Raw genomic sequence first — 57,671 nt, forward strand, 5'->3', positions numbered from 1 at the left:
CGACGCTGCCGCGCTTCCTGCTCAGCGGCGATCGCGGCACCATGAATCTCGATCTCGATAACGTGGAAGGCGCGGCGGGCGATTACGTCATCAGCGTCAAAACATCGGGTCCGGTGAAGCTCACCGGCAATCCTGCGACCACCATGCGGCTGGCCGCGAAGCAGCGCAGCACTGTCGCGCTCGCCATCGATGCGGCGGGCGGGGCCGGGCAGGCGGCGCTCGATGTCGATATCAAGGGCCCGAACGGGCTGACACTGGCGCGCCACTACGCGCTCGACGTCAAGGCGGCGACGCAGATCCTCGCGCGCCGCTCGGTGCGGACTCTGGCGAAGGGCGAGAGCCTGACGCTGACGTCCGACATGTTCAGCGATCTCGTGCAGGGCACCGGCGGCGTTCAACTGTCGGTCGGTCTGTCCACCGCGCTCGATGCCGCGACGATCCTGAAGGCGCTGGACCGTTATCCGTTCGGTTGTTCCGAGCAGATCACCAGCCGCGCCATGCCGCTGCTCTACGTCAATGATCTCGCGGCGGAGAACCATCTGGCGCTGGATACGGCGGTCGATCAGCGCATCAAGGATGCCATCGACAAGCTGCTCGCGCGGCAAGGCTCGAACGGGTCGTTCGGGTTGTGGTCGGCGGGCGGCGACGATGCCTGGCTCGATGCTTACGTCACCGACTTCCTGACGCGGGCCCGCGAAAAGGGCTTCGCCGTGCCGGACATCCTGTTCAGGACGGCATTGGACCGCATCCGCAATTCGGTGGTCAACGCCGATGAGCCGGAGAAGGACGGCGGCCGCGATCTCGCCTATGGCCTCTATGTGCTGGCGAAGAACGGCACCGCGCCGATCGGCGATCTGCGTTATCTCGCCGACACCAAGCTGAACAACATCGCGACCCCCATCGCCAAGGCCCAGCTTGCTGCGGCACTGGCACTGGTCGGCGACCGTGCCCGCGCGGAGCGGGTGTATTCGGCGGCGGTCAATAGTCTCAATCCGAAACCGGCGCTTGAGTTCGGCCGCATGGACTATGGCTCTTCGCTGCGCGACGCTGCGGCGCTGGTCTCGCTTGCCAGCGAAGGCAGCGCGCCGAAGGCGACGATCAGCCTTGCGGTCGAACGGGTCGAAGCCGCGCGCGGCCTGACGCCTTACACCTCGACACAGGAGAACGCGTGGCTGGTGCTGGCGTCACGGGCGCTATCGAAGGAGGCGAACAGCCTCGCTGTAACGGTCAACGGCGAAGTTGCGAAGAACGCGGTTTACCGCAACTATCGCAGCGCGGACGTTGCGGCAAAGCCGATCACCATCACCAACAGCGGCGAGACGCCGGTGCAGGCGGTGGTCTCGGTCACCGGCGCGCCGGTCACGCCGGAGCCAGCGGCGTCGAACGGCTTCAAGATCGAGCGCAACTTCTTCACGCTTGACGGCAAGCCTGCCGATCCATCGAAAGCGAAGCAGAACGACCGCTTCGCCGTCGTGCTGAAGGTCACCGAAGCCAAGCCGGAGTTCGGCCGCATCATGGTGGTCGACTATCTTCCGGCGGGCCTTGAGATCGACAATCCGAAGCTGGTGTCGTCCGGCGATAGCGGAACGCTCGACTGGATCGAGGATGGCGAGGAGCCGGAGAACACCGAGTTCCGCGACGATCGCTTCAGCGCAGCGATTGAGCGTGAAGCGAAGGACGAAGCCGTGTTCACAGTCGCCTACATCGTGCGCGCGGTCTCGCCCGGCAAATACGTGCTGCCGCAGGCCTATGTCGAGGACATGTACAATCCCTCGCGCTATGGCCGCACCGGCACCGGAACGGTTGAGGTGACCAAGGCGAAATGAGCGAGAGACCAGACACCAATGTTTCTCCATCGTCACCCCCGGGTTTGTCCCGGGGATCCGAGCCTTTCTTTTCTAAAGGGAAACAAGACGTGGATGGCCGGGACATAGGCGAGCGAAGCGACGCCGTTCTTCGAACGGCTATGCCCGGCCTTGACGGAGTAAAAAGCAGGCATCGCATCCTTCGACGATTTGCAGTTGCTACGGCCGCTGCTGCCGCATCATGCGTTATCGCGGGTGCGGTGTGGGTGGCGTCGTTCCCGCCGCTGCCTTTCGCGGATGCGCGGAAGATCTCCACGACCATTGTCGATCGTAACGGGAAATTACTGCGCGCGTTTGCGATGGCTGACGGGCGCTGGCGGTTGCCGGCCCATGCAAAGGATGTCGATCCCGGCTATCTCAACCTGCTGCTGAGCTACGAGGACAAGCGTTTCCGCTCGCACGTCGGCGTCGATCCGCTGGCGATGGGACGTGCCGCGTTTCAGTTCGTCACGCGCGGTCACATCGTGTCGGGCGGTTCGACCATCACCATGCAGGTGGCGCGGCTGATGGAGCCGCGGCAGGAACGGTCGGTAACGGCCAAGCTGCGGCAGATGGTTCGCGCGGTCCAGCTTGAGCGGAAATTCAGCAAGGACGAAATTCTCGATCTTTATCTGACGCTGGCGCCGTTCGGCGGCAACCTCGAAGGCGTGCGCGCGGCGTCGTTCGCCTATTTTGGCAAAGAGCCGAAACGGCTGTCACTGGCGGAATCCTCGCTGCTGGTGGCGCTGCCGCAGTCGCCGGAAACGCGGCGGCTCGATCGTCATCCCGAGGTGGCGCAGTTCGCGCGAGACCGCGTACTCGCGCGCATGGTGGAAGATGGCCGCGTCTCCGCCGACGATGCGGCTCACGCGAAACGCGAGATCGTGCCGCGCCTGCGCAAGCCGATGCCGCTGCTCGCGCCGCATGCAACCGACCAGTCGCTCGCGATATTCAAGGACACGCCGCTCATCCAGCTCACGCTGGATTCCGGAATTCAGAAGGCGCTGGAGACGCTGGCGCGGGATCGCGCCATCGCGCTCGGACCCGATGTGTCGGTAGGCCTTCTCGCGGTCGACAACGAAAGCGGCGATGTGCTGGCGCACGTGGGATCGTCGGATTACTTCGACACGCGGCGCGCAGGGCAGGTGGACATGACCCGCGCGGTGCGCTCGCCGGGCTCGACACTGAAGCCTTTCATTTACGGTCTCGCGTTCGAGGACGGCTTCGTGCATCCCGAGAGCCTGATCGAGGACCGGCCGATCCGCTACGGCAACTACGCGCCGGAAAACTTCGACATGACGTTTCAGGGCACCGTCGCTGTGCGCAAGGCCTTGCAAATGTCGCTCAACGTCCCGGCTATCGCGTTGCTCGACCGGATCGGCTCGAGCCGGCTGACGGCGCGGATCAAGCAGGCGGGTGCGAACCTGATCCTGCCGAAGGACGAAACGCCTGGCCTCGCCATGGGGCTCGGCGGCGTCGGCGTGACCCTGAATGACCTGGTCCGGCTCTATTCGGGATTCCCCCGGCTGGGCGAGACGATGGCGCTCCGGGAGATCGTGCGGCCCGGCGACGCCGCCGAGCCCGAGACGCGGCGTCTGCTCGATCCGTCCGCTGCATGGCTGGTCGGCAATGTGTTGATGGGCACGCCGCCGCCGGACAACGCGCCGCATAACCGGCTCGCGTTTAAAACGGGCACCAGCTACGGCTACCGCGACGCCTGGTCGGTCGGTTTCGACGGCCGTATGACCATTGGCGTTTGGGTCGGACGGCCGGACGGCGCGCCGGTTCCGGGTCTGACCGGCCGGACGGCGGCGGCTCCGATCCTGTTCGATGCCTTCGCCCGCACCGGCAAGCTGCCGGTGGCGCTGCCGAAAGCCCCGAAGGGGACGCTTGTGGCCAGCAATGCCAAGTTACCGCTACCGCTGCGGCGGTTCAGACCCTCCGGCGACTTCGTCCGGACCGGAAGCGAACAGGCGCTGCACATCCAGTTCCCCCTGAACGGCTCGCGGATCGACGCCTACGGCGGCGGCGACGCAGGCCAGTCGGCCATGCCGGTCAAGGTGGCGGGCGGCGTGCTGCCCATGACCATGATGGTTAACGGCGTCGCGGTCGGGAATATCGATAGCCGGCGCCAGAAACTGGTCGATCCGCCGGGGCCGGGCTTCGTCCGGTTGACCGTGATGGACGCGACTGGCGCGGCGGACACAGTTGTCGTGAGAATTCAGTAGGGCGGACCCAACCTGTTGTCCGGCTATCGGTTTCAGCGTATGCGGAACCGATGGCTGAGAGCTACCCAAGACCAAGATTTGGCGCGCCGCGCGAGCCCGTGGAACAGAAAAATCCCGGCAGTGGGCTCGCGCGTGTTGTCGACTTCGCGGTCGGGAGCCATGCCCGTGCCGTATCCTTGCTTGTGCTGGTCGGCCTGCTGTTCTTCCTGCCCGGCTTCTTCAATATTCCCCCGGTTGACCGTGACGAAGCCCGCTTCGCGCAGGCAACGAAGCAGATGGTCGAAAGCGGCGATTTCGTCGACATCCGTTTCCAGGACGAGGTGCGGTACAAGAAGCCAGTCGGCATCTATTGGGCGCAGGCCGCCGTCGTGGAGACCGCATCGAAGCTCGGCTTGCCACGCGCGCAGGTGCGCATCTGGCTCTATCGCATTCCTTCGCTGATCGGCGCGATCGGCGCCGTGCTGCTGACATACTGGACGGCACTGGCCTTCGTGACCCGGCGCGGCGCGCTGATTGCCGGGCTGATCATGTGCAGTTCGATCCTGTTGGGGGTCGAAGCGCGTCTGGCCAAGACCGACGCGATGCTGCTCCTGACCACGACAGCCGTGATGGGCGCGATGGCGCGCGCTTACCTGTCGTGGCAGCGCGGCGACGACAATCCTCATCCGTCATGGACGCTCGCCTTTGTGTTCTGGACGGCCATCGCAGGCGGCATTCTGCTGAAAGGCCCGCTGATCCTGATGTTCGTCGCAACGACCATCGTGACCCTCGCGGTCCTCGATCGTTCGTCGGCGTGGCTGTGGCGGCTGCGTCCGGTCTGGGGATTGATGTGGACGCTGGTGCTGGTGCTGCCGTGGTTCATCGCGATCTTCCTCAAGGCCGGCGACACCTTCTTCGCGAATTCGCTCGGTGCCGACATGCTGAGCAAGGTTGCCAGTCCGCAGGAGTCGCACGGTGCGCCTCCTGGACTCTATTTCATCCTGTTCTGGGTGACGTTCTGGCCCGGCGCAGCGATGGCTGGCATGGCGACGCCGGCGATCTGGCGCGCGCGCCGCGAACCCGGTGCGCAATTTCTGCTGGCATGGCTGTTGCCGGCCTGGATCATCTTCGAACTCGTCATCACCAAGCTGCCGCATTATGTGCTGCCGCTTTATCCAGCCATCGCCATTCTGATCGTCGGCGCGCTGGAGCGCAAAGTGCTGTCGCGTTCCGCATGGATTGTGCGCGGATCGGCCTGGTGGTTCGTGTTGCCGCTGATCATCACAGTCGCATCCATTATCGGTGCGATCGCGCTGCTGCGGCAGCCGGAATTTCTGGCCTGGCCGTTCGCGGCCGGTGCGCTGATCTTCGGGCTCTTCGCATGGTGGATGTATGACGACACTCACGCCGAACGCTCTCTGCTGAACGCGATTGGCGCATCGTGGTTCATGGCGGCGTGCATTTACGGCGTCGTCGTGCCGTCGCTTGCACCGCTGTTCCCGAGCGTTCAGATCGCGCGCGCGCTGCGCAGCGTCGAATGCGTCGGGCCGGCTGCCGCGGCCGCAGGTTTCCAGGAGCCGAGCCTTGTCTTTATGGTGGGTACATCGACGCTGCTGACCAACGGTTCGGGCGCGGCGGACTTCCTGTTGCAGGGAAGCTGCCGCTTTGCGCTGGTGGAATGGCGCGAAGAGCGCGCCTTTGCGCAGCGCGCCGAAGCGATCGGGCTGCGCTACAACGCCGGCACACGCATCGACGGCTATAATTTCTCGCAAGGCCGCGCAATTTCGGTCGCCATCTTCCGTTCCGAAGGTACGGAGTAAATGGCGGTCACTACCGGCGCGCGACCGGCAAATTATATGACGCAGGTCGGTCAGGTTGCGTGGCAGTCGGTAACGCGGCTCGTGCGCGCACCGTCGCATTCGCGCCGTGCCGAGGCGCGCCGCGCGCTGGCGCGGCGATGGATTGGCGTTGCCGCCCTGACTGCGCTTGCCATCGGAATTCTGATGTTCGCGGTCGATGTTGCGACCATCAAGCAGATGCCGGCTCGCGGCACGGCCAGCCTGTGGTGGCTGCGGATCTTCACCGATTTCGGCAAGTCGAGCTATGTGCTGTGGGCACTGGCGGGACTGCTCTTCGTCATTCTGCTGGTTTTGCCGCTGTTGGGTGACGTATTGCGGTCAATCCTGATCGCGTTCGGTGTGCGCATTCAGTATCTGTTTTTCGCAGTGCTGTTCGCGGTTCTGTGCGGCGAGGTTCTGAAACTCATCATCGGCAGGAGCCGGCCCTTTGTCGGCGGCGATGCCAATGCTTTCCTCTTCCAGCATTTTGCGGGCAACCCGGCTTTCGAGAGCTTGCCGTCCGGCCATGCGACTACCGCATTCGCACTGGCCTTCGCGGTCTCCGCCGTGTGGCGGCGGATGACGCTCTTTATGTTCGTCTATGCGGTGCTGATCTGCATCAGCAGGATCGTGCTGCTGGCCCATCACCCGAGCGACGTGGTCGCGGGAGCGCTGACCGGCGTCATAGGCGCGATGATCGTCCAGTACTGGTTCGCAGCCCGCCGCCTCGGGTTCAAGATCGTGAGCGGCGGGGCCATTGAAACCCTCGCGGGACCGTCCTGGCCTGCCCTGAAAAGGGTTGCCCGCGGGCCGTTCGCACCATAAGAAGCGGTCGCCCGGCGAGTGTCTTTACGCTCGTTTTAGTGGTTTGCGGACCCCAGTGTGGTGGTTCGCAAGTTCGCAATGAGTCCACGCCACGTTCTTCTGCGAACTTGCGAACCAAAACCACACTGGAACTATAGTTTTCTCGTGTCCTTTTAAATCCGAAGTTCGCTATGGAGCGTTCGGCAAAATGAGGCGAACTTCGGATTTAGGACACGAGCGCACATGAGCGATCAACCAGCACACTCCGGCCTGCCGGCCCCTGACGTATCGATTGTGGTTCCCGTCCGCAACGAGCAGGACAACGTCGCGCCGCTGATCGCCGAGATCGCGGCGGCGCTCGATGGCCGCTGGGCCTATGAGATCATCTACGTCAACGATGGATCGACCGATGCCACCGGCGAGCGGCTCGCCGCCGAGATGAAGGCGCGAAACAACGTGCGCCATATCCGGCATGCCGCCTCAAGCGGCCAGTCGGCAGCGGTGCGGACAGGGGTTCGCGCGGCCCGCGGAAAGATCGTGGCAACGCTGGACGGCGACGGGCAGAACAATCCGGCGTTTCTTCCGGCCCTGATCGAAGCGATAGAGAAGGGCGGCGACAAGGTCGGCCTCGCTGCCGGTCAGCGCGTCGGCCGCAAGGATACCGGTTTCAAGCGATTTCAGTCGCGCGCGGCCAACGGCGTGCGCAACGCGATCCTGCATGACGGCACGCGCGACACCGGCTGCGGATTGAAGGCGCTGCGCCGTGACGTGTTCCTTGCTTTGCCATATTTCGATGGTCTGCATCGTTTTCTTCCGGCGCTGGTGCGGCGGGAGGGGTACGACATTGTCTATGTCGATGTGATCGACCGTCCTCGGCATTCCGGTGTGTCGAACTACGGGTTCTTCGATCGGCTGTGGATCGGGATCATGGATCTTGCGGGCGTGTGGTGGCTGATCCGCCGCAAGAAATCCACGCCGGTCGCAACGGAGGTGACCTGATGCTGATTCAGTTCGGTCAGGATCTTGGTAATTATCTCTACGATGTGTTCGTCGCGAAGTTCGATTTCTGGCTCGCGTTCGGCCTGATTGCGCAGTTGCTGTTCACCGCGCGATTTCTCGTGCAGTGGATTTCGAGCGAGCGCGCCGGCCAGAGCGTGGTGCCGATGGCGTTCTGGTTCTTCTCGATGGGCGGCGGGTTCATGACCCTGATCTACGGCATCGCCAAGCGCGAGCCGGTGATTATTCTGGGGCAGGGGCTGGCGACGATCATCTACATCCGCAACATCATGCTGATCGTGAAGAGCCGTGGTTCGGGTTCAAAGGTCGAGAAGAGCTGAACTCCGGTACGCCGTCACCCTGAGGTGCGCTGGCGGCAAAGCCGCCAAGCCTCGAAGGGCGACGGTTGTATCGCGGATAGTCATCCTCGAGGCTCGCAAGCGCTCGCACCTCAGGATGACGGCGCGGCCGTCAGGTCGCCGCCTTCAGCGCCGCGAAACCGCGATCGAGATCGGCTTTCAGATCATCGAGATTCTCAAGCCCGATGTGGAAACGCAGCGTGGGACCACCCGGATTCCATGTCGTCGCCGTGCGGTATGACGAACAGTCGAACGGAATCACAAGGCTCTCGAATCCGCCCCACGAATAGCCCATGCCGAACAGCGTGACCGTGTCGAGGAACGCATCGACCGCCTGCTTCGATGCCGGCTTCAGCACGATGCTGAACAGACCAGTGGCGCCGGTGAAGTCGCGTTTCCAGATCGCGTGCCCGGGATCGGTTTCAAGCGCGGGATGAATCACCCGCTGAACTTCCGGGCGTGCCGCGAACCAGCGCGCCATGTCGAGACCCGCTTGCTGGTGATGCGCGAGCCGCACGGCCAGAGTCCGAAGCCCGCGCAGCGCGAGAAAAACATCGTCAGGTCCCGCGCAAACGCCCAGCAGCCGAATCGCCTCGGCAATCGGCGGCCAGGTTTTCTCGTTGGCCGAGATCGTTCCGAACATGATGTCCGAGTGACCGCCGATGTATTTCGTTCCGGCCTGGATGCTGATGTCGACGCCCTGATCGAGCGAGCGGTGAAACAACGGCGTGGCCCAGGTGTTGTCGTCGATAACGAGCGCGCCCTTGGCGTGCGCAGCGGCCGCGATGGCCGGAATGTCCGGCATCTCGAATGACTGCGATCCGGGCGCTTCAACGAGGACGGCCCTGGTGTTCGGCTTGAACAGCTTCTCGACGCCGGCCCCGATCAGCGGATCGAAATAGGTGGTCTCGACGCCGTAGCGCTTGAGCAGGCTGTCGCAAAAGTTTCGCGTGGGGCGATACACGCTGTCGATGACGAGTAAGTGATCGCCGGACTTGAGAATCGCCAGCAGCGCTGTGGAAATCGCGGCCACGCCGGACGGTGCAAGTCCCACGCCGGCACAGTTCGGCCCCTCGAGGGCCATCAGGGCCTGCTGGAGTGCCTTTGTGGTCGGGGTGCCGTGCCGTCCGTATTGAAACTCGCCGCGGTGCGCGTGGAGGTCTTCGGCCGTTGGATAAAGCACCGTCGAACCGCGCACGACAGGCGGATTAATGAAGCCCTTTTGCGCGACGGTGTCGCGTCCGGACGTGACCAGTTCGGTTTGCGGATCAAGCGGTTTGGACGGGCGGTTGTCTTTTGGGGAAATCATGTGACGGTCACTTGTACAAGTCATCTTGCCGCAGCCGCGGTGCGGGCTGCTCGACAATGGGCAGTGTGCTGCCTTATGGGTCAGTAAGCTGACCGCAATGGCGGACGTCAACCCCTTGACCCGTCGCGCTCGGCGTTCTGTTATGCAGACCAGATATTTAGCTAGGATTTGTGCGCTTCAGCAGGATCGTTTCGCGTCCCGCGACGTTGTTCGTCGCCAGCGCGGAATTATCGGGAAAGGTCGTTCTATGAAACGGGTATCGCTCGCTCTTATTCCTGTTCTCGCAGCATTCGCCATCCAGGCAGCCCACGCGCAGTCGCAGGACAAGCCGAAGGACCGGGGGACGCTTCAGAGCATCAAGGATCGCGGCAGCCTGTCCTGTGGCGTCAGCCAGGGCCTGCCCGGATTCTCGGCGCCTGACGACAAGGGCAACTGGACCGGCCTCGACGTCGACGTCTGCCGTGCTCTCTCGGCGGCGATCTTCAACGATCCGAACAAGGTGAAGTTCGTGCCGCTGTCGGCGAAGGACCGGTTCACGGCGTTGCAATCGGGCGAGATCGATGTGCTCTCGCGCAACTCGACCTGGACGCTCTCGCGCGATACCTCGCTCGGCCTGAACTACACCGGGATTTCCTACTACGACGGCCAGGGCTTCATGATCCGCAAGTCGCTCAAGGTCAATTCGGCGCTGGAACTGAACAGTGCGTCGATCTGCGTCCAGACCGGCACCACCAACGAGCAGAACGTCTCGGACTACTTCAAGGGTAACAACATGAAGTATGAGCTGATCGCGTTCGGCACCGCGGATGAAACGGTGAAGGCTTACGAGTCGGGCCGCTGCGACGTGTTCACATCGGACGTTTCGCAGCTTTACGCCGAGCGCCTCAAGCTCGCCGCGCCGAACGATCACGCCGTCTTGCCCGAGGTGATCTCGAAAGAACCGCTCGGCCCTGTGGTGCGTCACGGTGACGACCAGTGGTTCGACATCGTGAAGTGGACGTTGTTCGCGATGATCAATGCCGAAGAATATGCGGTGACCCAGAAGAACGTCGACGAGATGGCGAAGTCCAGCAAGCCTGAACTGAAGCGGATTTTCGGCACCGACGGCAATCTCGGCGAACAGCTCGGCCTGACGAAGGACTGGGTCACGCGCATCATCAAGGCCACCGGCAACTACGGCGAGTCGTTTGATCGCAATGTCGGTGCGGGATCGAAGCTCGGCATCGCCCGCGGATTGAACAAGCTCTGGAATCAGGGCGGTCTACAATACGCGCCGCCGATCCGTTGACGGCATTGCCGAATACGGCAATGGCAACCGGACCCCGCAAGCCTCCTCTCCAACTGGTTGCACGGCTTCGCCGTGCGCTTGGCGGGCAGGCGGGGTGGGGCGGTGTGATCGTCCAGATCGTGTTCGTCGCAGCCGTCGTCTGGATCGGGTATGAGATTGTCGAGAATGCGCGGGCCAACCTTCAGGCGCAGCGGATCGCGTCCGGCCTCGGCTTCCTGTCGAACACCGCAGGCTTCGCCGTCAGTCAGGCGCTGATCCCGTTCACGGAAAGCAATACCTACGCTCGCGTCTTCGTTGTCGGGTTGCTGAATACCCTGCTGGTCTCCGTCGTTGGCATCGTGATCGCGACCATCATCGGCGTACTCGTGGCGCTGGGGCGGCTGTCGCCGAACTGGCTGCTGGCGCGGATTTCCGGCGGCTACGTCGAAGTGATCCGCAATCTGCCGCTGCTGTTCCAGATTCTGTTCTGGTATCTCGCCGTGCTGGCAACGCTGCCAAGCCCGCGCCAGAGCATCTCGCTGCTCGGAACGATCTTCCTGAGCAATCGTGGACTGATCGTGCCTGACCCCGTCCCGCAACCGGGGTTCGGCGTGTTCATGGTCGCCATTGCGATCGGTATCGTGGCGTCGCTGCTGATGCGTTTCTACGCCCGCAGGCAACTGTTTGCCGCCGGTGAGAAACTGACGATCTGGCCCTTCGTGCTGGCGATGCTGATTGGTTTGCCGGCGCTGGCCGTCCTGGTCTTCGGGGCGCCGTTCGCATTCGATATGCCGCAGTTGAAGGGCTTCAACTTTGCCGGCGGCGCCAAGGTGTTGCCGGAGTTCGCCGCGCTCACCATTGCGCTCTCGACCTATACTGCGGCGTTTATCGCCGAGATCGTTCGGGCGGGAATCCAGTCCGTGCCCAAGGGGCAGATGGAAGCGGGAGCGTCGCTCGGGCTGTCGCGCGGCGAGACGTTGCGGTTTGTCGTGATCCCGCAGGCCATGCGCGTGATCCTGCCGCCGCTGACCAATCAGTATCTCAACCTCACCAAGAACTCCTCGCTGGCGGTCGCGATCGGCTATCCCGATCTGTTCTCGGTCTTCGCCGGAACAACGCTGAGCCAGACCGGACAGGCGGTCGAGATCATCGCGCTGACGATGGGCGTGTATCTGCTGATCTCGCTGGTGACGAGCGCGATCATGAGTTTTTACGGCTGGCGTCTGAACCGGAGCCTCGCCGCATGACGGAGCAGGCCGCCTCATTTGTCCGGGAGAAGATTGCCGAACCACGCCGCGCTCCGGTCAGGACAACAGGTGTCATCGGCTTCGCGCGCGAGCGGCTGTTCAATTCGCCGCTGAACATTGCGATGACGATCGCAGGCGCCGTGCTGCTGTGGCTGATCCTTGTCCCGTTTGTAAAGTTCATGCTGATCGACGCGGTATGGACAGGCAGCGACCGGAATGCCTGCCTTGAAGCGAATGTCGGGCGTGTGGTCGGCGCGTGCTGGCCGTTCGTGCAGGCAAAATTCGATCAGTTCATCTACGGCTTCTATCCGGCGGACCAGCGCTGGCGGGTCAATCTGACGTTTGCGCTGGGCGCACTTCTGCTGCTGCCGCTGCTGATCCCGCGCGCGCCGGCAAAGGCGCTTAACTCCGGGCTGTTCTTTGCGGCCTATCCCATCATCGGCTTCTTCCTGCTGCGCGGCGGCGGCCTGAAAGGCTTTGCCATTCACTGGCTGGCCGATCTCGGATCGGGACTGGCTTCCAGCTTCCAGGACGCAGGCGCCCGGCTGGCCGCCACGACAATCGGAGGGGCTTTAGGACAGGGCCTGTCGTTCATCGGCAGGCTGGTTGGATGGATCGGTGACGGACTTGCCATCCTGATCTGGCCGGCCGAATGGCTGCGCGACTACACTGAGCGATTCCATTCGCCGCTGTGGGCCGATCTTGCTGCGACCGCGATCATCGTTTCCCTGCTGATGTTTTTCCTCACCGGCGGCTTCCGCAACGGCTGGCGCGCACTGTTCAAGAGTATCGCGACCTTCGCGGGCATTGCCATCGTGATTGCGATGATGAGCCTCGATCAGGGCGGCCTGCCCATCGTCGATACACGGTCGTGGGGCGGGCTGCTGGTGACGCTTGTTGTGTCGGTCACCGGCATCGTCGCGTCGATGCCAGTCGGGATGATCCTGGCACTTGGGCGGCGCTCAACCATTCCGCTGATCCGCGTATTCTCGATTGCCTTCATCGAATTCTGGCGCGGCGTGCCGCTGATTACCGTGCTGTTTTTCGCGACCTATATGCTGCCGCTGTTCCTGCCGGGAAACTTCACCGTCGATGGACTGGTGCGCGTGCTGATCGGCATCGCGCTGTTCGCCGGCGCCTACAATGCCGAGGTCATCCGCGGCGGGTTGCAGGCGGTTCCGCGCGGGCAGGCGGAAGCCGCGAATGCGCTCGGGCTATCCTACTGGAAGACCACCGGCCTGATCGTGATGCCGCAGGCGTTGCGGAATGTCATCCCTGCTCTGGTCAACAGCTTCATCGCGCTGTTCAAGGACACCACGCTGGTGCTGATCGTGGCGATCTTCGATCTGCTCGGACAGTTGCGGGCGTCGTTCGCCGATCCGAACTGGGCGACGCCAACCACACTGTTCACCGGCTTTGCCTTCACCGGCATCATCTACTTCGTGTTCTGCTTTGGAATGTCGCGCTATTCGCTGTTCGTCGAGCGGCGGCTGAACGCCCACAAAAATGTCTGAGATGAAACCATGACCGCAGACGCAATCGTCAACATCTCGGGCCTCAACAAGTGGTTCGGCGACTTCCATGTGCTGCGCGATATCGGCATGGCGGTCGGCCGTGGCGAGCGCATCGTGATCTGCGGGCCGTCCGGCTCCGGCAAGTCGACGCTGATCCGCTGCATCAATGCGCTGGAGGATTTTCAGGAGGGCCGCATCGTTGTCGATGGCATCGAGCTTGGTCCGAACCTGCGCCGCGTCGATGACGTGCGCCGCGAGGTCGGGATGGTGTTCCAGAGCTTCAATCTGTTTCCGCACCTGACCGTGCTGGAAAACTGCACGCTGGCGCCGATCTGGGTGCGCAACATTCCGAAGAAGGACGCAGAAGCCGCGGCGATGAAATATCTCGAGCGCGTGCGGATTCCCGACAAGGCCGACAAGTATCCCGGTCAGATTTCAGGCGGCCAGCAGCAGCGCGTGGCGATCGCGCGCGCGCTCACCATGAATCCGAAAGTGATGCTGTTCGACGAGCCGACCTCGGCCCTCGACCCTGAGATGGTCAAGGAAGTGCTCGAAACCATGGTCGATCTCGCCAAGGAGGGGATGACCATGCTGGTGGTCACCCACGAGATGGGTTTTGCCCGCGAGGTTGCGGATCGCGTCGTGTTCATGGATGCCGGGCAGATCGTCGAAGCCAACACGCCGGACAGATTCTTCTCGAACCCGCAGCACGCGCGGACCAAATTGTTCTTGAGTCAGATTTTGAGGTGAATGCCTCAATGTGTCATTCCGGACAGGCCGCGCAGCGGGCTGATCCGGAATCCAGAAGAGTTCATCGGAGATAACATCTGGATTCCGGGTTCGCTCGCAAGTGCTCGCGCCCCGGAATGACGATCGGTAAGAACGTTGATTGTCACGGCCGGGCTTGACCCGACCATCCATCGGCTTCGTAAAATTCGCTTTATGAAAAGTGATGGATACGCGGGTCAAGCCCGCATATCACGATCTTGCGCTAGGAGGGAATCCGGATCACTTCGATCACACCTTCTCGAACGGCGGCTTGATCGTACTCTTGCGCTCCAGCCATTCCGGCACCGGCAAATTCTTCGAGCGCAGGAAGTCCGGGTTGAACAGCTTCGACTGATAGCGCGTGCCGTAGTCGGCGAGGATGGTCACGATGGTATGGCCGGGGCCGAGATCCTTCGCCAGCCGGATAGCGCCCGCGATATTGATGCCGGAAGAGCCGCCAACGCAAATGCCCTCGTGTTCGAGAAGGTCGAACACGATCGGCACGGCTTCAGCGTCCTCGATGAGATAGGCCTTGTCGACCTTGACGTCCTCGATGATCGGAGTGATGCGGCCAAGGCCGATGCCTTCGGTGATCGATCCGCCCTCGGTCGATTTGACCTCGCCGTGATCGAAGTAGTTGTACATCGCAGCGCCGCGCGGATCGGCAACACCGATCTTGATGTCCTTCTTCTTCTCGCGCAGGAAAGTCGCCGTACCCGCGAGCGTGCCGCCGCTGCCGATCGAGCAGATGAAGCCATCGACCTTGCCGTCCGTCTGATCCCAGATTTCGGGGCCGGTCGAGACGTAGTGCGCCTTACGGTTGTCGAGGTTGTTCCACTGGTCGGCGAAGATGACGCCGTTCTTCTCGGTCTTTCGCAGTTCTTCCGCGAGACGGCGGCCGACGTGCTGATAATTGTTCGGATTGCTGAAGGGCAGCGCCGGCACTTCGACCAGCTCCGCGCCGAGCAGCCGCAGCACGTCCTTCTTTTCCTGGCTTTGCGTTTCCGGGATCACGATGATGGTGCGATAGCCGCGCGCGGCAGCGACGAGGGCGAGGCCGATTCCGGTGTTGCCCGCGGTGCTCTCGACAACCAGACCGCCGGGCCTGAGGTCGCCGCGCTTCTCCGCTTCCAGGATCATCTGCTTGCCGGCGCGATCCTTCACCGACTGCCCGGGATTCATGAATTCGGCCTTGCCGAGAATCGTGCATCCGGTCTCCTCGGACGCGCGCTTCAGCTTGATGAGTGGGGTGTTGCCGATGGCATCGATGACGTCTTTGCGAATGTGCATGATATTGAAGGACCCGGGACCGGATGTATCAGGAGGCAAGGGGAAGGGCGGCTGTTTCAGGGATCAGCCTAGAGGCGGCCCGCCGTTCCGACAAGGGCAGTACTTGCAGGCGTGATCTGCTTGCTTTCTGAGGGCGTTGAACTGACCCGTTAACCCGATTTGGCGAACACGACCTGACGCACATCGATATTGCCGGAGAGAAAGCCTGCTTCGCAGTAGGCGAGGTAGTATTCCCACAACCGCCGGAAGCGCTCGTCGAATCCGAGCGGCATCAGGTTCGGCCATGCCGTGCGGAAGTTGTCTCTCCATGTCGCAAGCGTCTTGGCATAATCTTCTCCAAATATGCGCTCGCGGATAACAGGGACGCCGAACTTCTCGCCGAGCGATTTCAGTACCTGCGGCGACGGCAGCATGCCGCCCGGAAAAACGTAGCGCTGGATGAAATCCACCTCGCGCCGGTAGGCGTGGAAGAACTTGTCCTGAATGGTAATCGCCTGAATACCAGCGAAACCGCCGGGGGCGAGGCGGTCACGGAGCTGGCTGAAATACTGCGGCCAGAATTGTTCGCCGACGGCCTCGATCATTTCGATGGAAGCGATCCGGTCATACTGCCCGCGCTCGTCGCGGTAGTCCTGAAACCTGATCTCGACCTTATCGCTCAGGCCTGCGGCCTGCATCCGCTTCTGCGCGAAGTCGCGTTGCTCGGTGCTGATGGTCAGCCCGACGACCCTGGCATCGTAATTCTTCGCGACGTATTCAGCGAATCCGCCCCAGCCGCAGCCGATCTCCAGCACCCGCTGTCCGGGCTGCAGGTTGATCGCCTCGGCGAGACGCCGGTACTTGTTGTGCTGCGCGGCGGTGAGGTCGTGGGTATCGTCCTCGAACAGCGCCGACGAATAGGTCATGCTCGGATCGAGCCACGCCGAGTAGAACGAATTTCCGATGTCATAGTGCGCGTAGATATTGCGGCGCGCCTGCCGCCTGGTGTTGCGGTTGAACCAGTGACGGAGTGACTGCACGAACCGCGCGATCGGTTTGCCGCCGAGCATGGTCTGGATCAGATCGTGATTGACGCAGAAGACGTAGAGAAACTGCGTGAGGTTTGGCGTGTCCCACTCGCGGCGCAGATAGGCCTCGGCAATACCGATGTCGCCGCCGCGCGCCAGCCGCCACGCAAAATTGTAGTTGTAGATCGTCATCTGCGCGGCGGGGCCGGGCTCCAGCCCGCCGCAGCGGACAATGCGGCCGTCTGGCAACGTCATGTCGAGCGTGCCGCGCCTGAGATTGGATGCGAACTTGATTGCAAATCGGACCAGTTTAGGCACGTCCGGCAAGACCTCCTCGACAGTGTCGGGGGTCAGGATGATCAGGTCAGACATCGCGCAATTCCATCAGTGTGATGTGGCTCTGCGTCCAAATCTTCTGCTCGCGTGTGTCGGCCGGTTGTCCGCCGAACGGTCCTTCGCTGTTGGTCTTGCCACAATTCTTGCGCCCTTTAGCCAAAGACGCAAGTGTCGGGAACCCGTCCGGTTGCGGTGTGAAGGCCACGTCCGGCCGGGGGTTTCGGACGCCAGGTCCACATGAAATCTTGGTAAGACTTGCCGCCGTTCAGATCGATGAACGCAGGAAACCCTTTGTTTGCTGGCTAAGTCGAATTCCGGACCTGACACCCGGGAAACACAGGTCGTGCTCGTCTTGAGGACGGCGGCGGAACATGCCTGTCCGGGGGCAGAACGGCCCTGTAGAATGGGATGCCCGTGGAATCGGACCACGAGCCGCCCTTTCGGAGAATGTTCGTCCCGGTGTTTGAACTGCCCTTCAAGTTGAGACGTGGAGCATTTCCGCAGCCTTCGTTCGCGCTGTGCGCAGCGCTGGCCATCGCGGCCATGTCGGGCGGCTGCATTCTCACGTCCGATCTGCCGGACCCGGCGCTGGATGTGCCTGCCGCCTACAAGTCAGCCACAGGTGCCGCCGACAGCATGCCGCCGACGCTGGACTGGTGGCGCGGCTTCCGCTCAAAGGAACTGACTGTCCTCATGGAAGAGGCCCAGACCGTCAACCTCGACATTGCCGCCGCGGTCGCCCGAATCCGGCAGGCGGACGCGCTGGCCCAGACGGCGGGTGCTGCACTGCTGCCGAGTCTCACGGGAACATTCTCCGGCTCGCGGTCGCGGTCGTCGCGCACGACAGGGACGGTTTCGAGTGCGACGCCGATCACGGGCCGCGGCGAGGTCACGAATCACACCGCGTCGCTGAGTGCGAGCTACGAGATCGATTTCTGGGGCAAGAATCGCGACGCCTTGCTGGCCGCTGAAGAAACCGCCAACGCCAACCGCTTCGATCGCGATGTGGTTGCGTTGACCACACTGGCAAGCGTCGCCAATGCCTACTTCCAGGTGGTGGCCGCGCAGGAGCGGATCAACATCGCAATGCGCAACATCGCCAGCGCGCAGCGCATCTACGACGCCATCAAGGCGCGCGTCGATGCGGGGACAGGCTCAGATCTCGACCTCGCGCAGCAGGAGAGCCTGCTGGCAAACCAGAAAGCCGCTGTGCCGCCGCTGCGGCAGGCGCTGGATCAGAATGCCAATATTCTCGCAACGCTGGTTGCACGTCCGCCGGAGCGGGTGCGACTGACCGGCGGATCGCTCGGAAGCATTGCGATTCCTCTCGTGACGCCGGGAATTCCATCCGACCTCCTGACGCAGCGGCCTGACATCCGGCGTCAGGAAAACCAGCTGGCCTCGGCGACTGCGAATGTCGGCAGTGCCCGGGCGCAGTTCTTCCCGAGCATTCAGTTGACCGGACAGGGCGGCTACCAGAGCGCCCAGCTGGCGATGTTGTTCACCCCGCAGTCGGCGTTCTTCAACGTCGCGGCTGGACTAACGCAGCCGATCTTCGACGCCGGACGGATTCAGGCCAACTTCGACTTGCAGCAGGCACGGCAAGATGAGTTGTTGCAAGCCTATCGCAAGACCGTGGTGTCGGCCTTCGCCGACGTGGATACGGCGCTCTCGACCCTCAAGCAGGCGAACGAGCGGCTGCGGCTCCAGCGCATCGTGGTGTCGTCCTCCAGGCGGGCGTTCGAGCTGTCCGAACGGCAGCTTCGTGCCGGCACAGCCGACATCGTAACTGTGCTAAACACGCAATTGACGCTATTTCAGGCTGAAGATTCGCTGGCGCAGTTCCAACTCGCCCGGCTGCTAGCGGTTGTGACTCTCTATCAGGCATTGGGCGGTGGTTGGTCGCCAAGGACAGAAGGGCCGGCGAATGCTCTTTAAGCCCGAGCTGAATGAAAAGGCCAAGGCGGCTGGCGAAGGAGTCGCGCGCGTGGCGTCGGGCGCGAGGCGGCGAACCGTCTCGATTGCCGTGTGGCTCTTCATCATCGGCGGCCTTGGGTATCTTGGCTGGGCCTATTTCAAGAAGACCGAAACCGCGACCCGCACACGGCCCGATTTCGCGATTCCTGTGCTCGCCACGACACCCCGTATCGAGGACGTGCCGGTCTATCTCGACGGCGTCGGTACCGTCCGCGCGCTGAACAACGTGACGGTGCGCGCGCAGGTGAACGGCAAGCTGCTGTCGGTGAATTTCAAGGAAGGTCAGGACGTCAAAAAAGGCGATGTGCTGGCCGAAATCGATCCGGTGATCTACCAGGCGCAGTACGATCAGGCCGTCGCCAAGAAGGCGCAGGACGAAGCGACGCTCACCAACGCGCGAATGGATCTGGTGCGGTATCAGCAACTGGCGCTGTCGAAGGCGGGAACCGCTCAGCAGGCCGATACGCAGAAGGCGCTGGTTGCACAGTTAGAGGCGCTGGTGAAATCCGATCAGGCGGCAATCGACAATGCGCAGGCCACACTCGGCTACACCAAGATCATCGCGCCGTTGTCCGGCCGCGCCGGACTTCGTCAGGTCGATCAGGGCAACATCGTTCAGACCTCGGACACGACGGGTGTCGTGGTGATCACGCAGCTCCAGCCAATCGCCATTCAGTTCAGCCTGCCGCAGCAGCAGATCGTCCGCGTCAATGCGGCCTCGGCGAAGGGGCCGCTATCGGTCGACGTGTTCGGCAATGACGGCAAGACCGTCGTCGACACCGGCAAGGTGGCGGGCATCGATAACCAGGTGGACCAGACCACCGGCACCGTGAAGGTGAAGGCGGAGTTTCCCAACAGCAATTTCCAGCTTTGGCCTGGGCAATTCGTCAACGTGCGCCTGAAGGTGAATACCCTCGACAAGGCGATCGTCGTTCCGACCGCTGCGGTGCAGCGCGGCCCGGCCGGCACGTTTGTTTACATCATTGGTCAGGACAATACCGTTGCTGCACGTCCGGTCACGGTGACGCTGCAGAATGAGACCATCGCTGTCATTGCCTCTGGCATTACGGTCGCCGATCAGGTTGTGACGACCGGTTTCGCCAATCTGTCCGAGGGCGCGAGAGTCAATATCAGCAAGGATTATCAGACCCCGACGCCGGATCTCGCGCCACGCAAGCGGCAGGGTGGCGGCGAGAAGGGACAGGGCCAGCGCGGCGAGCGGCGCAGCGGTCAGAAGGAGCAGGGGGCTGCGCCGCAAGGCGGGCAGCAACAACCGGGCGGCGGTGCGAAAGCACCGCAGTGAGCCGGCCGCATGATGTCGAACCTGTGAGCGCGCATCGATGAGCGTCTCTGAGCCATTCATCCACCGTCCGATTGCGACCTCGCTGCTCGGCGTGGCGCTGCTGATCGGCGGCGCGCTCGGATACTGGGCGCTGCCGGTGTCGGCGCTGCCGCAGGTCGACTTTCCGACGGTGCAGGTGACGACCCAGTTGCCGGGCGCCAGCCCGGATGTCGCGGCGTCGCTGATCACCGCGCCGCTTGAGCGCCAGCTCGGGCAAATCCCGTCGCTGGTTTCGATGACCTCGACGAGTTCGTTCGGCGTCAGCCAGATTTCGCTTCAGTTCGATTTGAACCGCGACATCGACGGCGCGACGCAGGATGTGCAGGCCGCGATCAATGCCGCGGCGGGCGTGCTGCCGAAGAACCTGCCGTATCCGCCGACCTATGCGAAGGTCAATCCAGCCGACGCGCCGGTTTTGACGCTGGCAATGACGTCGGAGACATCGCCGCTGCGCGCGATGAGCGATCTCGCGGACACCATGATGGCGCAGCGGCTGGCGCAGATTTCCGGCGTCGGCCGCGTGTCCATCCTTGGCGGATTGAAACCCGCCGTTCGCGTGCAGGCCGATCTCGCCCGGCTCGCCGCCTACGGCATCTCGATGGAAGACCTGCGCACGGCGATTGCCGGCGCCAACGTGTCCGGCCCAAAGGGATCGCTCGACGGCGCGCAGCAGGCTTACACCATCGCCGCCAACGACCAGATCGCCACCGCCGATGCCTACAAGCCTATCATCATTGCTTACCGCAACGGTTCGCCCGTCACGATCGGCGATGTCGCCAGGATCGTCGATGGACTGGAGAACGAGAAGACCGGCGCGTGGTATCAGGGCAAGCCTGCGGTCGTTATCGAGATCCAACGCCAGCCCGGCGCCAACGTGATCGAGGTGGTGCGGCAGATCCGGGCAGAGATACCCAAGCTCCAGAAGGCCGTTCCCGCGGGCGTGGACCTGACCGTGGTCAGCGACCGCACCGTCACCATCAAGGCGTCCGTTCGCGACGTGCAGTTCACGCTGGTGCTGAGCGTCGTGCTGGTGACGCTCGTGGTTCTGATTTTCCTGCGCTCGCTGCGCGCCACCCTGATCGCGGGTGTCGCGCTGCCGCTCTCGCTGATTACCAGCTTCGGGGTGATGTATTTCGCTGGTTTCAGCCTCGACAACCTGTCGCTGATGGCGCTCACCATCGGCACCGGTTTTGTGGTCGACGACGCCATCGTGATGATCGAGAACATCGTCCGGCATATGGAAGACGGCGAGGGCGTGATGGACGCCGCGCTGCGCGGCGCCAGCGAAATCGGTTTCACGGTGATCTCGCTCACGGTATCGCTGATCGCGGTGTTCATCCCGCTGCTGTTCATGTCCGGCCTCGTGGGGCGCATGTTTCGGGAGTTCGCGCTGACGCTGACAATCGCGGTTGTGACATCCGCTGTGGTGTCGCTGACCCTGACGCCGATGATGTGTTCGCGGCTTTTGAAAATGCATCGCGAGGAATTCGCCGTCCCCGGTCTCGCCACGCTCAGCGGCTGGATCGACCGGATGGTGGCCTTCTATGAGCGCACACTGCTCGTTGTGCTGCGGCATCAGCGCGCGACGCTGATCGTCACGCTCCTCACCATCGTTGCGACTCTTGCGCTCTATGTCATCGCCCCGAAGGGCTTCCTGCCGTTGCAGGATACTGCCTCGATCACGGCGGTCACCGAAGCCGGCACCGAGGTGTCGTTCTCGGATATGAAGTTGCGGCAGACCCAGGTCGCCGATGTCATCAAGGCCGATCCCGATATCGTCGGTGTCGTTTCGGTGATCGGCGCTGGGTCGGTGAACCCCACCACGAATGTCGGGCGTCTTGTTTTGACGCTGAAGCCGCGCGGTGAGCGCAAGACCGACATCGCCGTGGTTGTCGAACGGCTGAAGCAGCGCGTTGCCGCCGTTCCCGGGATGACCGTCTACTTTCAGGCGGTGCAGGACGTTCAGATCAGCACGCGATCGAGCCGATCGCAGTATCAGTACACGCTGACCGCTACCGATGCGCCGTCCGTCATCGAATGGGCGAACAAGCTCGTGCAGGAGATGCGGCGCGACCCGATGTTCCGCGATGTGTCATCGGACGGGCAGGAGGGCGGTCTCCGGGCATTGGTCAATGTCGATCGCCAGCGCGCGGGCCAGCTTGGCGTCTCGGTGCAGGCGGTCAACGATACGCTGAACGACGCTTTCGCCCAGCGCCAGATTTCAACGATCTTCGGTCAGGCCAACCAGTACCGCGTGGTTCTTGAAGCGCTGCCCGAGTATCAGCGCGATCCGTCGGTGCTGTCGAAGCTGTATGTTCCTGGCTCCGCCGGAGCCTCGGGAGCGCCGACCGCTCAGGTGCCGATCGACGCCGTAGCGACCGTGATCCGAACGACCGCGCCGCTGTCGATCTCGCATCAGTCGCAGTTTCCGGCGGTCTCGCTGTCATTCAATCTTGCATCCGGCGAAGCACTCGGCAACGCGGTCGAGCGTGTGGCCGAGATCGAAAAGCGCATCGGCATGCCGGGTAACATCGTCGGGCTCTATTCGGGCGACGCCGCCGAATTCGCCAAGTCGCTGTCGGGGCAACCGTGGCTGATCCTCGCCGCGCTGGTGACGATCTACATCGTGCTAGGGGTGCTGTACGAAAGCTACATCCATCCGATCACCATTCTCTCGACGCTGCCGTCGGCGGGCGTCGGCGCGATCCTGGCACTGATCATCTGCGGGCAGGACCTGTCGGTGATCGGACTGATCGGAATTATTCTGCTCATGGGCATCGTGAAGAAGAACGCGATCATGATGATCGATTTCGCGCTGGAAGCGGAGCGTCATCAGGGCCTGTCCGCCTACGACGCGATCGTGAAGGCGTGTCTGTTGCGTTTCCGCCCGATCATGATGACGACGCTGGCCGCACTGTTCGGCGCGTTGCCGCTGGCGCTCGAAAGCGGGACGGGTTCGGAGCTTCGCTTCCCGCTCGGCGTGTCGATCATTGGCGGATTGATCGTTTCGCAAATCCTCACGCTCTATACGACGCCGGTTATCTACCTTGCGCTCGACCGTATCAATCGCCGGATCGAAGCCGCGGTGCCGCCGGATGACACCGGCAAGCCGTCGCCTCCGATCGCGGGAGCCACGGAGGGCGTCCAGTGAAACAAATGCCGGATACCGGACATTCGCGTATGAAGACTTTAAGTCACTACGCGGCGCAAGCCGTCACCCTGAGGTGGCGAAGCGCAGCGAAGCCCTCGAAGGGCGGCGGCGTTTCATGGCCATCATCCTTCGAGGCTCGCAAGGGCTCGCACCTCAGGATGACGCCGTTGTTGTCTTCATCCAAACTCCTCATGTCCTAGCCATGGCGTCACTCTCCGAACCATTCATCCGCAGGCCCGTCGGCACCACACTGCTGGCCATCGGCCTGTTTCTGGTCGGAGCAGTCGCCTATAACTTCCTCCCGGTTGCGAGCATTCCCTCGGTCGATTTCCCCTCGATTCGGGTCTCGGCGTCTCGCCCCGGTGCCGATCCAACGATCATGTCCTCCACCGTCGCAGCACCCCTGGAGCGGCGGCTTGGGGAAATCGCCGGCATTGATCAGATCACATCAACGAGTTCGCTCGGCACGACCAGCATCTCGTTGCAATTTGCTATCGGCCGCAATATCGACCGCGCCGCGCGCGATGTGCAGGCTGCGATCAATGCCTCGCTCGCGGATTTGCCGAGCGATCTGCCGACATTGCCGAATTTCCGCAAGGCCAATCCCGCAGCGGCTCCGGTGCTGATCATCGCGCTAACCTCGAAGACCATGCTGCCGAGCGCGATTTATGACGTCGCGGACACGGTCGTCGCCCAGCGCATCTCACAGGTGCCGGGGGTAGGCGAGGCAACGGTAAGTGGCGCGGATCAGCCCGCCATTCGCGTCCAGCTCAATCCCGGTGCGCTGGCGACAGCGGGCATCGCCAGCGACGATGTCCGCACTGCCATCGTCAACGCCAATGCGATTGGCCCGGTCGGAGCCTTCAACGGTCCGGTCCTCGGCGAAACGCTCGCCGCCAACCCGCAGATGCGCACGGCCGCTCAGTTCCGCGATATCATCATCAAGTCGTCCAGCGGAAATTTCGTGAAGCTTGCCGACGTCGCCACCGTCCTCGATGCGACGCGCAACAGCCGCTCCATCGCTTGGTTCAACAAGCAGCCCGCCGTTCTGATCCTGATTACCAAGCAGCAGGACGCCAACGTCATCGACACCGTGGATCGGGTGAAAGCGTTGCTGCCCGAACTGAAGCAATGGATTCCGGGCGGTGTGGAGATTTCGATTCTCTCGGATCGCACTGGAACCATCCGCGCCAATGTCGAGGATATGGAGTGGACGCTCGGAGCGACGGCATTCCTGGTCATGCTGGTGGTGTTCGTGTTCGTGCGCCGGATGACGCCGACCATCGCGGCGGGCATTTCCGTGCCGCTGGCACTGGCGGGGACCTGCGCCCTGATGTGGGTCGCAGGCTTTTCGATCAACAACCTGTCACTGATGGCTCTGGCGGTCTCGGTCGGCTTCGTGGTCGACGACGCCATCGTCATGATCGAGAACATGTACCGCAATCTCGAGGAGGGCATGAAGCCTTATCAGGCCGCGCTGCTGGGAGCGAAACAGATCGGCTTTACGGTGCTGTCGATCAGCATTTCGCTGGTGGCTGCGTTTACGCCGCTGATCTTCATGGAGGGCATTATCGGTCGGCTGTTCCGCGAATTCTCGCTGACGCTTACCTTTGCCATTCTGGTGTCGATGGGGGTGTCGCTGACCGTAACGCCGATGATCTGCGCGCACTACATCAAGTCCACGGTTTCGCCGGACGCGACATGGTTCGACAGGGTGGTCGAGGGCGGCCTGTCGCGTATCTTGCGGTTTTATGAGCGGAGCCTGCACGTCGTGCTGCGTTTTCCGATACTCACCCTGCTGGTGTTTGTCGCTACCATCGCACTGACGGTGACGCTCTACATCAAGACGCCGAAGGGTTATTTTCCGACGGATGATAGCGGCCTCGTGATCGGCGCGACGCGCGCATCGCCCGATGTCTCGTTTCAGGCCATGCTCGGTCTCCAACAGCGGATCGCGGACATCGTGATGGCCGATCCCGCTGTCGCGGGCGTCGGATCGAGCCTTGGCAGCAGCGGCGGGCCGGGCGGGGGCGGTTCCAACACGGGCCGCATGTTCATCAGCCTGAAGGACCTCGACCAGCGCGGTGGCTTGTCGACGACGCAGGTGATCGATCGTCTCCGACGAAAACTCGGCGCGGTGCCGGGTATCCGGCTGTTCATGTTCGCAGCGCAAGATTTGCGGGCAGGCGGACGCCAGAGCGACTCCAACTACCAGTACACGCTCATCAGCTCGGATCTGGAGTTGCTGGCAAAGTGGGCGCCCATTGTCGCGAAGAGATTCGAAACCGTCGAAGGCATCACGGATATCTCGAGCGACCGCGACGCCGCCGGTCTGGCGCTGAACCTGTCGATCGACCGCAAGACGGCCGCGAGCCTCGGCGTGCAGGTTCAGGACATCGATAACGCCCTGAACAATGCATTCTCGCAGCGGCAGATATCGACCATCTATACCCAGCGTAACCAGTACAAGATCGTTCTGGAGGTTGAGCCGCGGCTACAGGGTGATCCCGCGGCGCTCGAGAAGATCTATGTCGCTGGTGCGGGGGATGCTCAGGTGCCGCTGTCAGCGGTCGTGCGGATGGAACGCGGCCTGTCGCCGCTGTCTGTTTTCCATCAGGCGTCGTTCCCATCGAATACGATCTCGTTCAATGTCCCTGACAACGTGCCGCTGCAAACCGCGACCGACAACATCCTGCGCGCGGTCGAGGAGTTGCACATGCCCGAAGGCATTCGCGGCGAGTTCGCCGGCAACGCCGCCGACAGCCAGAAGACAGCGAGCAAACAGCCGCTGCTTATTCTCGGTGCGCTGATCGCGGTCTACATCGTTCTGGGCGTTCTGTATGAAAGCCTCGCCCACCCGCTGACGATCATTTCGACATTGCCTCCGGCCGGGCTTGGTGCGCTGCTGGCGTTGCAGATCACCAACACGCCGCTGACGGTGATCGCGTTTATCGGGATCATTCTGCTGATAGGCATCGTGAAGAAGAACGGCATCATGATCGTCGACTTCGCTCTCGAGGGCGAGCGGCATCGCGGCCTGTCGTCGGAGGATGCTATCTTCGAGGCCAGCCTCGCGCGGTTCAGGCCGATCATCATGACGACGATGGCGGCGCTGCTCGCCGCGGTGCCGCTGGTGGTGGCGGTCGGGCCGGGGACAGAGCTGCGCAGGCCGCTCGGCATCACCATCATCGGCGGGTTGATCGTCTCCCAAATCCTGACGCTCTACACGACGCCGGTGATTTATCTCTTGATCGACAGGCTGCGCGGCCGGGAGCGACACGCGCCGGTGACGGACGCCGCACCTGCCGAATAGCCGATTTGTGGCAGCGCACTTTGCTCGGGAACTTTGGGGTTCCACTGGCGTTGGGCCGGTATGAATAAACCGACGATTCAAGACGTTGTCGCGGAGACTGGAGAGCCGGTTGAAGCGCCACCGCCCGAAATGGTTGAACCCGAACCTGGGCTGTCGGTCGAGGAAATCGAACAGCTCAAACGCGATTATCTGCTGACCCGTTTCTGGATCAGCGCGCGCGGCTTTTGGGGCGCGGGCGGAGGCCGTCTGGCGTGGGTTCTGAGCATCGGCCTGATCGCACTGATCGTTCTGCAAATCACGTTTCAGTATGGCATCAACGTCTGGAACAGGTTGATCTTCGACGCCATCGAGAAGAAGGATGCCGCCAAGGTTTTCTATCTGACCGGGATATTCTTTCCGCTCGCGATTGGCAGCGTTGCTCTCGGTGTCGTGCAGGTCTTTGCTCGCATGACCATTCAGCGGCGCTGGCGCGCGTGGTTGACGAACTCCGTCGTGTCGCGATGGCTGACCAATGGCCGCTACTATCAGCTCAATCTGGTCGACGGCGATCACAAGAATCCCGAATACCGAATTGCCGAGGATCTGCGGGTTGCGACCGACGCGCCGGTGGATTTCGCCGCCGGTGTCACACAGGCGTTTCTCTCGGCGGCCACCTTCATCGTCGTGTTGTGGACCATCGGTGGCGCGCTGACATTGTCCGTCGGGGGCAGCACCGTCATCGTCCCGGGATTCCTCGTCATCGCGGCCGTCGTGTACGCGGCGATTGCCAGCGGCTCCATGACGATCATTGGCCGGAACTTCGCGTCCGTATCCGAGAGCAAGAACCAGGCGGAGGCTGAATACCGCTACGTGTTGACCCGTGTGCGCGAGAACGGCGAGAGCATCGCACTGCTTGGCGGCGAGGAGGAAGAACGCGCGGGTATCGACAAGTCCTTCGGGAACGTCCTGCGGCAATGGGCGAGGATATGCGGCCAGCACATGCGAACCACGATTGTGTCGCAAGGGTCAAGCCTGATTGCGCCGGTGATTCCGATCCTGCTCTGCGCGCCGAAGTTTCTGGAAGGAAGTATGTCGCTGGGACATGTCATGCAGGCGGCATCGGCATTCACGATCGTGCAGGCTGCTTTCGGCTGGCTGGTGGACAATTATCCGCGTCTTGCCGAATGGAACGCGGGCGCGCGGCGCATCGCATCGCTGATGATGTCGCTCGACGGCCTCGAGCGCGCCGAAACCGGCGATGGCGTCAACCGCATCGAACGGGGAGAGACCGAGGGCGACGCCATGCTGCGCTTGAGCGAACTGTCCGTCACGTTGAACGACGGCACGGCTGTCGTTGGGGAGTCGGAGGTGGTGATTGAGACCGGTGAGCGTGTTCTTGTTGCCGGCGAATCTGGCACCGGAAAGAGCACGCTGGTGCGTGCCATTGCCGGGCTCTGGCCATGGGGCAGCGGCAGCATCGATTTCCATCCGGATCGCCGGATTTTCATGCTGCCGCAGAAGCCTTACGTCCCGACGGGAACATTGCGGCGCGCGATTGCCTATCCTGGCGCCGCCGAGGACTGGACGGCCGAACAAATGGCGGCGACGCTCAAAAAGGTCGGGCTCGCACACCTGAAGGAAAAGCTCGAAGAGGACGCGCCGTGGGATCAGACGTTGTCGGGCGGCGAAAAGCAGCGGCTGGCGTTCGCGCGGTTGCTTCTGCACCGGCCCGAGATCATTGTCCTTGATGAAGCAACGTCGGCGCTCGACGAGCCCGGGCAGGACAAGATGATGGAGCTGCTTCAGAAGGAACTGAACGACGCCACGATCATCAGCGTCGCGCATCGCCCCGAGCTGGAAGAATTCCACAGCCGCAAGATCACGCTTGAGCGCCGCAAGGGAGGCGCGAAACTCGTCAGCGACATCGATCTGATCCCGCGCGACGGCAAGCGGCGTTTACTGGGTGGATGGCTTCGGCACCGGCGGTCCCCGAAGCCCAAGGAGGCCTGATCGAATTGTCCTCCAAGGCGATGCCTGACGGTTGCCGTGACATGGTGCGCAGCGTATAGCCGGACACATGTCAAAAGCCGCCAAAGCCAAACCAGCCGCCGATGCGCCCGAGGAGATCGAGGAATGCGCTCGCTGCGGCAAGCCGTTGCCGCTGTGCATCTGCGACAGCATCACGCCAATCCCTAACCGGATCGAACTGCTGATCCTGCAACACCCGCAGGAACAGGACAGGGCACTTGGTACCGCGCGGTTGACTGCTCAGCATTTCGAGAGGGCAACACTCAAGATAGGCCTGTCGTGGCCGAGTCTGTCCAAGGCGCTCGGACGCGATGTCGATCCGCAGCGCTGGGCCGTGCTTTATCTCGGGTCGGCCAAGGTTGCCGATCTCGCCACGGATCGCGACCTGGTCGCCATCAACCGCAAGGGCGAGATCGAGGATCATCAGCGAGCGATCCTGAAGGACATTGAAGGCGTGGTGCTGCTTGACGGGACGTGGAGTCAGGCCAAGGCGCTGTGGTGGCGCAACGCGTGGATGCTGAAATGCCAGCGCGTTATTCTTGGACCGGCGCACCCCTCGCTTTACGGCAAGCTGCGCAAGGAGCCGCGCCGCGACGGCCTGTCGACCATCGAGGCTGCGGGAATGGTTCTCAGCAGGCTGGAGGGGCGCGCGGAGATCGAAACAGAACTCAATGCGACGTTCCAGCGGATGCTGAAACAGTATCGCGCCGTGCAGGCGGACATGCCGGAACTGGCTCCGAAGCCGAAGAAGCGCGACTACCGGCGTCCGGAAAACCGGCGCGGGAAGAAATCGCTGCGGTCATAAGCGCGGCGGTGAATGGCGGCGTTCTCCAGCCGTGCTTGGTCAGAAGGTCCGGCGAACGCCGACGCTGCCCGAGATCACACCCTGATCCTTGAAATCATAGACGGCGGTCGGCTTGAACGTGCCGGTCAACGGGCCGGGGTTCGCCAGCGTTTGCGAGCCGGTATGCGACTGGTCGAGCACGGTGTACATGACCTCCGCCGAGAGCGTCAGGTTCTTGACCGGAGTCCATGCGGTGCGGGTGCCGATCTGCCAGATGTTGAAGTCCGGATTGCATGTGAAGCCGTTCGATTTCGGCGACAGCGCGGTGAACGTGGCGCAAAACGCCGCGGTGGCGTTCGCATTGTATTCGATATGGGTGTAGCTGCCGAACACGCCGGTCTGCCAGGTGGGTGACCAGTTATGCAGAAAACCGCCACGGAAGCCCCATCCTGTCGTTTTCTCGATCCGGCTGCCCGTTGTGTAGACGCCGTCTAGCAACGACAGCACCGCCATACCCTGATAGCTGCCGGCGAAATTCGTTGAACCGCTAAACGCGTCGAAGCTGCTGCCGGTCACGCCGCTGATGAGATACTTCGCCGCGCCGTCGACATAGGTGACGTCCAGCGACAGCTTGTCGCCGGGGCCGGTCGGCAAATCCTTCAGTTGAAGGCCGCCCATGACAGCAAAGCCCCAGACATCGTCCGGATGGCCATCTGTTTCGACAGAGGCCACACCGCCGGGCCCGGCGTAGTAGTTGGCATGGACGTTATGGGCTGCCGCGGACAGTTGCGCAGTGAAGGATTTCTGGTCGATCCGGATATTTCCAACGAAATCCGGAGCGACGTTGCCGCCATAGGAGTTGGTGAAGACACCGCTGAATACGCCCGTCGCAGGTTGCGTCAGGCTGGCATTGAGCAGCGGTGCGCGATTGATGACGCGATTGTCTTCCACGGCCACCTGCGCCGAAACGCCATTGCCGAATTCCCACGCATAGGCGAGCTGCGTGATGCCGTTGATGTTGTCATAACCGCCGATCAGAAACGACGTGCTGCTGTTCGCGCCGGATGAGCCCCACGGAGTCTGGAAGACAGAAAGCGCCTTGCCGATGGTGAAGCCCGCGAACTGAACGAAACCGTAGTCCAGCGTGATCACGCCGCTCGACGGCCCGGCGCCGGTATCGAACTGGAATCTCGGATTCATGTAAGTGCGCACCACGCCATACTCGGTCTGTGTGCGGGTCTCGATCTGAAGCTCCGTGCGCACGCGCGACGTGAAGTAGTCCCGGTCGCGTGACTTGGTCCCTTCGGCGTTGGCCTGATCCCATCCGGGCTTGTTGTAGTTGCCGCCCAACACGTTGGCATCGGCGCGCACATAACCGCTGAGCTTGATGCAGGTATCGGTGCCGGGCATGTAGTAATAGCCCGCGCCGTAGAGAGAGCAGATCTTCACGTACTGGACGGGCTTCGCCTTGACCGGCAGATCGGCCGCCGATACGGCCGTAATTGTAACGAGGCTCACGGCCGCGCCAAGCAACAGGATTCTGCCTGCGTATGCCGGCTTCTTGGTGCCGCCCACTGAATGGATGGTGCCCATCGACTCAGCCCCGTCATGGTGACTTTGGCGGATTGTTATCGAGCGATGAGATGACGGCAAGTGCAGGGAAGCCACAAGGCTCGCCGGTATGAGGTGGTGACGGGAACTCGCAGCAGCCGCGTCAGCGCCAGCCGGCATTCTGGATCAGCAGCACACCCACGATCACCGCCAGCGTCACAGCCGTAGCGATCAGCATCGATCGCCCGCCCATGCCACGGCCGATCCACCACAGCAGGGCTGCGCCCATCACAACCGGAACAATAATGTCGAGGGGTGTGCTCATTCGCGGGTTTCCACGACGTGCGCAGTCAGGCCTTCCGGCCCATCCATTTTCGCTCGATCCAGCCAAGCGCTTTGGCGAGCGGTGGTTGCAGGAGCGGCACATCCTGAGCGATCAGCAACAGGCCAAGCGGCAGCATCCACAGGCCCAGAATCGGCAGGAAGCTGAAAATGCCGCCAACGATCAGCAGCAGGGCGAGTGGAATGCGGACCCATTGCGATGACGGCTCGCGCACCCAGCGCACGAAACGGGCGCCTTTTTCGGGAAGCCGCGCTGCGATCCAGTCGAAATGACGGTCGAGTTCGGCTCTTGCTTCTGCGCTCACGTAAAACCTGCCTGTTCCATTCCGGGAGCGCCCCGCGGCCCGTTACAGGAGGGAGCTATATACGCGGACGATCCCGCGCAAGTTGCGCGAGGCGGGCAGGTCGGTAAGTGATTGATTTGATTGGCTCCCCGGGCTGGATTCGAACCAGCGACCATTCGATTAACAGTCGAATGCTCTACCGCTGAGCTACCGAGGAATACTGCTGAAGCAGCAATGGGGCCGCCTATACCAAAGGCCCCGAGTCTTGCAAAGCGCTAATCGCTTAAAAATGACAGCGGTTAGACGGGTCAATTAAGAGAGTATTGGAGGCCACGACCAGAATTGAACTGGTGTACACGGTTTTGCAGACCGTTGCGTAACCACTCCGCCACGTGGCCTCACAGGCCGGACTAGTTACAAGGGCCCAAGCCCTTATGCAATCGTCCCGTGGCGGAACGGGTCGATTCCGGCCACTTAGCGGGCCGAATCCGCTTCCGATGGTGAATTCGGCGATAGCGCCGGTATTTTTACGATCCGCTCTTTATGATCCGCTCTTGGCATTGCTGGCCGCAATCACCTTCATGAGGTCTGCAACGGGAAAGCCGCTCCGATTCATGGTGCATAGAACGTCGATCATCTGGTCGCTCGGCTCGTTCGCCGACATCAGAGCGGCGCGGACTTCAGACGGCAGATCGTCGAACTCGTCCATCTGCCGCCGCATCGTCGACAGTCTGCTCGCAGAGAGGTCTCCCTGTTCGGAGCTTGGCGCGGCTTTGCCCGCCGGCGTTGTTTGATCCCGCTTCATTTGAATGTGTTCGCTGCCACGTCGTAGGTCCAGGTCAGGCGTCCGTTGGTGAAAACCACCGAGCGAAATCCGAGATCGCGCGCCTTGTTGAAGATATTCCCGGATCTGGCGAGGTTGAGAACCGTCGGCCGATCCATCTTGAAATACTTGTAGTTCAGCACCGTCTCTTGGTCGCCGGATGTGCCGATGTCCATCGCAAGTCCCCTGCGGAGCATCTGCTTGCTGGTCGTGACCGCGAACTGTTTGCGGCCCTCGACGTTCCCGGAAAGCGAATCGAGCCGCGCGCTGACATTGGTCGCGCCGTGTTTGCGGACGTATTCGCGCTCATTCTTCTGCATCGCTGCCAGCAGTTTCTTCGCGCGCGGAGCTTCGGGCGCGGAATCATCGATTTTTCCGAGATCGGCTTTGGCGGCATAGTAATCGGCCAGGGCGGGAAGTTTCTGTGTCCGCTTGGCCGAATAGTCGCCCAGCGCCTTCATGATGGCGGCGGCGCGTTCGACCACCTTCTTGCGCTTCGGCGCGGGCTGATCGGAGGTAGCTGCAACTGCGGGCGCCGCAGTCTGTGCCGCCGCCGGCGCAATGCTCGCACCAATCAGCAATACAGCGAGCGGCAGGCCGCAAAGCCGCATGCGGAGAGGGGGTCTTGTCGTGCTGCTTGTCATGTGCCCCCAATTCAACAACGTAGATGCCATTACCACCAGCGGCCTCATACCATAACCGGACTTGCAGGCTTGCATCGTGTGCGGCCTTGCAGCAAATATGTGCCGCGCTGGCCACACTCTGCTGGCTGATGATCCATTCGGTGTTCCTGTCTTGAGGCTATCCCATGACTGATTTCACGACCTCTCGGCAGTACATGGTCGACTGTCAGGTGCGGCCGAGCGATGTGACCGATCTGCGGATCATCGACGCTATGCTCGCCGTGCCGCGAGAGAATTTCGTCCCGGAAAGCAAGCGCCTCATCGCCTATCTGGATATCGATATCGATGTCGCGGCGGATGGTCGGCCGAAGCGCTGCCTCATCAAGCCGGCGGTGCTCGCGAAAATGCTCCAGGCTGCCGCGATCACCGAAACCGACCGTGTCCTGGTGGTCGGTTGCGCCACCGGCTATTCGGCGGCTGTGGCGGCGCGCCTCGCAGGACAGGTATTTGCCACCGAGCCCGATTCGGCACTGGCTGCTGCGGCTGCGCGAAATCTGGCTGATCTGGGCCTTGCCAATGTGACTGTCAGCACGGCCGAGCCAGCCGAGGGCCAAAACGCCCACGCGCCATACGATGTCATCGTCATGGACGGCGCCACCGAGGTGGAACCTCATAAGCTGTATGAGCAGTTGAAGATGGGCGGGCGGCTGGTGGGCGTGTTCGCGACCAGCCAGCCCCCGCGCGCCACATTAATCGCCCGGTCACCGGCCGATTTTGGCAGCCGGGTGCTTTTTGACGCCTCAGCGCCGGTTTTGACCGGCCTAGAGCGTCGTCCAGCCTTCACGTTCTAGCTTTCGGCACTCGTTTTTAGGTTTTCTTTCCCAGAATTGGAGCAGGTGTGGCAGCAATGTCCCAGCCTGACTGTTTCGACGGCGGCCGGGCTGAAAGGGTTTCACCCCGGCTTGGCGATGCATAGACTTACGCGGAACGGGCACAGACGACTCAGCTACCCGGCTTTCGCGCGCCCTGATGGTGAGTGAATCCGGTTTGGGGACAAGAAGTAATGCAAGCTAGATACCGGAAGAAACTCAGTGCGGGTGTCGCTCTGGCGACTCTCCTGCTGTGCCCTGTCATGACCGTCCCGGTCATGGCTGACACGATCGAGGCCGCGCTGGTCCGCGCGTATCAAAACAACCCGCAGCTTAACGCGCAGCGTGCATCGGTCCGCGCCACCGATGAAAGCGTGCCGCAGGCGTTGTCCGGTTATCGTCCGCGTGTCGCGGTGACCGCCAGCGCGGGAACGCAGTACACCGAAACGCAGACCAATACGCAGGTCGGCGGGCGGCTCAGCGAAATCGGCCTCCGAGGCGTGAACGCGCCGCGCTCGGTGGGCGCGACGATCAGCCAGACGCTGTACAACGGCGGCCAGACCGGCAATCGCACGCGTGCCGCTGAAAGTCAGGTTTCGGCTGCGCGCGAAGGCTTGCGCGTGCTCGAACAGACCGTGCTGTTCTCGGCTGCGACCGTGTACATGGATTACCTGCGCGACTCGGCGATCGTCGAGGTGCAGAAGAGCAACGTCCGTGTGCTTGAGCAGACCCTCAAGCAGACCCGTGATCGCTTCAATGTCGGCGAAGTGACGCGCACCGACGTCGCCCAGTCCGAGGCTCAGCTTGCCGCGGGCCGGACGCAGCTTCTGACAGCGGAATCCAATCTGACGACGACGCGCGCGAACTTCCGCCGCATCATCGGCAACGAGCCTTCCAACCTTGCCGCCGGATCGCCTGTCGACCGCTTTCTGCCGCCCACGCTGGCCGGCGCGGTCGATCTCAGCCTTATCGAGAATCCGAACATCACCGCTGCCATGTACGGCATCGACGTCAGCTTCCTTCAGGTAAAGGTCAATGAAGGGGCGTTGTTCCCGACCGTGACCCTGCAAGGCAGCGTGCAGCAGTCCTATGAAAACACGATGGCCAATTACAAGGCGTTCGGCGCATCCGCCGTCGCACAGTTGACCGTGCCGGTCTATCAGGGCGGCGCCGAATACTCGCTGATCCGCCAGTCGAAAGAAACGCTGGCGCAGCAGCGCCTCAATCTCGAACAGGTTCGCGACCAGACCCGCGCCACTGTCGCACAGGCCTGGGGCCAGCTTGTTGCCGGCAAGGCGCAGGTGCAGTCGGCGCAGTCGCAGGTGACGGCATCGGAGATCGCCTTGAACGGCGTTCGCGAAGAGGCGAGGGTCGGGCAGCGCACCACGCTCGACGTCCTCAACGCTCAGCAGGCGCTGGTGAATGCACGCGTCGCACTTGTGACGGCGCAGCATGACCGCGTCGTTGCATCCTACAGCGTGTTGAACTCCGTAGGACGTCTGTCGCCGACCGTCCTGAAACTCGCCACCAACGTCTATGATGCGAGCGTCCACTATCATCAGGTTCGCGATAGCTGGTTTGGCGTGCGGACACCGGACGGCCGCTAACTTGAATTGGCATTCGCGTCGTGACCCTGCATTCGGGTCCGGCGCAGATGTCGAATGAGTTCACCGGACCGCCGGTTAACCTTCTCACATCAGCGCTGTGATCAACCGTTCTGGTCCGTCGCCCGTTGCTTGCAATCAATTGTTGCCATGACATACCGTTCTGATGGGTCGCGAAGCGATTCGTGACGGTGGTGTGCGGCTATTACAGGTCCCTCGGGTTGACCTGGCAGCCGATGGGGTGGAGTCCGAGATGACGCAACCGGCAAAGGCGCAGGAGCCCTCGATGGAGGAGATTCTCGCGTCGATCAGGCGCATCATCTCCGATGACGAGGCCAAGCCAGTCGCGGGAACTGCTGCTCCCGCAGCGGCGCCTCCGAAAACGGAAGTTCCCAAAGCGGAAATGTCGCGGCCTGTACCCGCTCGTCCCGTGATGACCGGCATTCCGCCGTCCAAGATCGCGCCCAAACCTGCGGTTGCACCTGCTCCTGCGCCGGCGGCAAAGAACAGCCAGGCTGAAATCGATGCGATGATGGCGAGCTTCGATGCGCCTGCTGCCCCTGCGAAAGCCGCGGAGCCGGAAGAAGACACCGATGTGTTCGAGTTGACCGAGCAGATGGCGGTGCCCGAACCGCCGCCGACATTCAACAAGATCGAACCCGAGGACGATCTGGAGTTCACCGAGTCGCCGATGGTTCAAGCCCCCCAACAACGCTCTCCGGTAATGGAATCGCCCACGTTCACCGAACGGGCGCCGCCGCAGCGCGAGATGCCGACGCAGCAGATTTTGTCGGGTTCGACGGTTTCAGCGGTGGAGTCCGCGTTCAATACGCTGGCGAATACTGTTCTGAGCAACAACGCCCGGACCCTTGAGGATCTCGTCAAGGAGATGCTGCGGCCGATGCTGAAGTCCTGGCTGGACGACAATCTGCCCAATCTGGTGGAGCGGATCGTCAAGGCCGAGATCGAGCGGGTCTCCCGAGGCCGGTGATTTCGGCCAAATCTGCCGAAAAACCTCCATTTTGAAGTGTTGACTTGGCGCGTGCTGGGAGCTTTCTAGCGCGTGCCTTTCCCCATTGATTGCAGTGTGATGATCGAGAAAAACTACCAGCCCGCCGAGATCGAGGACCGTATTGCCCGTGCCTGGGAAGACGCAGGGGCGTTCAAGGCCGGACGGCCCGAGCGCCGCGACGCCGAGCCCTTCACGATCGTCATTCCGCCGCCGAATGTTACCGGCTCGCTGCATATGGGCCACGCGCTCAACAATACGCTGCAGGACATCCTGTGCCGGTTCGAGCGCATGCGCGGCCGCGATGTGCTGTGGCAGCCGGGAACCGACCACGCGGGCATCGCCACGCAGATGGTGGTCGAGCGGCAATTGATGGAGCGTCAGGAGCCGGGCCGCCGCGATATGGGCCGCGCGAAATTTCTGGAGCGGGTCTGGAAGTGGAAGGCCGAATCCGGCGGTGTCATCGTCAATCAGTTGAAGCGTCTCGGTGCATCGTGCGACTGGTCACGCGAACGCTTCACCATGGACGAGGGCCTGTCGCGCGCCGTCGCGAAGGTGTTCGTCGAACTCTATGCACAGGGTCTGATCTACAAGGACAAGCGGCTGGTCAACTGGGACCCGAAATTGCTGACCGCGATTTCGGACCTCGAGGTGCAGCAGATCGAGGTCAAGGGCAGCCTCTGGTATCTGCGCTATCCGCTGGAAGGCGTCAGCTTCGATCCCGACAATCCGGCGAGCTATATCGTGGTCGCGACCACGCGGCCCGAGACCATGCTTGGCGATACCGGGATCGCCGTGAATCCGGACGACGAACGCTACCGGAATCTGGTCGGCAGCTTTGCGGTGCTGCCGCTGGCCGGACGTCTGATCCCGATTGTCGCAGACGAGTATTCCGACCCGGAAAAGGGCTCGGGCGCGGTGAAGATCACGCCTGCGCACGACTTCAACGACTTCGAGGTCGGCCGCCGTCACAGTCTGCGCTCGATCAGCGTGCTCGATCAGGAAGCGCGCATGTCGCTGTCCGGCAACGAGGACTACCTGCGCGATCTTCCTGAAGCCGCATTGATCTTTGCCGAAGAACTCGACGGCAAGGATCGCTTTGCCGCACGCAAGCTGATTGTCGCCAAGCTGGAAGAGGCCGGTTTCCTTGAGAAGATCGAGCCCAACACACACATGGTGCCACATGGCGACCGCTCCGGTGTTGTCATCGAGCCTTATCTGACCGACCAGTGGTATGTCGACGCCAAGACCCTGGCCGCGCCCGCGATCGCGGCGGTGCGCAGCGGCGAGACCGCGTTCGTGCCGAAGAACTGGGAGAAGACCTACTTCGAGTGGATGGAGAACATCCAGCCGTGGTGCATCTCGCGCCAGCTCTGGTGGGGGCATCAGATCCCGGCATGGTACGGACCGGACGGCAAGGTGTTCGTCGCCGAGACCGAGGACGAGGCGGTCGGCAAGGCGCTCGGCTATTACGTCGAACAGGAAGTCATCACGGCGGAGCAGGGCCATGACATGGCGCTCGATCCGGCCAAGCGCGACGGCTTTATCACGCGCGACGAGGACGTGCTCGACACATGGTTCTCGTCGGCGCTGTGGCCGTTCTCGACGCTCGGCTGGCCCGACACCGACATCGATGTGAAGCGCTATTACCCGACCAATGTTCTGGTCACTGGTTTCGACATTATCTTCTTCTGGGTCGCCCGGATGATGATGATGGGCATGCACTTCATGAAGGACGTGCCGTTCCCGACCGTCTACATCCATGCCCTCGTCCGCGACGAGAAGGGCGCGAAGATGTCGAAGTCGAAAGGCAATATCATCGATCCGCTGCATCTGATCGATGACTACGGCGCTGACGCGCTGCGTTTCACGCTGTCCGCGATGGCGGCGCAGGGCCGCGACATCAAGCTCTCGACCCAGCGCGTCGAAGGCTATCGCAACTTCGCGACCAAGCTGTGGAACGCCTCGCGCTTTGCCGAAATGAACGGCTGCGCGCTGGCCGATGGCTTCGAACCGTCGAAGACGAAGGAAACGCTCAACCGCTGGATCGCGCATGAAACCGCGCGGGCCACACGCGAAGTGACGGAAGCCATTCAGGCGTATCGTTTCAACGATGCGGCGGGCATCATGTACCGCTTCGTCTGGAACATTTACTGCGACTGGTATCTCGAACTCGCCAAGCCTGTGCTGATGGGCGCGGACTCGCCGGCCAAGGCGGAGACCCAGGCCAGCATCGCCTGGGCGCGCGACGAGATCCTCAAGCTGCTGCATCCGTTCATGCCGTTCCTCACCGAGGAGCTTTGGGGCGTGACGGCCAGGCGCGACGGGCTTCTCGCTCTCGCCGATTGGCCGTTGAAAGCGCCAGCCGCGCCGATCTTTGAGCCGGCGATCTCAGCCGATCCGCTGGCGATGCCCATCGTCGTTCTGCCGGCGCCGGAGCTTGAGCAGTTCAGCGATCCAGCGGCCGAAGCCGAGATCGGCTGGCTGATCGACCTCATCTCGGCAATTCGCTCGGTGCGCGCGGAGATGAACATTCCGCCCGCGACGCTGTTTCCGCTGGTGCTGGTCGGCGCGTCCGCCGACATCAAGGGGCGTGCGGAACGCTGGAGCGACGTCATGAAGCGCCTCGCGCGCCTCGGCGACATTTCATTCGCCGATCGTGCGCCGGACGGCTCCGTGCAGTTGCTGGTGCGCGGTGAGGTCGCTGCGATCCCGCTGAAAGGCGTGATCGACCTTGCGGCCGAGAAGGTGCGCCTCGACAAGGAGCTTGCAAAGGCGGACGCCGACATCAAGCGCGTCGATGCCAAGCTCGGCAACGAGAAGTTCGTCGCCAACGCACCGGAAGAAGTCATCGAAGAACAGCGCGAGAAGCGCGAGGAAGCCGAAACCCGGAAGGCGAAAATCCTCGAAGCTTTGGAGCGGCTCAAGGGCGCGGAATGATCTTGCAGCGGTCGTCCTCGTTCAACGCGCTGCTGCTCCTCTGGCTCGCGGGAAACGGTCTGCGGCTGACGCTTCTTGCCGTGCCGCCGGTGCTGGCGCTGATCATTCTGGATCTCAGGCTGTCCGGCACCGAGGTCGGCATCCTGAACGCCATTCCGGTTTTCCTATTCGCCCTGGTCGCCGTGCCGGGCTCGCTCCTGATCGCCCGCGTTGGCGCTGTGCCCGCGCTCATCATCGGGCTTTTGATCGCGGCGGCGGGTTCGGCTTTGCGCGGCTTCGCGACCGACACGTGGATGCTCTACGTCACGACCGTGATCATGGCGGCGGGGATCGCGGTGATGCAGCCGTCGCTGCCGCCGACCGTGCGCCAGTGGGTGCCGGACCGGATCGGCTTCGCCACGGCGGTCTATACCAACGGCCTTCTGTGTGGCGAAATCTTCCCGGTCATGCTCGCTGCCTTCATCGTGCCGCTTATGGCAGGAAGCTGGCGCGCGAGTCTTGTGTTCTGGTCGATTCCGCTCGTGGCGATCGCACTCGTCATTTTTCTGTTTCAACCGGGCGGCAAAGATGCGCCCGTCTCGCGCCATCGTCTCTGGATGCCGGATTGGAGCGATCCGTTGCTTTGGAAGCTGGGCCTTATCATGAGCGGCCCCAACCAGCTCTACTTCTGCACGAACGCTTTTCTTCCGGGATATCTGCTGCAGACGGACCGCACCGAACTGATCGGCCCGGCGCTCACGGCGCTCAATGTCGGCCAGTTGCCCGCGTCATTCCTTCTGCTGGTGATGGCAAGCCGCTGGGAGCGGAAGAAATGGCCGCTGCTCTCCGCCGGGGCGATCGGGATCGCAGGCATCGCCGGCATTCTGATGTCCGGTCAGGCGTGGAGCCTGATCGGATCGGCGGCGATGATCGGTTTTGCTTGCGCCATCGCGCTGACCCTTGTGCTGGCTCTGCCCGCGTTGCTGGTTGCACCGGATGAGGTGCCGCGAATGTCGGCGGGTATATTTACGCTGGGCTATGGTCTAGCGATGACGATCTCGGTTCTCGGCGGCATCGCATGGGACAGCAGTGGGAGCGCTGCGTTTGCATTTGTCCCTGTTGCCGTTTGGGTGTCGCCGCTTATTGCGCTGACACTGATGACCAATTTTTCGACGCGCCGGAGCGAATGAACATTATGGCGCGATAATCCCGGAGTGGCCGATGCTCGACCATGTTTCGATTACCGTCTCCGACATCGCCGCGGCTGAGCGCTTTTATGATGCGATCATGAATGCGCTCGGCGTTGTTAAGGTCGGACGCCGTGACGATTGGCTTGGCTATGGAGAACGCTCGCGTGCAGCGTATCCGGATCGCGTCTACATCTCGATCCGCAAAGGTGCCAGGCCCGAGGAGGCCGCTGGCCGGCATTGGTGCTTCAAGGCGAAGTGGCAAACGCAGGTGGATGCCTTTTGGGACGCCGGCATCGCGGCGGGCGGCAGCGATGACGGCGCTCCCGGCCTGCGGAGCTATCACGCATCTTACTATGCAGCTTTTCTGCGCGACCCCGACGGCAACCGGATCGAAGCCGTCTGTCACGCGGCGATCTGATTCGGTTATTCTCCTGCCCACGTTTTGATGGGTGCGCGTTGCGGAGGCTGATCGGCTTTTCTCGCCATGCAGCGAGCGCATAACGAGCGCCCCAACCGCCGACTTTGCTTCGCCGCGATGCAATTTTTCGGAGTTTCGCAGCATCGCGGTTTCGTCAAGACTCCGCCTTTGCAGCAAAGTTCCTCACCGCTTCGCCTATGCCCGAAACGGCTTGCTCATGAATTTCGAGCCCTTCAGTCCATAGCGCCACGGCAGCTCGACGGCCTTGGTGATGCCGATGCGGATGCCACTGACGATGTCCGGTTTTCGTGTGCGCGCGTAAACCTCAATCGGCGGTGTATCGAGGGCGAGGCCGTTGTGCTTGTCGGTCACGGCCATCGCCTCGCAGAGTTTGCCGGGGCCTGAAGACAACATTCGTTCGTCGTGCAAGCCGCGCCGCCGCCGCATCGCCGGGATGCCGTGGGTCGGCTCGATCGCGCGGATCAGCACTGCGCTGGCGGAGCCTTCCTTTTCGCAGACGAAATTCATGCACCAGTGGATGCCGTAGGAGCGATAGACGTAGAGAAATCCCGGCGGGCCGAACATCACCATGTTGCGCGGTGTCGGCCCGTTGAACGAATGCGCGGCCGGCTCGGTGTGGTGATAGGCTTCGACTTCTGTGATGATGCCGCCGACGCCGTCCACCAGCAGCGTCGCGCCGATCAGGTCCGGGGCCACGACATGGACGCTGCGCGCGAAGAATTTGCGCGTCAGCAGCCGTCCAGCAGGGGCTTGGGACTGTCGTTCAGCCATTTATGGGCAGGGGATAGGCGCGCAGGGCCATGCTGGACCGGTTGGAAACGTGATAGTCATTCCAAGACTAGGGCATGATCCCGAAAAGTGAAAACCGGTTTTCGGACAGGATCATGCCCCATCTAATGGATGCGGACGGCTTGCGCCAAGACATTGGCGGGCTTAGGTAAGTCTAAGGAAATCGCGGACTTTTCATGGTCACTTTGATCGATACGGTGTCGCCAAATCAGGTGCGCCCGCGCCATCCGGAGAAGGTCAACCGGCCCGACGCCAAGTCCCCGGCCAAGCCGGACTGGATTCGCGTGCGCGCGCCGAATTCGCGCGGCTATGCCAACACCCGCAATATCGTCAAGGAAAACGGCCTCGTCACGGTGTGCGAGGAAGCCGGCTGTCCGAACATCGGCGAGTGCTGGGACAGGAAGCACGCCACCTTCATGATCATGGGTGACACCTGCACCCGCGCCTGCGCTTTCTGCAACGTCAAGACCGGCTTGCCTGGCGCACTCGACGCATCCGAGCCCGAGCATGTCGCGCTGGCCGTGCAGAAGCTCGGTTTGCATCATGTTGTCATTACGTCCGTGGATCGCGACGATCTTGCGGACGGCGGCGCGGATCATTTCGCCAAGACCATCCGCGCCATCCGCGCGAACTGCCCGACGACAACCATCGAAATCCTCACACCGGACTTTCTCCGCAAAGAGAGTGCGCTGGAGCAGGTGGTTGCGGCCAAGCCCGACGTGTTTAACCACAATCTCGAAACGGTACCGTCGCGCTATCTCACTGTGCGTCCCGGCGCGCGCTACTTCCACTCGATCCGGCTGTTGCAGCGGGTCAAGGAGATGGATCCCACCATTTTCACCAAATCGGGCATCATGGTTGGTCTCGGCGAGGAACGCCATGAAGTGTTGCAGGTGATGGACGACCTGCGTTCAGCGGATGTCGACTTCCTCACCATCGGGCAATATCTGCAACCGAGCCTCAAGCATCACGCCGTGATGCGTTACGTGACGCCGGATGAATTCGGCGGCTACGAAAAGGTCGCCTACACCAAGGGCTTCCTGATGGTCTCGGCGAGTCCGCTGACGCGTTCGTCCCATCACGCCGGCGAGGATTTTGCCAAGCTGCAGGCGGCACGCGAAGCGGCAAACCGCTAGCTCCCGATGCCCCAGTTTTCAAACAAGCGCCGCGTGCGTCACAGCGCGGAGAAAATGTTCGATCTCGTCGCCGATGTCGAACGCTATCCCGAATTCGTGCCGATGTGTCAGGCGCTGAAGGTCCGCCAGCGCACGCAAAAGCCCGACGGTACAGAGGTTATTGTCGCCGATATGACCGTTTCGTTTCAGGTGGTCCGCGAGACCTTTACCAGCCGCGTCACGCTCGACAAACCGAACCTGAAAATCCTTGTCGAATACTTGCAGGGCCCGTTCAGCAAGCTTGAGAACCGCTGGACCTTCGAGGCGAAATCCGAGAGCGCCTGCGATGTCGGCTTCTTTATCGCCTACGAGTTCAAGAGTCGGATGCTCGCGGTGCTGATGGGCGCGATGTTCGACGCCGCTTTCCAGCGCTTCGCCGCGGCGTTCGAGAAACGCGCGGATGCGGTCTATGGGCCGCCGCGCGTGGCCGCTTCTTGATCGGCGGCTGCGGTCCGCGCGCCATCTCCGTCAGCATCTTCAGCGCTTCCACGACTGACTGCTCGCGCACGTTGCTGCGGCCTACGGCGCCGAAGCGGCATTCCTTGTGAGCAATGCGGCCGTCGCGGGCGGCAACCGCCAGATGCACCAATCCCACGGGCTTGCCCGGCGTTGCGCCGCCGGGACCTGCAATGCCTGTGATTGAAACCGCCAGATCGACATCGGCGTGTTCAAGTGCGCCGAAAGCCATCGCGGTCGCGGTTTCTTTGCTGACAGCGCCGAATGTTTCCAGCGTCGAAGTATCGACGCCGAGCATCGCGTGCTTGGCCTCATTGGAGTAGGTGATGAAACCGCGATCGACGACATCGGAGGAGCCGGGGATTTCGGTCAGCGCAGCGGCAACCAGTCCGCCGGTGCAGGATTCTGCCGTCGCAATGGTCAGTTTGCGCATCCGGCACAGATCCAGCAACGAGCGGGAGAGGGCGCGGGTGGCGCTGCCGCTCATGCGGATTGTCCGGCGTTCAAGGATTCGTCCCAGGGAAGGCGGATAGTTGCACTTGCGGTCGCCGCGATACCTTCCTGGCGACCGGTAAATCCGAGGCGTTCGCTGGTTGTCGCCTTCACGGCGACGCGCGATTGCGGAAGCCCGGTGATCTCGGCGATCTTCGCGCGCATTGCATCGCGCAGCGGGCCGATCTTCGGCGCTTCGCAGATCATCGTCACTTCAAGATGCGCAATCCGTCCGCCGCGCTTGCCGACCAGTTCGACGGCATGCTTCAGGAATTGGTCGGAGGCCGCGCCCTTCCACTTCGGGTCGCTCGGGGGGAAGTGTGAGCCGATATCGCCATCGGCCAGCGCGCCGAGGATCGCGTCGACAATCGCATGCAGTCCGACGTCGCCATCGGAATGGGCGAGGAAGCCGCGATTGAACGGCACGCGGACGCCGCACAGCATCAGATGATCGCCGTCGGTCAGCGCATGCACGTCGTAGCCGGTACCGGTGCGGATATCGCCGAGCATGGCGCCGAGCCGCGCTTCTTCGCGTGCAAAATCTTCCGGTGTGGTCAGTTTCATGTTGGCAGCATCGCCTTCAAATGTTGCGACGGTCAACCCCGCCCATTCCGCGATCGCCGCGTCGTCGGTGAAATCGTCGCGCCCCTCGCGCGCGGCGCGGCGATGAGCCTCGAGAATGGTGTCGAAGTGAAATGCCTGCGGCGTTTGCGCAATTCGCAAGCTCGCACGGTCCGGTGTCGCCTGGATGGCGCCCGATCCATCGACCACCTTGATGGTGTCGGTTACCGGCACGACGGGAATCGCAGCACCCGTAATCAGCGCCGCATCGATGGCGCGTGTGATCACCTTGTCGGTGACGAACGCGCGGGCCGCGTCGTGAATGAGAACGATATCCGGCGACTCGCTCGCAAGCGCCTCAAGCCCGGCGCGGACGGAGGCCTGCCGCGTCGCGCCACCGTTCACCGGTGTCTGGTATTTGAGGTGACCGACCGCTTGATCGAAGATGTCGGCATCGTCCGGGTTGCGGACCGGCTGGACGGCAAACACCCCGGGATGGGTACAAAACGGCTCCATCGCCCTCGAAAGGACGGTTTTACCGCCGATTGATCGGTATTGTTTGGGGCCTCCGGTCCCGGCGCGAAGTCCGCGGCCGGCAGCGACGATAATGGCGGCAGTCCGTTTTTGCGTTGGCATGAGTATTTGGCGACTGTCCGAGCAGGGGGCTGAGCCGATTGTTGGCAGCTTTGGGTGCTGCACTTACCATATTCGGACGGGGAACAGCACGATTCCGCAACCCTGTGAAGAATTTGGAAGAATTGTTGCGCCGCACTTGCAAGCTGCCCGAAATTGGCTAAAGTGTAGGCATGATCTCAATATGCTTAGAAATTAAGCTATGCGACCCTCGCAACGAGGCGGGGTTCGGCAAAAATCGAAAAGAACAATGATCGCTATGGCTCCGGCACGTCAGGCAGCGTTGACCATTGGCGATATCACGGTCGCCAATCGCGTCCTTCTCGCGCCGATGTCGGGCGTGACCGATGCTCCGTTCCGCCGCATCGCCGCTGAACTGGGAGCCGGGCTTGTCGTCTCGGAAATGACCGCCAGCGACGATCTCGCAAGGGGGCGTCCGATGTCCGTCCTGCGCTGCGAGGCGGCCGGTATCGGCCCGCATGTGGTTCAGCTCGCAGGCTGCGAGACCCACTGGATGACCGAAGGCGCGAAGATCGCAGAAGCTGCCGGCGCCGATGTCATCGACATCAACATGGGTTGTCCCGCGCGTCATGTCACCGGCGGCCAATCCGGTTCAGCGCTGATGCGCGATCTCGATCATGCCCTGCGGCTGATTGAGGCGACCGTGTCCGCCGTCAGCGTCCCGGTGACGTTGAAGATGCGGCTAGGCTGGGACGACAAATCTCTCAACGCACCCGAACTGGCTCGCCGTGCCGAGGCGGCGGGCGTAAAAATGATCACGGTGCATGGGCGCACCCGCTGCCAGTTCTACAAAGGAAGCGCTGACTGGGCTGCCGTGCGGCCAGTCAAGGACGCGGTGACGGTACCGGTGGTTGTCAATGGTGACATCACCTCGTTCGAGCAGGCGACGGTTGCGCTCGAAGATTCTGGCGCAGACGCGGTGATGGTCGGACGAGGCGCGCAAGGCCAGCCTTGGCTTCCAGGACAGATCGCGCGCCGTCTCGATGGCGGCGCTCCGGAATCCGTGCCGCACCTCAGCGAACAGCTGGACCATGTCTGCCAGCTCTACGACCGGGTCGTCGATCACTACGGAACCCGTGTCGGCTCGCGTCATGCGCGCAAGCATCTGGGCTGGGCGCTCGACGTCGCAGCGAAGGGCAGTGCTGCATCCGCGGACGTCCTTAAGCGCTGGCGTCAGACCATCCTGACCGCAACAGACCCAGCTTACGTCCGCCGCTCGCTTCACGATGCCTTTGGCGAACTTTCATGGAGCGCTGCCGCATGAGCAATGCTGCCGAAAAACGCGTTCCGCAACTTGCGAACAGTGACGCCATTCTGAACGCGCTGCCCAATCCGGTGATGCTTATCGCCCCGGACGGCAAAATCCTCGACGCGAATATCGCGGCGGAATCGTTCTTCGAAACGTCGATCCCGCATTTGCAGCGGCAGATGTTGCGCGAGCTGGTGCCGTTCGGCAGCCCGCTGCTCGCGCTGATCGATCAGGTGCGCCGCACCGGCTCGGCTGTGAATGAATACAAGGTCGATCTGGGCACGCCTCGTATCGGCGGCGATCGTCAGGTCGATCTTCATGTCGCACCGCTCAGCGAGCACCCAGGCCATATTGTGGTGATGCTTCAGGAGCGCACTATCGCCGACAAGATGGACCGGCAGCTGACACATCGCAGCGCCGCCCGTTCGGTGATCGCGCTGGCGGCGATGCTGGCGCATGAAATCAAAAATCCGCTGTCAGGCATTCGCGGCGCCGCACAGTTGCTTGAACAGGCAGCTTCACCGGAAGATCGCACTTTGACCCGCCTGATCTGCGACGAGGCGGATCGCATTGTGACGCTTGTCGACCGCATGGAAGTATTCGGCGACGAGCGTCCCGTGGCGCGCGGACCGGTAAACATTCATTCCGTCTTCGATCATGTGAAGCGCCTCGCCCAATCGGGCTTCGCTCGCAACATCAAGTTCGTCGAAGAGTATGATCCGTCATTACCGCCTGTGCTGGCTAATCAGGATCAGCTCATTCAGGTGTTCCTGAACCTTGTGAAGAACGCGGCGGAAGCCGTTGCGGATCTCGGGACCGATGGTGAGATTCAACTGACGACAGCATTCCGGCCGGGTGTGCGCCTCTCGGTGCCTGGCAAGAAGTCACGTGTGTCGCTGCCGCTGGAATTCTGCGTGAAAGACAACGGTTCAGGTGTGCCGGACGACCTGCTGCCAAATCTGTTCGATCCGTTCGTGACCACCAAACCGACTGGCAGCGGTCTTGGCCTCGCGCTCGTGGCCAAGATCGTCAACGATCATGGCGGCATTATCGAATGTGAATCCCAGCCGCGAAAGACGGTTTTTCGCGTGCTGCTGCCGATGTTCAATCCAACCAAAAACAACAATCCCAACCACAGCAATAGCGACGGGCGCCCGGGAACGCTCTCGCATGCCTCACAGACCGCAGATGAGGAATAAATAACAATGCCCGCAGGTAGCATACTTGTCGCTGACGACGACACCGCCATCCGAACCGTGCTCAATCAGGCGCTGTCCCGCGCCGGATATGAGGTGCGGCTGACAGGCAATGCCGCCACGCTCTGGCGCTGGGTGAGCCAGGGCGAGGGCGATCTTGTCATCACTGACGTTGTGATGCCGGATGAGAATGCGTTCGATCTGCTGCCGCGCATCAAGAAAATGCGCCCGAATCTACCGGTCATCGTCATGAGCGCACAGAACACGTTCATGACTGCGATCCGGGCATCGGAGCGCGGTGCCTACGAATATCTGCCGAAGCCTTTCGACCTCAAGGAATTGATCGCGATCGTCGGCCGCGCATTGTCTGAACCAAAAGAGCGCCCGGCAACAGTCAAGGACGAGGGTGAGTTCGATTCCATTCCGCTGGTCGGCCGCTCGCCGGCGATGCAGGAAATCTATCGCGTACTCGCGCGCCTGATGCAAACCGATTTGACGGTCATGATCTCCGGCGAATCCGGCACCGGCAAGGAGCTGGTGGCACGGGCGCTGCATGACTACGGCAAGCGCCGTAACGGCCCGTTCGTCGCGGTCAACATGGCCGCAATTCCACGTGACCTGATCGAATCCGAACTGTTCGGACATGAGCGTGGCGCGTTCACCGGCGCGAACGCCCGCGCGACCGGACGGTTCGAGCAGGCCGAAGGCGGCACGTTGTTTCTCGATGAAATCGGCGACATGCCGATGGAAGCACAGACCCGCTTGCTGCGCGTCCTGCAGCAGGGTGAGTACACCACGGTCGGGGGCCGCACGCCGATCAAGACCGATGTGCGGATCGTTGCAGCGAGTAACAAGGACCTGCGCATCCTCATCCAGCAAGGATTGTTCCGCGAAGATTTGTTCTTCCGTCTCAATGTCGTGCCACTGCGGCTGCCGCCGCTGCGCGAGCGCATTGAGGATCTGCCCGACCTGATCCGACACTTCTTTGCGCTGGCGGAAAAGGATGGCCTGCCACCGAAGAAGCTCGATGCGCAGGCGGTCGAGCGCCTGAAGCAGCATCGCTGGCCTGGCAACGTGCGTGAGCTTGAAAACCTCGCACGCCGCCTTGCCGCGCTCTATCCGCAGGATGTCATTACCGGCTCGGTGATCGAGGGCGAACTGGCACCACCTGCCGTGGTGTCAGGTGGCAACATGCCGCAAAGCGTGGACAACCTCGGGGGCGCGGTGGAGATGTACCTGGCATCGCATTTCGCCGGCTTCCCGAACGGGCTGCCGCCGCCGGGGCTCTACCATCGCATCCTGAAGGAGATCGAAGTTCCGCTGCTGACGGCGGCGCTGGCGGCCAATCGCGGCAATCAGATCAGGGCGGCGGACCTTCTCGGACTGAACCGGAACACCCTCCGCAAGAAGATTCGGGATCTCGACATTCAGGTCTATCGCAGCGGCAGCTAGGAGCATTTTCAACTGCGCCGGGTAAACGGGTTCCCGAATTCGGCTCTGCCATTGAGTGGCATTCCGGTGAAGGGGCGATTTTTTGGCGCAGCCGGCTCGCTTAGAAACCGTTGAAGGCGCAATTCGTCACGGACATGCGCCTAGGAAATGTCGCAATTCAGCAACATTGTGATATGAATGCATCACTGGTCGGGGCACCCGCCTCGAACCGGCAAATCCGGCCTGACACGATCCCCGCATGAGCGCAGCAGAGGCGTCGGCCCAATCCCTCGACCCGTCGGTCGCCGAGCCTTCCGGCCGGCCGTGGCATCGGCTATTGGCGCCGTTCGCCGTCGGCATTTCGCTGCTATCCGCGTTCCTGACCTTCGTGGTGCTGACCGGACTGACGCCGATCGCGCCGGTCCACAACGTCGTTGTCACCTTCCTTCTCATCAATGGCGTGACCATTCTGCTGCTGCTGGCGATCATCGCCCGCGAGGTCTGGCAGGTCGTTCAAGCCCGCCGCCGTGGCCGCGCGGCCGCGCGCCTGCATGTCCAGATCGTCAGCCTGTTTTCAGTAATCGCGGTTTTGCCGGCGGTGCTGGTCTCGATCGTGGCCAACGTCACCATCGATCGCGGCCTCGACCGGCTGTTTTCGGTGCGTACCCGCGCGGTGATCGAGAATTCGCTGATCGTCGCAAATGCGTATGTCTACGAACACGCACAGCTTATTCGCGGCGACATCATCGGCATGTCGAACGACATTGCGCGTGCGCGGCCGCTGTTCGATCAGGACCGGCAGACCTTCCGCAACGTGCTGACGTCGAGCGCGACCTCCCGCAATCTGCCGGGCGCCATGATCATCGACAAGGATCGCAACATCCTTGAAACGGCGGCCACGGGAATCCGGCAGGATTTCCAGACCCCGGCCGGAGATTTTCTGAAGAACGTCACCGAGGATGAACCCCAGATCGGTGTATTCATCGAACAGAACTATGTCGCCGCGGTCATTCGCTTGCGCGCATTCCAGGATACGTTTCTTTACGTCGCGCGCATTCTCGATCCGCGTGTCGTCGCGCAGTTGCAGCAGACGCAGGCGAGCGTGAAGGAGTACGCCGAACTCGAATCGCGTCGTCTGGGAATTCAGGTCGCTTTCGCGTTGATGTTCACCGTGATCGCGCTGACTGTGCTGATGTCATCGGTGCTGATCGGCCTGAATTTCGCCAACTGGCTGGTCGCGCCGATCCGCCGGCTGATGAGTGCGGCCAATCTGGTCTCCACTGGCGATCTCCATGTTCAAGTGCCCGTCATTAAGTCCGAGGGGGACCTCGCCAATCTTGGCGAAACATTCAACAAGATGACGCAGGAGCTGCGCACACAGCGCGACGATCTTGTGAATGCGAGCGGTCTCATCGACAGCCGCCGCCGGTTTATCGAAGCGGTTCTTTCATCCGCGAGCGCCGGCATTATAGGTGTCGATGGCGGTGGCAAGATCGCCGTTCTGAACCGCTCCGCGGAAAAACTGATCGGACATTCGGAATCGGAGGTGATGGGCAAGCCGTTATCCGAGATCGTTCCGGAACTCGATGATCTGATGACGACCGCACGTAGCAGCGCGCAGCGTCTGTTGCAGGGGCAGATCGAGATCAGCCGCGACAATGTAGAGCGCAATCTCTCCGTGCGTGTCAGTTCCGAGCAGACCGGACAATCGAACGAGAGCTACATCATTACGCTCGACGATATCACCGAACTGGTGACTGCGCAGCGGACATCGGCATGGGCGGACGTCGCTCGTCGTATCGCGCACGAGATCAAGAATCCACTGACCCCGATCCAGTTGTCCGCCGAACGCATTCGCCGCAAGTTCGGCAAGGTTATCACGGAAGATCGGCCCATTTTCGATCAATGCACCGACACGATCATCCGTCAGGTCGATGATATTCGCAGGATGGTCGATGAGTTCTCGAAGTTTGCGCGCATGCCGAAACCTGTCATTGAGGGCGAGGATGTCGCAGACACTGTCCGTCAGACAGTCTTCCTGATGCGTGTGGGGTATCCTGACATCGATATCGACGTAGATATCAAGCAGGAGCCGATGCATGCGAAGTTCGACCGGCGGCTGATCTCGCAGGGATTGACCAACATCATCAAGAACGCCACCGAAGCCATCAGCGCGGTCCCTCCCGGAGAGATCGAACGCGGACACATTGATGTCATCGCCGCGCGTGAAAACGACGATATCGTGATCGATATTGTGGATAACGGAATTGGGTTGCCTAAAGAAAGCCGTGCGCGGCTGCTTGAGCCGTATGTGACCACCCGCGAGAAAGGCACCGGCCTTGGTCTCGCGATTGTTGGCCGCGTTCTCGAAGATCACGGCGGACGTATCGAACTGAACGACGCATCCGCTCTTCGCCCTGGTGCGCGGGGAGCGTGGGTGCGGATGCGATTTTCTGTCTTCGGCCTGGTGAAAGAATCCGGCTCCGAGGAACCACACGAAACAAAAACAGAAGCCGTAACCGGCGATTGACAGAGCGGGCGTGATTCATGGCGAATGATATTTTGATCGTCGATGACGAAGCTGATATTCGGGATCTTGTCGCGGGTATTCTCGACGACGAGGGTTTCAAGACGCGTACTGCGCGTGACAGTGATTCCGCGCTGTCGGAAATTTCGAGCCGCCGGCCGAACCTGATCTTTCTCGACATCTGGCTTCAGGGCAGCAAGCTGGATGGTCTGCAATTGCTCGAGCAGATCAAGCTGAACCATCCCGAAGTTCCGGTCGTGATGATCTCGGGCCACGGCAACATCGAGACAGCAGTCGCCGCGATCAAGCGGGGCGCTTACGATTTTATCGAGAAACCCTTCAAGGCGGATCGGCTGATTCTGGTGGCGAACCGTGCGCTGGAAACGTCGCGTCTCAAGCGCGAGGTGCGTGAACTCAAGCAGCATGCGCCATCGTCGGGAACGCTGATCGGCCGCTCGCCTTGCATGAACCAGTTGCGCCAGACCATCGATCGCGCAGCCAAGGCCAACAGCCGCATCATGATCGTGGGACCATCGGGCGGCGGCAAGGAACTTGCCGCGCGCACGCTTCATGCAATGTCCAGCCGTGCCGACGGGCCGTTCGTTGTCATCAACGCCGCGGCGATCACGCCGGAGCGCATGGAAGTCGAACTCTTTGGCGTCGAACTGTCCGACGGCGAGACTGGCCGCAAGCCCGGCGCCCTCGAAGAAGCCCACGGCGGCACGTTGTTTATCGACGAGATAGCAGACATGCCGCGCGAAACCCAGAACAGGATTTTGCGCGTGCTGGTCGATCAGACGTTTCAGCGGGCAGGCGGCACCACCAAGGTTAGCGTCGATGTTCGCATTGTGTCGTCGACGGCGCGTAACCTTGAAGCCGAGATAGCCGAGGGAAAGTTCCGTGAGGATCTTTATCATCGGCTGTCGGTTGTCCCGATCCGCGTCCCTCCCTTGTCGGAGCGGCGGGAGGACATTCCCGAACTCGTCGAGTATTTCATGGATCAGATATCGTCCGCCACCGGCCTGCCGAAGCGGCGGATCGGAGAGGACGCCATGGCGGTACTGCAATCGCACGTCTGGCCGGGCAACGTCCGCCAACTTCGCAACAATGTCGAGCGAGTGATGATTCTGGCAGGCGGCGATGCTGAAGCGGCGATTACCGCCGACATGCTGCCGCAGGATGTCGGCTCGATGATCCCGGCCATGCCCACAGGTAATAACGGCGAGCACATCATGGGCCTGCCGCTGCGCGAGGCCCGCGAGGTGTTCGAGCGCGACTACCTGATCGCGCAGATCAGCCGCTTCTCGGGCAACATTTCGCGCACTGCTGAGTTTGTCGGCATGGAACGTTCGGCCCTTCATCGCAAGCTCAAGGCGCTGGGTGTAGGCTAACATATGTCCCGCATTGCTTATGTGAACGGCCAGTACCGCGACATGCGGGACGCCAGTGTGAACATCGAAGACCGCGGCTATCAGTTCTCTGATGGCGTCTACGAGGTCTGCGAAATCAGGGGCGGCAAGGTTGTCGATATGCCGCGCCACCTGACGCGGTTGCAGCGCTCGCTGCGCGAATTGCGCATCGACATGCCGATGCCGCTGGCCGCGCTTGAAATCGTGATCCACGAAACCGTGCGGCGCAATCGCGTGACTTATGGTATCGTCTACTTGCAGGTGACGCGCGGCGTGGCCCGGCGCGATCACGCGTTTCCAGTCAAGCCCGTCAAACCGGCGATGGTGGTTACGGCGCGCGGTCTCAACTTCCAGAAAAATCAGGACACGGCGGCGAAAGGGATCGGTGTGATCACCGTTCCCGAGAATCGCTGGCCGCGAGTGGATATCAAATCCGTTTCGCTGTTGCCCAACGTGCTGGCGAAGCAGCAGGCGCGCGAGAACGACGCTTACGAAGCATGGTACGTCGATGGCGATGGCTATGTCACTGAAGGGTCATCGAGCAACGCATGGATCGTGACCAGAGACGGCAAGGTGGTGACGCGTTCGGCTGAGAGCGGCATTCTTGCCGGTATCACACGGGCGGTGTTGGCGGAGGCGATGGCGGCGCTCCAGATCAAGTTCGAGGAGCGGCCCTTCACCCCGGCCGAGGCCTACGAGGCGGCTGAAGCCTTCGTCACCGCGTCCAGCCAGATTGTCATGCCGGTGGTTCGGATCGACGGCCGCAGCATCGGGGATGGCAAGCCTGGCTCCATTTCCATGCGTTTGCGGGAAGAATTCCACCGATTTTCAGTATTTTCGTAAGTTTTTCCGCCCTCTGGCCGCCTAGCCGGGTACCGCGGCCTTGCCTAACAACCGGGCGTGCCTTTTAATCGCGTTGCAGCACCCGGAGGGGGATCTCAGGGACGCCGGCAGCCAGACCACGCCCCGAAGAGGGCAGGTCGGGCCCAAAAACAATAATGCGGGATAAGAAAATGGCGGCAGACCGCGCACAAAACCTACAGGACACTTTCCTCAATCACGTTCGCAAAACCAAAACGCCACTGACGATCTTTCTGGTCAATGGAGTGAAGCTGCAGGGTATTGTCACCTGGTTCGACAATTTCTGTCTGCTGCTTCGGCGCGATGGTCACTCGCAGCTTGTCTACAAGCATGCGATCTCGACGATCATGCCGGGCGCTCCAATCCAGTTGTTCGAAGGCGGCGAGGACGCGCCAGCTTGAGATTGAACTAGTTTGGAACCCCGGAACTTCGACGGGGGCGCCGACCGGCCAAAGGCGGCGCGGGGCGATACAGGACGGGTGCTGGTCATCGGTCCTTACAAGCGCGTGCGGCGGGGTGATCCCGACGCGACGGCGGTACCCCATGGAATACGCAATCCTGACGCGCGGCTTGAAGAAGCTGCGGGTTTGGCGCGTGCCATCGATCTCACCGTGGCGCAAGCGATCCTCGCGGCGCTAAGCGAAATCCGTCCAGCCACCTATCTCGGCAAAGGCAAGGTCGAGGAGATAATTGGCCTCATCAAGGCCAACGAGGTCGACCTGGTGGTGATGGATTGCGCGCTCTCGCCGGTCCAGCAACGTAACCTCGAGAAGGAATGGAATGCCAAGGTGCTCGACCGCACCGGACTCATTCTGGAAATTTTCGGCCGCCGCGCCAAGACCCGCGAAGGCACGTTGCAGGTCGAACTCGCACATCTGAATTATCAGCGCAGCCGTCTCGTCCGGTCATGGACCCATCTGGAACGCCAGCGCGGCGGCTTTGGATTCATGGGCGGCCCCGGCGAAACCCAGATCGAAGCCGATCGCCGGCTGATCGGCGATCGCATCTCTCGCATCGAGGCGGAACTTAAGAAAGTGCAGGCGACACGCCGGCTGCACCGCGCAGGGCGGCAGCGGGTGCCGTACCGTGTCGTGGCGCTGGTGGGTTACACGAATGCTGGAAAATCCACGCTATTTAACCGATTGACGCGCGCCGACGTGCAGGCCGCCGACATGCTGTTCGCAACGCTCGACCCGACCTTGCGCGCGCTGACGCTGCCACATGGCGGCAAGGCGATGCTGTCGGATACGGTCGGCTTCATCTCGGATTTGCCGACCATGCTGGTGGCAGCGTTCCGCGCCACGCTTGAGGAAGTCATCGAGGCCGACGTCATCCTGCATGTGCGCGATATTTCGCACGAGGATGCCGAGGCCCAGCAGCATGACGTTGAAGGCGTTCTGCGGCAGCTTGGGATCGATCCGGATAGCGGTAAGCGTATTCTGGAAGTCTGGAACAAGATCGACCGTTTCAATGAAGAAGAGCGAGCAAATCTCGCGAATATCGCTGCGCGCCGGCCACCCGAGCGGCCGTGCTTTCCGGTGTCAGCCCAGACCGGGGAGGGCATCGATGCCCTGCTCGTGGCCATCGAGGACCGTCTGGCCGTGACGCGGGTGACTCTCGATCTCTCCATCGATGCATCTGACGGCGCCGGGATAAGCTGGCTGCACCGGAATGCCGAGGTGCTGGACAAGCGTATGGAGAATGGCCGCTATGTCATGACCGTGCGCGTCGATGAAACCAAGCGCGACATCACCATTGCCAAGTTCGGCGCTGTGCCCAGCGCGCACTAGTGCAGTTTGCCTCGGAAACTACGTCGCGCTCTTCGCTTCATTCCACAGTGCGTCCATCTCGGCCAGCGTCGCAACGTCCAGCGATAACCCGCGTGCGGCAAGGGTGCGTTCGATATAGGCGAAACGACGCTCGAATTTTACGTTGGTTGCGCGTAAGGCCATTTCCGGGTCGGCGCCGGCGTGGCGCGCCAGATTGACGACAGCGAACAGAAGATCGCCGGTTTCTTCGGCAATATGCGACTGATCGCCGCTATCCAGCGCCGCCTCGATTTCGTCCGCTTCCTCGCGGATTTTCGCGAGTACCGCGCGCGGATCGTTCCAGTCGAAACCGACGGTCGAGGCGGTTCGCTGCAAATCCATGGCGCGGGCCAACGCAGGCTGGCTCTTTTTCACACTGTCCAGCAGACCGGGCTTTGCGTCGGGAACTTCACCGCGCAACGCTGCACGTTCTGCTTTTTCCTCGGCCTTGACACTGTGCCACAGGCCTTTCACCTCATCAGGTGTCATACGTCCGGCTTTCTCGCCAAACACATGCGGATGACGCCGGATCATCTTGGTCGCGATGGCGTTCACCACATCGCCGAACGCGAAGGCGCCTTTTTCCTCGGCCATCCGCGCATGAAACACGACCTGAAGCAGCAGGTCGCCGAGTTCCTCCTTCAGGTCATCGAGATCGCCGCGCGCGATCGCCTCGGCAACTTCATAGGCTTCCTCGATGGTATAGGGCGCGATAGTCGCGAACGTCTGCTCCAGGTCCCATGGACACCCGGTTTTCGGCGTGCGCAGCGCCGCCATGATGTCGAGAAGTTTGGATACGTCCGAGGAGGAGGGCATGGCGCACCGTGGGCTGAACAGGTTCTGCCCTCTATGCCGCAACGCCGGTCTGGAGACAATTGGCGGGGCGATGTCCGGATGCTAAGTGCAATCCATGACAGAATTGAGCCAAAACAACGCAGCGTTGGTACTTTTCTCGGGCGGGCAGGATTCCGCGACTTGCCTCGCGTGGGCACTGGCCCGTTTTGGGCGCATCGAGACGGTTGGGTTTTCCTATGGCCAGCGCCATGCCGTGGAGCTTGAAAGCCGGGCGAAACTGATCGACGGCATGATCGCTTTGCGGCCCGAGTGGGCGGCCAGGCTCGGCGAAAACCACACGCTGGATATTCCAACCCTCGGCGAGATATCCGAAACCGCGCTGACGCGCGACACGGCGATCGAGATGGGCGAGGGCGGCCTGCCCAATACGTTCGTGCCGGGCCGCAATCTGGTGTTCCTCACCTTTGCCGCTGCGCTGGCCTATCGGCGGGGCATTACGCATATCGTGGGCGGCATGTGCGAGACGGATTTCTCCGGCTATCCCGATTGCCGCGACGAGACTATCAAGGCACTCAATGTTGCACTCAATCTCGGAATGGCACGGCCGTTCGAGTTGCACACACCGCTGATGTGGCGCGACAAGGCCGACACGTGGGCGCTGGCAGAAGAACTTGGCGGCAAGGGACTGGTCGACCTGATCATTGAACACTCCCACACCTGTTACCTGGGTGAGCGCGGCGCGCGGCACGACTGGGGCTATGGTTGCGGCGAATGCCCCGCGTGCAGCCTGCGCGCCAAGGGCTGGACGGCATATGCCGAGAAAGCCAAGACCGAAACACGATGACACTCACGCAGCGACTTCGCACGGAAGGCTTTGTATTTCTTGCGGCCTACATCGCCTGTATTCCGGTCGCGAACTGGCTGATCCAGCATGTCGGCACGATATGCCCGCCGGACAGTCCATGTCTCATTCCGGTTGCGCCCGGCGGCCTGATGGCGCCGAGCGGTGTGCTGATGGCGGGTCTCGCGCTGGTGCTGCGTGACCTCGTACAGCGGCGGCTCGGTGTCACCTACGGACTGGCGGCGATCGGAGCAGGGACCATACTTTCTGCGGCATTGGCCCCTGCGCCGCTGGTCGTCGCGTCGGCGGTTGCGTTTCTGCTGTCGGAATTGGCTGACTTCGCGGTCTACACGCCATTGCAAAAACGCGGGCTTGTGCTTGCGGTAGCAGCGAGCAGCTTTGTGGGATTGGTGG

At 62.1% G+C, this 57,671-nt stretch carries 45 protein-coding genes, 2 tRNA genes and 1 pseudogene (2 of these 48 running past the window's edge); 34 read left to right on the forward strand and 14 right to left on the reverse strand.

All coding sequences use genetic code 11. The annotated features are described in order from the left end of the window. From AC1Q6J_RS16705 to AC1Q6J_RS16730, 6 genes are all read left to right on the forward strand, one after another. On the forward strand, positions 1 to 1,826 hold the 3' end of the coding sequence (locus tag AC1Q6J_RS16705; RefSeq protein WP_492280338.1) for an alpha-2-macroglobulin family protein. 3,400 nt of this gene lie to the left of the window's left edge; 1,826 of the gene's 5,226 nt are visible here — the last part of the coding sequence; its start codon lies off the left edge, out of view; its stop codon occupies positions 1,824 to 1,826. A gap of 140 nt (positions 1,827 to 1,966) precedes the next feature. Further along, positions 1,967 to 4,072 (forward strand): penicillin-binding protein 1C, encoded by a 2,106-nt coding sequence (pbpC, locus tag AC1Q6J_RS16710; protein ID WP_492280339.1) that lies wholly within the window; start codon positions 1,967 to 1,969, stop codon positions 4,070 to 4,072. Positions 4,073 to 4,122: 50 nt separating this feature from the next. After that, entirely contained in the window at positions 4,123 to 5,871 is a 1,749-nt protein-coding gene (locus AC1Q6J_RS16715; protein WP_492280340.1) for an ArnT family glycosyltransferase, read from the forward strand. Further along, positions 5,872 to 6,714 carry a phosphatase PAP2 family protein gene (locus AC1Q6J_RS16720; protein ID WP_492280341.1) on the forward strand — a complete coding sequence of 281 codons (843 nt, stop codon included), beginning with the start codon at positions 5,872 to 5,874 and terminating at the stop codon, positions 6,712 to 6,714. Positions 6,715 to 6,936: 222 nt separating this feature from the next. Continuing rightward, on the forward strand, positions 6,937 to 7,692 hold the full coding sequence (locus AC1Q6J_RS16725; RefSeq protein ID WP_492280342.1) for a glycosyltransferase family 2 protein: 756 nt from the start codon (positions 6,937 to 6,939) through the stop codon (positions 7,690 to 7,692). Further along, positions 7,692 to 8,030, forward strand: coding sequence for a lipid-A-disaccharide synthase N-terminal domain-containing protein (locus AC1Q6J_RS16730; protein WP_492280343.1), 339 nt, complete (start codon positions 7,692 to 7,694; stop codon positions 8,028 to 8,030). Before AC1Q6J_RS16725 ends, AC1Q6J_RS16730 begins: the two co-directional genes overlap by 1 nt. A gap of 130 nt (positions 8,031 to 8,160) precedes the next feature. Here the strand turns inward: AC1Q6J_RS16730 and metC are convergent, their stop codons facing one another. Continuing rightward, the gene (gene metC, locus AC1Q6J_RS16735; RefSeq protein WP_492280344.1) at positions 8,161 to 9,357 is read right to left on the reverse strand and encodes a cystathionine beta-lyase; all 1,197 of its coding nucleotides are present in this window, start codon (positions 9,355 to 9,357) and stop codon (positions 8,161 to 8,163) included. A 247-nt stretch (positions 9,358 to 9,604) separates the two neighbouring features. Here metC and AC1Q6J_RS16740 point away from each other — a divergent pair, with 247 nt between their 5' ends. From AC1Q6J_RS16740 to AC1Q6J_RS16755, 4 genes are read left to right on the forward strand one after another with little or no spacing between them, the layout of a single operon-like run. Further along, the gene (locus AC1Q6J_RS16740; protein WP_492280345.1) at positions 9,605 to 10,645 is read left to right on the forward strand and encodes an amino acid ABC transporter substrate-binding protein; all 1,041 of its coding nucleotides are present in this window, start codon (positions 9,605 to 9,607) and stop codon (positions 10,643 to 10,645) included. Positions 10,646 to 10,665: 20 nt separating this feature from the next. Beyond that, positions 10,666 to 11,871, forward strand: coding sequence for an amino acid ABC transporter permease (locus tag AC1Q6J_RS16745; RefSeq protein ID WP_492280346.1), 1,206 nt, complete (start codon positions 10,666 to 10,668; stop codon positions 11,869 to 11,871). Beyond that, positions 11,868 to 13,385 carry an amino acid ABC transporter permease gene (locus tag AC1Q6J_RS16750; RefSeq protein ID WP_492280347.1) on the forward strand — a complete coding sequence of 506 codons (1,518 nt, stop codon included), beginning with the start codon at positions 11,868 to 11,870 and terminating at the stop codon, positions 13,383 to 13,385. The genes AC1Q6J_RS16745 and AC1Q6J_RS16750 overlap by 4 nt, the downstream gene beginning before the upstream one ends. Positions 13,386 to 13,394: 9 nt before the next feature. Then, a complete protein-coding gene (locus tag AC1Q6J_RS16755) occupies positions 13,395 to 14,135 on the forward strand; it encodes an amino acid ABC transporter ATP-binding protein (RefSeq protein WP_492280348.1) in 741 nt (246 codons plus the stop codon). A 267-nt stretch (positions 14,136 to 14,402) separates the two neighbouring features. Here AC1Q6J_RS16755 and AC1Q6J_RS16760 read toward each other — a convergent pair whose 3' ends face one another. Together AC1Q6J_RS16760 and AC1Q6J_RS16765 are read right to left on the reverse strand one after the other, a co-directional pair. Beyond that, complete coding sequence (locus tag AC1Q6J_RS16760) at positions 14,403 to 15,443, reverse strand: cysteine synthase A (protein ID WP_492280349.1); 1,041 nt, start codon at positions 15,441 to 15,443, stop codon at positions 14,403 to 14,405. A gap of 149 nt (positions 15,444 to 15,592) precedes the next feature. After that, positions 15,593 to 16,822: a class I SAM-dependent methyltransferase gene (locus AC1Q6J_RS16765; protein ID WP_492280350.1), complete on the reverse strand. Its 1,230-nt coding sequence runs from the start codon at positions 16,820 to 16,822 to the stop codon at positions 15,593 to 15,595. Positions 16,823 to 17,233: 411 nt separating this feature from the next. On the opposite strand from AC1Q6J_RS16765, the gene AC1Q6J_RS16770 reads away from it, so the two are divergent. The 6 genes from AC1Q6J_RS16770 (at position 17,234) to AC1Q6J_RS16795 (ending at position 29,381) form a co-directional block, all read left to right on the forward strand. Beyond that, the gene (locus tag AC1Q6J_RS16770) at positions 17,234 to 18,724 is read left to right on the forward strand and encodes an efflux transporter outer membrane subunit (RefSeq protein WP_492280351.1); all 1,491 of its coding nucleotides are present in this window, start codon (positions 17,234 to 17,236) and stop codon (positions 18,722 to 18,724) included. Beyond that, entirely contained in the window at positions 18,714 to 20,066 is a 1,353-nt protein-coding gene (locus tag AC1Q6J_RS16775) for an efflux RND transporter periplasmic adaptor subunit (RefSeq protein ID WP_492280352.1), read from the forward strand. Before AC1Q6J_RS16770 ends, AC1Q6J_RS16775 begins: the two co-directional genes overlap by 11 nt. A 37-nt stretch (positions 20,067 to 20,103) precedes the next feature. Further along, positions 20,104 to 23,256, forward strand: coding sequence for an efflux RND transporter permease subunit (locus AC1Q6J_RS16780; protein WP_492280353.1), 3,153 nt, complete (start codon positions 20,104 to 20,106; stop codon positions 23,254 to 23,256). 202 nt (positions 23,257 to 23,458) lie between these two features. Continuing rightward, complete coding sequence (locus AC1Q6J_RS16785; RefSeq protein WP_492280386.1) at positions 23,459 to 26,569, forward strand: efflux RND transporter permease subunit; 3,111 nt, start codon at positions 23,459 to 23,461, stop codon at positions 26,567 to 26,569. 60 nt (positions 26,570 to 26,629) lie between these two features. Beyond that, the gene (locus tag AC1Q6J_RS16790) at positions 26,630 to 28,558 is read left to right on the forward strand and encodes an ABC transporter ATP-binding protein/permease (protein WP_492280354.1); all 1,929 of its coding nucleotides are present in this window, start codon (positions 26,630 to 26,632) and stop codon (positions 28,556 to 28,558) included. A gap of 67 nt (positions 28,559 to 28,625) precedes the next feature. Next, the gene (locus tag AC1Q6J_RS16795; RefSeq protein ID WP_492280355.1) at positions 28,626 to 29,381 is read left to right on the forward strand and encodes a tRNA-uridine aminocarboxypropyltransferase; all 756 of its coding nucleotides are present in this window, start codon (positions 28,626 to 28,628) and stop codon (positions 29,379 to 29,381) included. Between the two features lie 39 nt (positions 29,382 to 29,420). Here the strand turns inward: AC1Q6J_RS16795 and AC1Q6J_RS16800 are convergent, their stop codons facing one another. From AC1Q6J_RS16800 to AC1Q6J_RS16830, 7 genes are all read right to left on the reverse strand, one after another. Further along, a complete protein-coding gene (locus AC1Q6J_RS16800) occupies positions 29,421 to 30,953 on the reverse strand; it encodes a porin (RefSeq protein WP_492280356.1) in 1,533 nt (510 codons plus the stop codon). Positions 30,954 to 31,074: 121 nt separating this feature from the next. Then, a complete protein-coding gene (locus AC1Q6J_RS16805) occupies positions 31,075 to 31,236 on the reverse strand; it encodes a hypothetical protein (RefSeq protein WP_492280357.1) in 162 nt (53 codons plus the stop codon). 25 nt (positions 31,237 to 31,261) lie between these two features. After that, on the reverse strand, positions 31,262 to 31,558 hold the full coding sequence (locus AC1Q6J_RS16810) for a hypothetical protein (RefSeq protein ID WP_492280358.1): 297 nt from the start codon (positions 31,556 to 31,558) through the stop codon (positions 31,262 to 31,264). A 121-nt stretch (positions 31,559 to 31,679) separates the two neighbouring features. Further along, positions 31,680 to 31,754 (reverse strand) — tRNA-Asn (locus AC1Q6J_RS16815). A 107-nt stretch (positions 31,755 to 31,861) separates the two neighbouring features. Beyond that, positions 31,862 to 31,935, reverse strand: a tRNA-Cys gene (locus tag AC1Q6J_RS16820). Positions 31,936 to 32,078: 143 nt separating this feature from the next. Further along, the gene (locus AC1Q6J_RS16825; RefSeq protein WP_492280359.1) at positions 32,079 to 32,342 is read right to left on the reverse strand and encodes a hypothetical protein; all 264 of its coding nucleotides are present in this window, start codon (positions 32,340 to 32,342) and stop codon (positions 32,079 to 32,081) included. Beyond that, complete coding sequence (locus tag AC1Q6J_RS16830; protein WP_492280360.1) at positions 32,339 to 33,004, reverse strand: hypothetical protein; 666 nt, start codon at positions 33,002 to 33,004, stop codon at positions 32,339 to 32,341. The genes AC1Q6J_RS16825 and AC1Q6J_RS16830 overlap by 4 nt, the downstream gene beginning before the upstream one ends. A gap of 164 nt (positions 33,005 to 33,168) precedes the next feature. On the opposite strand from AC1Q6J_RS16830, the gene AC1Q6J_RS16835 reads away from it, so the two are divergent. From AC1Q6J_RS16835 to AC1Q6J_RS16860, 6 genes are all read left to right on the forward strand, one after another. Next, positions 33,169 to 33,834, forward strand: a complete 666-nt coding sequence (locus AC1Q6J_RS16835) for a protein-L-isoaspartate O-methyltransferase family protein (RefSeq protein WP_492280361.1) — start codon at positions 33,169 to 33,171, stop codon at positions 33,832 to 33,834. Positions 33,835 to 34,046: 212 nt separating this feature from the next. Continuing rightward, positions 34,047 to 35,459, forward strand: coding sequence for a TolC family outer membrane protein (locus AC1Q6J_RS16840; protein ID WP_492280362.1), 1,413 nt, complete (start codon positions 34,047 to 34,049; stop codon positions 35,457 to 35,459). A gap of 250 nt (positions 35,460 to 35,709) precedes the next feature. Beyond that, entirely contained in the window at positions 35,710 to 36,447 is a 738-nt protein-coding gene (locus AC1Q6J_RS16845; protein ID WP_492280363.1) for a PopZ family protein, read from the forward strand. Between the two features lie 99 nt (positions 36,448 to 36,546). Next, positions 36,547 to 39,405, forward strand: a complete 2,859-nt coding sequence (locus AC1Q6J_RS16850) for a valine--tRNA ligase (protein WP_492280387.1) — start codon at positions 36,547 to 36,549, stop codon at positions 39,403 to 39,405. Then, positions 39,402 to 40,574, forward strand: a complete 1,173-nt coding sequence (locus AC1Q6J_RS16855; protein ID WP_492280364.1) for an MFS transporter — start codon at positions 39,402 to 39,404, stop codon at positions 40,572 to 40,574. Before AC1Q6J_RS16850 ends, AC1Q6J_RS16855 begins: the two co-directional genes overlap by 4 nt. 31 nt (positions 40,575 to 40,605) lie before the next feature. Continuing rightward, complete coding sequence (locus tag AC1Q6J_RS16860) at positions 40,606 to 40,992, forward strand: VOC family protein (RefSeq protein WP_492280365.1); 387 nt, start codon at positions 40,606 to 40,608, stop codon at positions 40,990 to 40,992. 195 nt (positions 40,993 to 41,187) lie between these two features. On the opposite strand, the gene AC1Q6J_RS16865 is transcribed toward AC1Q6J_RS16860, so the two are convergent. Further along, complete coding sequence (locus AC1Q6J_RS16865) at positions 41,188 to 41,784, reverse strand: DNA-3-methyladenine glycosylase (RefSeq protein ID WP_492280366.1); 597 nt, start codon at positions 41,782 to 41,784, stop codon at positions 41,188 to 41,190. Between the two features lie 194 nt (positions 41,785 to 41,978). On the opposite strand from AC1Q6J_RS16865, the gene lipA reads away from it, so the two are divergent. Next, positions 41,979 to 42,938 (forward strand): lipoyl synthase, encoded by a 960-nt coding sequence (gene lipA / locus AC1Q6J_RS16870; protein ID WP_492280367.1) that lies wholly within the window; start codon positions 41,979 to 41,981, stop codon positions 42,936 to 42,938. 6 nt (positions 42,939 to 42,944) lie between these two features. Further along, entirely contained in the window at positions 42,945 to 43,415 is a 471-nt protein-coding gene (locus tag AC1Q6J_RS16875; protein WP_492280368.1) for a type II toxin-antitoxin system RatA family toxin, read from the forward strand. A gap of 34 nt (positions 43,416 to 43,449) precedes the next feature. On the opposite strand, the pseudogene AC1Q6J_RS16880 reads toward AC1Q6J_RS16875, so the two are convergent. After that, positions 43,450 to 43,920: pseudogene (locus AC1Q6J_RS16880) on the reverse strand (CinA family protein); the annotation flags it as partial. Then, the gene (locus AC1Q6J_RS16885) at positions 43,917 to 45,122 is read right to left on the reverse strand and encodes a bifunctional 2-C-methyl-D-erythritol 4-phosphate cytidylyltransferase/2-C-methyl-D-erythritol 2,4-cyclodiphosphate synthase (RefSeq protein WP_492280369.1); all 1,206 of its coding nucleotides are present in this window, start codon (positions 45,120 to 45,122) and stop codon (positions 43,917 to 43,919) included. The pseudogene AC1Q6J_RS16880 and the gene AC1Q6J_RS16885, both read right to left, overlap by 4 nt. Positions 45,123 to 45,369: 247 nt before the next feature. Between AC1Q6J_RS16885 and dusB the strand changes: the two genes are divergently transcribed. The 8 genes from dusB to hflX all read left to right on the forward strand — a co-directional run bounded on the left by dusB (position 45,370) and on the right by hflX (position 55,603). Continuing rightward, entirely contained in the window at positions 45,370 to 46,404 is a 1,035-nt protein-coding gene (dusB, locus tag AC1Q6J_RS16890; RefSeq protein ID WP_492280370.1) for a tRNA dihydrouridine synthase DusB, read from the forward strand. Next, positions 46,401 to 47,588 carry a two-component system sensor histidine kinase NtrB gene (locus tag AC1Q6J_RS16895; protein WP_492280371.1) on the forward strand — a complete coding sequence of 396 codons (1,188 nt, stop codon included), beginning with the start codon at positions 46,401 to 46,403 and terminating at the stop codon, positions 47,586 to 47,588. The genes dusB and AC1Q6J_RS16895 overlap by 4 nt, the downstream gene beginning before the upstream one ends. A 6-nt stretch (positions 47,589 to 47,594) precedes the next feature. Then, positions 47,595 to 49,037 carry a nitrogen regulation protein NR(I) gene (ntrC, locus tag AC1Q6J_RS16900; protein WP_492280372.1) on the forward strand — a complete coding sequence of 481 codons (1,443 nt, stop codon included), beginning with the start codon at positions 47,595 to 47,597 and terminating at the stop codon, positions 49,035 to 49,037. 238 nt (positions 49,038 to 49,275) lie between these two features. Continuing rightward, positions 49,276 to 51,546 (forward strand): sensor histidine kinase NtrY-like, encoded by a 2,271-nt coding sequence (locus AC1Q6J_RS16905; RefSeq protein ID WP_492280373.1) that lies wholly within the window; start codon positions 49,276 to 49,278, stop codon positions 51,544 to 51,546. A 17-nt stretch (positions 51,547 to 51,563) separates the two neighbouring features. After that, a complete protein-coding gene (gene ntrX, locus AC1Q6J_RS16910; RefSeq protein WP_492280374.1) occupies positions 51,564 to 52,934 on the forward strand; it encodes a nitrogen assimilation response regulator NtrX in 1,371 nt (456 codons plus the stop codon). Positions 52,935 to 52,937: 3 nt separating this feature from the next. Next, positions 52,938 to 53,795 carry a D-amino-acid transaminase gene (locus tag AC1Q6J_RS16915; RefSeq protein ID WP_492280375.1) on the forward strand — a complete coding sequence of 286 codons (858 nt, stop codon included), beginning with the start codon at positions 52,938 to 52,940 and terminating at the stop codon, positions 53,793 to 53,795. Between the two features lie 170 nt (positions 53,796 to 53,965). Next, complete coding sequence (gene hfq, locus AC1Q6J_RS16920) at positions 53,966 to 54,214, forward strand: RNA chaperone Hfq (protein ID WP_006020546.1); 249 nt, start codon at positions 53,966 to 53,968, stop codon at positions 54,212 to 54,214. 12 nt (positions 54,215 to 54,226) lie between these two features. After that, positions 54,227 to 55,603, forward strand: a complete 1,377-nt coding sequence (gene hflX / locus AC1Q6J_RS16925; protein WP_492280376.1) for a GTPase HflX — start codon at positions 54,227 to 54,229, stop codon at positions 55,601 to 55,603. A gap of 18 nt (positions 55,604 to 55,621) precedes the next feature. Here hflX and mazG read toward each other — a convergent pair whose 3' ends face one another. Beyond that, positions 55,622 to 56,437, reverse strand: a complete 816-nt coding sequence (gene mazG / locus AC1Q6J_RS16930) for a nucleoside triphosphate pyrophosphohydrolase (RefSeq protein ID WP_492280377.1) — start codon at positions 56,435 to 56,437, stop codon at positions 55,622 to 55,624. A gap of 94 nt (positions 56,438 to 56,531) precedes the next feature. Between mazG and queC the strand changes: the two genes are divergently transcribed. Both queC and AC1Q6J_RS16940 read left to right on the forward strand, forming a co-directional pair. Continuing rightward, positions 56,532 to 57,260: a 7-cyano-7-deazaguanine synthase QueC gene (gene queC, locus AC1Q6J_RS16935; protein ID WP_492280378.1), complete on the forward strand. Its 729-nt coding sequence runs from the start codon at positions 56,532 to 56,534 to the stop codon at positions 57,258 to 57,260. Then, positions 57,257 to 57,671, forward strand: the 5' portion of a protein-coding gene (locus AC1Q6J_RS16940; RefSeq protein ID WP_492280379.1) for a VUT family protein. The gene runs 146 nt beyond the window's last position; the window shows 415 of its 561 coding nt (coding positions 1-415); the start codon lies at positions 57,257 to 57,259; its stop codon lies beyond the right edge, outside the window. The genes queC and AC1Q6J_RS16940 overlap by 4 nt, the downstream gene beginning before the upstream one ends.

Source organism: Afipia sp. MLSD5-FHT05B12 (assembly GCF_058793355.1).

Excerpts from the sequence above, each read along its gene's own strand:
- metC (WP_492280344.1), bottom strand. The coding sequence starts at position 9,357 with ATGATTTCCCCAAAAGACAACCGCCCGTCCAAACCGCTTGATCCGCAA.
- AC1Q6J_RS16785 (WP_492280386.1), top strand. The coding sequence starts at position 23,459 with ATGGCGTCACTCTCCGAACCATTCATCCGCAGGCCCGTCGGCACCACA.
- AC1Q6J_RS16730 (WP_492280343.1), top strand. The coding sequence starts at position 7,692 with ATGCTGATTCAGTTCGGTCAGGATCTTGGTAATTATCTCTACGATGTG.
- AC1Q6J_RS16720 (WP_492280341.1), top strand. The coding sequence starts at position 5,872 with ATGGCGGTCACTACCGGCGCGCGACCGGCAAATTATATGACGCAGGTC.
- AC1Q6J_RS16800 (WP_492280356.1), bottom strand. The coding sequence starts at position 30,953 with ATGGGCACCATCCATTCAGTGGGCGGCACCAAGAAGCCGGCATACGCA.
- pbpC (WP_492280339.1), top strand. The coding sequence starts at position 1,967 with ATGCCCGGCCTTGACGGAGTAAAAAGCAGGCATCGCATCCTTCGACGA.
- AC1Q6J_RS16845 (WP_492280363.1), top strand. The coding sequence starts at position 35,710 with ATGACGCAACCGGCAAAGGCGCAGGAGCCCTCGATGGAGGAGATTCTC.
- AC1Q6J_RS16790 (WP_492280354.1), top strand. The coding sequence starts at position 26,630 with ATGAATAAACCGACGATTCAAGACGTTGTCGCGGAGACTGGAGAGCCG.
- dusB (WP_492280370.1), top strand. The coding sequence starts at position 45,370 with ATGATCGCTATGGCTCCGGCACGTCAGGCAGCGTTGACCATTGGCGAT.
- ntrC (WP_492280372.1), top strand. The coding sequence starts at position 47,595 with ATGCCCGCAGGTAGCATACTTGTCGCTGACGACGACACCGCCATCCGA.
- AC1Q6J_RS16850 (WP_492280387.1), top strand. The coding sequence starts at position 36,547 with ATGATCGAGAAAAACTACCAGCCCGCCGAGATCGAGGACCGTATTGCC.
- hfq (WP_006020546.1), top strand. The coding sequence starts at position 53,966 with ATGGCGGCAGACCGCGCACAAAACCTACAGGACACTTTCCTCAATCAC.
- AC1Q6J_RS16755 (WP_492280348.1), top strand. The coding sequence starts at position 13,395 with ATGACCGCAGACGCAATCGTCAACATCTCGGGCCTCAACAAGTGGTTC.
- queC (WP_492280378.1), top strand. The coding sequence starts at position 56,532 with ATGACAGAATTGAGCCAAAACAACGCAGCGTTGGTACTTTTCTCGGGC.
- AC1Q6J_RS16865 (WP_492280366.1), bottom strand. The coding sequence starts at position 41,784 with ATGGCTGAACGACAGTCCCAAGCCCCTGCTGGACGGCTGCTGACGCGC.
- AC1Q6J_RS16895 (WP_492280371.1), top strand. The coding sequence starts at position 46,401 with ATGAGCAATGCTGCCGAAAAACGCGTTCCGCAACTTGCGAACAGTGAC.
- AC1Q6J_RS16770 (WP_492280351.1), top strand. The coding sequence starts at position 17,234 with ATGTTCGTCCCGGTGTTTGAACTGCCCTTCAAGTTGAGACGTGGAGCA.
- AC1Q6J_RS16715 (WP_492280340.1), top strand. The coding sequence starts at position 4,123 with ATGGCTGAGAGCTACCCAAGACCAAGATTTGGCGCGCCGCGCGAGCCC.
- lipA (WP_492280367.1), top strand. The coding sequence starts at position 41,979 with ATGGTCACTTTGATCGATACGGTGTCGCCAAATCAGGTGCGCCCGCGC.
- ntrX (WP_492280374.1), top strand. The coding sequence starts at position 51,564 with ATGGCGAATGATATTTTGATCGTCGATGACGAAGCTGATATTCGGGAT.
- AC1Q6J_RS16855 (WP_492280364.1), top strand. The coding sequence starts at position 39,402 with ATGATCTTGCAGCGGTCGTCCTCGTTCAACGCGCTGCTGCTCCTCTGG.
- AC1Q6J_RS16725 (WP_492280342.1), top strand. The coding sequence starts at position 6,937 with ATGAGCGATCAACCAGCACACTCCGGCCTGCCGGCCCCTGACGTATCG.
- AC1Q6J_RS16830 (WP_492280360.1), bottom strand. The coding sequence starts at position 33,004 with ATGACAAGCAGCACGACAAGACCCCCTCTCCGCATGCGGCTTTGCGGC.
- AC1Q6J_RS16740 (WP_492280345.1), top strand. The coding sequence starts at position 9,605 with ATGAAACGGGTATCGCTCGCTCTTATTCCTGTTCTCGCAGCATTCGCC.
- AC1Q6J_RS16750 (WP_492280347.1), top strand. The coding sequence starts at position 11,868 with ATGACGGAGCAGGCCGCCTCATTTGTCCGGGAGAAGATTGCCGAACCA.
- AC1Q6J_RS16905 (WP_492280373.1), top strand. The coding sequence starts at position 49,276 with ATGAGCGCAGCAGAGGCGTCGGCCCAATCCCTCGACCCGTCGGTCGCC.
- AC1Q6J_RS16775 (WP_492280352.1), top strand. The coding sequence starts at position 18,714 with ATGCTCTTTAAGCCCGAGCTGAATGAAAAGGCCAAGGCGGCTGGCGAA.
- mazG (WP_492280377.1), bottom strand. The coding sequence starts at position 56,437 with ATGCCCTCCTCCTCGGACGTATCCAAACTTCTCGACATCATGGCGGCG.
- AC1Q6J_RS16860 (WP_492280365.1), top strand. The coding sequence starts at position 40,606 with ATGCTCGACCATGTTTCGATTACCGTCTCCGACATCGCCGCGGCTGAG.
- AC1Q6J_RS16780 (WP_492280353.1), top strand. The coding sequence starts at position 20,104 with ATGAGCGTCTCTGAGCCATTCATCCACCGTCCGATTGCGACCTCGCTG.
- AC1Q6J_RS16915 (WP_492280375.1), top strand. The coding sequence starts at position 52,938 with ATGTCCCGCATTGCTTATGTGAACGGCCAGTACCGCGACATGCGGGAC.
- AC1Q6J_RS16835 (WP_492280361.1), top strand. The coding sequence starts at position 33,169 with ATGACTGATTTCACGACCTCTCGGCAGTACATGGTCGACTGTCAGGTG.
- AC1Q6J_RS16760 (WP_492280349.1), bottom strand. The coding sequence starts at position 15,443 with ATGCACATTCGCAAAGACGTCATCGATGCCATCGGCAACACCCCACTC.
- AC1Q6J_RS16765 (WP_492280350.1), bottom strand. The coding sequence starts at position 16,822 with ATGTCTGACCTGATCATCCTGACCCCCGACACTGTCGAGGAGGTCTTG.
- AC1Q6J_RS16885 (WP_492280369.1), bottom strand. The coding sequence starts at position 45,122 with ATGCCAACGCAAAAACGGACTGCCGCCATTATCGTCGCTGCCGGCCGC.
- AC1Q6J_RS16825 (WP_492280359.1), bottom strand. The coding sequence starts at position 32,342 with ATGAAGCGGGATCAAACAACGCCGGCGGGCAAAGCCGCGCCAAGCTCC.
- AC1Q6J_RS16840 (WP_492280362.1), top strand. The coding sequence starts at position 34,047 with ATGCAAGCTAGATACCGGAAGAAACTCAGTGCGGGTGTCGCTCTGGCG.
- AC1Q6J_RS16805 (WP_492280357.1), bottom strand. The coding sequence starts at position 31,236 with ATGAGCACACCCCTCGACATTATTGTTCCGGTTGTGATGGGCGCAGCC.
- AC1Q6J_RS16795 (WP_492280355.1), top strand. The coding sequence starts at position 28,626 with ATGTCAAAAGCCGCCAAAGCCAAACCAGCCGCCGATGCGCCCGAGGAG.
- AC1Q6J_RS16875 (WP_492280368.1), top strand. The coding sequence starts at position 42,945 with ATGCCCCAGTTTTCAAACAAGCGCCGCGTGCGTCACAGCGCGGAGAAA.
- AC1Q6J_RS16745 (WP_492280346.1), top strand. The coding sequence starts at position 10,666 with ATGGCAACCGGACCCCGCAAGCCTCCTCTCCAACTGGTTGCACGGCTT.